Annotated in this window: 53 protein-coding genes and 1 pseudogene (2 of these 54 running past the window's edge); 37 read left to right on the forward strand and 17 right to left on the reverse strand. The window is 70.1% G+C overall.

The genetic code is table 11. The annotated features are described in order from the left end of the window. The 6 genes from pcaH to N538_RS0118645 all read left to right on the forward strand — a co-directional run. Positions 1–630, forward strand: the 3' portion of a protein-coding gene (pcaH, locus tag N538_RS0118620) for a protocatechuate 3,4-dioxygenase subunit beta (protein WP_028638554.1). 141 nt of this gene lie to the left of the window's left edge; 630 of the gene's 771 nt are visible here — the last part of the coding sequence; its start codon lies off the left edge, out of view; its stop codon occupies positions 628–630. Next, positions 627–1,127: a protocatechuate 3,4-dioxygenase subunit alpha gene (gene pcaG / locus N538_RS0118625; protein WP_028638555.1), complete on the forward strand. Its 501-nt coding sequence runs from the start codon at positions 627–629 to the stop codon at positions 1,125–1,127. The genes pcaH and pcaG overlap by 4 nt, the downstream gene beginning before the upstream one ends. 4 nt (positions 1,128–1,131) lie before the next feature. Continuing rightward, positions 1,132–2,205 (forward strand): lyase family protein, encoded by a 1,074-nt coding sequence (locus N538_RS0118630; RefSeq protein WP_028638556.1) that lies wholly within the window; start codon positions 1,132–1,134, stop codon positions 2,203–2,205. Continuing rightward, positions 2,202–2,930: an alpha/beta fold hydrolase gene (locus N538_RS26170; protein WP_051549436.1), complete on the forward strand. Its 729-nt coding sequence runs from the start codon at positions 2,202–2,204 to the stop codon at positions 2,928–2,930. The genes N538_RS0118630 and N538_RS26170 overlap by 4 nt, the downstream gene beginning before the upstream one ends. After that, complete coding sequence (gene pcaC, locus N538_RS29395) at positions 2,927–3,298, forward strand: 4-carboxymuconolactone decarboxylase (RefSeq protein ID WP_028638557.1); 372 nt, start codon at positions 2,927–2,929, stop codon at positions 3,296–3,298. Before N538_RS26170 ends, pcaC begins: the two co-directional genes overlap by 4 nt. A 70-nt stretch (positions 3,299–3,368) precedes the next feature. Continuing rightward, on the forward strand, positions 3,369–3,566 hold the full coding sequence (locus N538_RS0118645) for a hypothetical protein (protein ID WP_028638558.1): 198 nt from the start codon (positions 3,369–3,371) through the stop codon (positions 3,564–3,566). Here N538_RS0118645 and N538_RS0118650 read toward each other — a convergent pair. After that, entirely contained in the window at positions 3,563–4,432 is an 870-nt protein-coding gene (locus tag N538_RS0118650; protein ID WP_028638559.1) for a LysR family transcriptional regulator, read from the reverse strand. The genes N538_RS0118645 and N538_RS0118650 overlap by 4 nt on opposite strands. Positions 4,433–4,502: 70 nt before the next feature. Between N538_RS0118650 and N538_RS0118655 the strand changes: the two genes are divergently transcribed. From N538_RS0118655 to N538_RS26180, 10 genes are all read left to right on the forward strand, one after another. Beyond that, positions 4,503–5,672, forward strand: a complete 1,170-nt coding sequence (locus N538_RS0118655) for a thiolase family protein (RefSeq protein WP_028638560.1) — start codon at positions 4,503–4,505, stop codon at positions 5,670–5,672. Then, positions 5,669–6,337: a 3-oxoacid CoA-transferase subunit A gene (locus N538_RS0118660; RefSeq protein ID WP_028638561.1), complete on the forward strand. Its 669-nt coding sequence runs from the start codon at positions 5,669–5,671 to the stop codon at positions 6,335–6,337. The genes N538_RS0118655 and N538_RS0118660 overlap by 4 nt, the downstream gene beginning before the upstream one ends. Next, positions 6,334–6,972: a 3-oxoacid CoA-transferase subunit B gene (locus N538_RS0118665; protein ID WP_028638562.1), complete on the forward strand. Its 639-nt coding sequence runs from the start codon at positions 6,334–6,336 to the stop codon at positions 6,970–6,972. The genes N538_RS0118660 and N538_RS0118665 overlap by 4 nt, the downstream gene beginning before the upstream one ends. 60 nt (positions 6,973–7,032) lie before the next feature. Continuing rightward, the gene (locus N538_RS0118670; protein ID WP_028638563.1) at positions 7,033–7,791 is read left to right on the forward strand and encodes an SDR family NAD(P)-dependent oxidoreductase; all 759 of its coding nucleotides are present in this window, start codon (positions 7,033–7,035) and stop codon (positions 7,789–7,791) included. A gap of 79 nt (positions 7,792–7,870) precedes the next feature. Next, positions 7,871–8,734 carry an LLM class F420-dependent oxidoreductase gene (locus tag N538_RS0118675; protein ID WP_028638564.1) on the forward strand — a complete coding sequence of 288 codons (864 nt, stop codon included), beginning with the start codon at positions 7,871–7,873 and terminating at the stop codon, positions 8,732–8,734. Between the two features lie 121 nt (positions 8,735–8,855). Beyond that, positions 8,856–9,929: an ABC transporter permease gene (locus tag N538_RS0118680; protein WP_036571290.1), complete on the forward strand. Its 1,074-nt coding sequence runs from the start codon at positions 8,856–8,858 to the stop codon at positions 9,927–9,929. A gap of 4 nt (positions 9,930–9,933) precedes the next feature. After that, positions 9,934–11,217, forward strand: a complete 1,284-nt coding sequence (locus N538_RS0118685) for a substrate-binding domain-containing protein (RefSeq protein WP_028638566.1) — start codon at positions 9,934–9,936, stop codon at positions 11,215–11,217. A 90-nt stretch (positions 11,218–11,307) separates the two neighbouring features. Beyond that, a complete protein-coding gene (locus N538_RS26175; RefSeq protein WP_036571293.1) occupies positions 11,308–13,890 on the forward strand; it encodes an ATP-binding cassette domain-containing protein in 2,583 nt (860 codons plus the stop codon). Positions 13,891–13,974: 84 nt separating this feature from the next. Then, entirely contained in the window at positions 13,975–14,691 is a 717-nt protein-coding gene (locus tag N538_RS0118695) for a hypothetical protein (protein ID WP_028638567.1), read from the forward strand. Between the two features lie 80 nt (positions 14,692–14,771). Further along, the gene (locus N538_RS26180; protein WP_197025394.1) at positions 14,772–15,338 is read left to right on the forward strand and encodes an RES domain-containing protein; all 567 of its coding nucleotides are present in this window, start codon (positions 14,772–14,774) and stop codon (positions 15,336–15,338) included. 10 nt (positions 15,339–15,348) lie between these two features. Here N538_RS26180 and N538_RS0118705 read toward each other — a convergent pair whose 3' ends face one another. Together N538_RS0118705 and N538_RS0118710 are read right to left on the reverse strand one after the other, a co-directional pair. Then, positions 15,349–15,723, reverse strand: a complete 375-nt coding sequence (locus tag N538_RS0118705; RefSeq protein WP_155992234.1) for a hypothetical protein — start codon at positions 15,721–15,723, stop codon at positions 15,349–15,351. Between the two features lie 5 nt (positions 15,724–15,728). Next, complete coding sequence (locus tag N538_RS0118710; protein ID WP_028638569.1) at positions 15,729–16,517, reverse strand: N-acyl homoserine lactonase family protein; 789 nt, start codon at positions 16,515–16,517, stop codon at positions 15,729–15,731. 156 nt (positions 16,518–16,673) lie between these two features. On the opposite strand from N538_RS0118710, the gene N538_RS0118715 reads away from it, so the two are divergent. Genes N538_RS0118715 through N538_RS0118740 form a run of 6 tightly spaced genes read left to right on the forward strand, consistent with a single transcriptional unit; the run spans position 16,674 to position 24,352 of the window. Continuing rightward, positions 16,674–17,759: a zinc-binding dehydrogenase gene (locus N538_RS0118715; RefSeq protein ID WP_028638570.1), complete on the forward strand. Its 1,086-nt coding sequence runs from the start codon at positions 16,674–16,676 to the stop codon at positions 17,757–17,759. A 29-nt stretch (positions 17,760–17,788) separates the two neighbouring features. Continuing rightward, complete coding sequence (locus N538_RS0118720) at positions 17,789–19,234, forward strand: NAD-dependent succinate-semialdehyde dehydrogenase (RefSeq protein ID WP_028638571.1); 1,446 nt, start codon at positions 17,789–17,791, stop codon at positions 19,232–19,234. A gap of 18 nt (positions 19,235–19,252) precedes the next feature. After that, positions 19,253–20,788: an acyl--CoA ligase family protein gene (locus tag N538_RS0118725; RefSeq protein WP_028638572.1), complete on the forward strand. Its 1,536-nt coding sequence runs from the start codon at positions 19,253–19,255 to the stop codon at positions 20,786–20,788. Continuing rightward, positions 20,785–21,924, forward strand: a complete 1,140-nt coding sequence (locus tag N538_RS0118730) for a thiolase family protein (protein WP_028638573.1) — start codon at positions 20,785–20,787, stop codon at positions 21,922–21,924. The genes N538_RS0118725 and N538_RS0118730 overlap by 4 nt, the downstream gene beginning before the upstream one ends. Further along, a complete protein-coding gene (locus tag N538_RS0118735; RefSeq protein WP_028638574.1) occupies positions 21,921–22,286 on the forward strand; it encodes a Zn-ribbon domain-containing OB-fold protein in 366 nt (121 codons plus the stop codon). Before N538_RS0118730 ends, N538_RS0118735 begins: the two co-directional genes overlap by 4 nt. Further along, on the forward strand, positions 22,283–24,352 hold the full coding sequence (locus N538_RS0118740) for an acetate--CoA ligase family protein (protein ID WP_028638575.1): 2,070 nt from the start codon (positions 22,283–22,285) through the stop codon (positions 24,350–24,352). The genes N538_RS0118735 and N538_RS0118740 overlap by 4 nt, the downstream gene beginning before the upstream one ends. Before the next feature lie 37 nt (positions 24,353–24,389). Here the strand turns inward: N538_RS0118740 and N538_RS0118745 are convergent, their stop codons facing one another. Then, entirely contained in the window at positions 24,390–25,268 is an 879-nt protein-coding gene (locus tag N538_RS0118745; RefSeq protein ID WP_155992236.1) for a hypothetical protein, read from the reverse strand. A 59-nt stretch (positions 25,269–25,327) separates the two neighbouring features. On the opposite strand from N538_RS0118745, the gene N538_RS0118750 reads away from it, so the two are divergent. Next, positions 25,328–25,861 carry a hypothetical protein gene (locus N538_RS0118750; RefSeq protein ID WP_028638577.1) on the forward strand — a complete coding sequence of 178 codons (534 nt, stop codon included), beginning with the start codon at positions 25,328–25,330 and terminating at the stop codon, positions 25,859–25,861. A 32-nt stretch (positions 25,862–25,893) separates the two neighbouring features. After that, entirely contained in the window at positions 25,894–26,220 is a 327-nt protein-coding gene (locus N538_RS0118755; protein WP_155992238.1) for a hypothetical protein, read from the forward strand. A gap of 43 nt (positions 26,221–26,263) precedes the next feature. On the opposite strand, the gene N538_RS0118760 is transcribed toward N538_RS0118755, so the two are convergent. Further along, complete coding sequence (locus tag N538_RS0118760) at positions 26,264–27,271, reverse strand: GlxA family transcriptional regulator (RefSeq protein WP_051549438.1); 1,008 nt, start codon at positions 27,269–27,271, stop codon at positions 26,264–26,266. A gap of 108 nt (positions 27,272–27,379) precedes the next feature. On the opposite strand from N538_RS0118760, the gene N538_RS0118765 reads away from it, so the two are divergent. From N538_RS0118765 to N538_RS27600, 3 genes are all read left to right on the forward strand, one after another. Then, positions 27,380–28,009, forward strand: coding sequence for an HD domain-containing protein (locus tag N538_RS0118765; protein WP_197025395.1), 630 nt, complete (start codon positions 27,380–27,382; stop codon positions 28,007–28,009). Positions 28,010–28,014: 5 nt separating this feature from the next. Further along, positions 28,015–28,443 carry a carboxymuconolactone decarboxylase family protein gene (locus N538_RS0118770; protein WP_231496270.1) on the forward strand — a complete coding sequence of 143 codons (429 nt, stop codon included), beginning with the start codon at positions 28,015–28,017 and terminating at the stop codon, positions 28,441–28,443. A gap of 376 nt (positions 28,444–28,819) precedes the next feature. Next, entirely contained in the window at positions 28,820–30,064 is a 1,245-nt protein-coding gene (locus N538_RS27600) for an HNH endonuclease signature motif containing protein (protein ID WP_028638582.1), read from the forward strand. Positions 30,065–30,173: 109 nt separating this feature from the next. Here N538_RS27600 and N538_RS0118780 read toward each other — a convergent pair whose 3' ends face one another. From N538_RS0118780 to N538_RS0118795, 3 genes are all read right to left on the reverse strand, one after another. Further along, positions 30,174–30,557 carry a VOC family protein gene (locus tag N538_RS0118780; RefSeq protein ID WP_028638583.1) on the reverse strand — a complete coding sequence of 128 codons (384 nt, stop codon included), beginning with the start codon at positions 30,555–30,557 and terminating at the stop codon, positions 30,174–30,176. 286 nt (positions 30,558–30,843) lie between these two features. Next, positions 30,844–31,728, reverse strand: a complete 885-nt coding sequence (locus N538_RS0118785; RefSeq protein WP_028638584.1) for a hypothetical protein — start codon at positions 31,726–31,728, stop codon at positions 30,844–30,846. Positions 31,729–32,161: 433 nt separating this feature from the next. Then, positions 32,162–32,458 (reverse strand): antibiotic biosynthesis monooxygenase family protein, encoded by a 297-nt coding sequence (locus tag N538_RS0118795; protein ID WP_028638585.1) that lies wholly within the window; start codon positions 32,456–32,458, stop codon positions 32,162–32,164. A gap of 250 nt (positions 32,459–32,708) precedes the next feature. On the opposite strand from N538_RS0118795, the gene N538_RS28095 reads away from it, so the two are divergent. The 3 genes from N538_RS28095 (at position 32,709) to N538_RS0118810 (ending at position 34,807) form a co-directional block, all read left to right on the forward strand. After that, a complete protein-coding gene (locus N538_RS28095) occupies positions 32,709–32,921 on the forward strand; it encodes a matrixin family metalloprotease (RefSeq protein WP_269320367.1) in 213 nt (70 codons plus the stop codon). Between the two features lie 301 nt (positions 32,922–33,222). Beyond that, on the forward strand, positions 33,223–34,143 hold the full coding sequence (locus N538_RS26190; protein ID WP_081790581.1) for a slipin family protein: 921 nt from the start codon (positions 33,223–33,225) through the stop codon (positions 34,141–34,143). 439 nt (positions 34,144–34,582) lie between these two features. Further along, positions 34,583–34,807 carry a hypothetical protein gene (locus tag N538_RS0118810; protein ID WP_028638586.1) on the forward strand — a complete coding sequence of 75 codons (225 nt, stop codon included), beginning with the start codon at positions 34,583–34,585 and terminating at the stop codon, positions 34,805–34,807. A 543-nt stretch (positions 34,808–35,350) separates the two neighbouring features. Here N538_RS0118810 and N538_RS0118815 read toward each other — a convergent pair. Together N538_RS0118815 and N538_RS0118820 are read right to left on the reverse strand one after the other, a co-directional pair. Continuing rightward, complete coding sequence (locus N538_RS0118815; RefSeq protein ID WP_231496271.1) at positions 35,351–36,169, reverse strand: GNAT family N-acetyltransferase; 819 nt, start codon at positions 36,167–36,169, stop codon at positions 35,351–35,353. A 94-nt stretch (positions 36,170–36,263) separates the two neighbouring features. After that, positions 36,264–37,040, reverse strand: coding sequence for a hypothetical protein (locus N538_RS0118820; protein ID WP_155992240.1), 777 nt, complete (start codon positions 37,038–37,040; stop codon positions 36,264–36,266). Between the two features lie 621 nt (positions 37,041–37,661). Between N538_RS0118820 and N538_RS26195 the strand changes: the two genes are divergently transcribed. The 5 genes and pseudogenes from N538_RS26195 (at position 37,662) to N538_RS0118850 (ending at position 43,686) form a co-directional block, all read left to right on the forward strand. Continuing rightward, positions 37,662–39,584, forward strand: a complete 1,923-nt coding sequence (locus N538_RS26195; RefSeq protein ID WP_197025396.1) for an AAA family ATPase — start codon at positions 37,662–37,664, stop codon at positions 39,582–39,584. A gap of 270 nt (positions 39,585–39,854) precedes the next feature. Further along, positions 39,855–40,055: pseudogene (locus N538_RS28645) on the forward strand (PH domain-containing protein); the annotation flags it as partial. 134 nt (positions 40,056–40,189) lie between these two features. Further along, positions 40,190–40,528 (forward strand): hypothetical protein, encoded by a 339-nt coding sequence (locus N538_RS26205; RefSeq protein ID WP_051549439.1) that lies wholly within the window; start codon positions 40,190–40,192, stop codon positions 40,526–40,528. A 552-nt stretch (positions 40,529–41,080) separates the two neighbouring features. After that, the gene (locus N538_RS0118845; RefSeq protein ID WP_028638589.1) at positions 41,081–41,545 is read left to right on the forward strand and encodes a pyridoxamine 5'-phosphate oxidase family protein; all 465 of its coding nucleotides are present in this window, start codon (positions 41,081–41,083) and stop codon (positions 41,543–41,545) included. A 575-nt stretch (positions 41,546–42,120) separates the two neighbouring features. Beyond that, a complete protein-coding gene (locus N538_RS0118850) occupies positions 42,121–43,686 on the forward strand; it encodes a peptide chain release factor 3 (RefSeq protein WP_028638590.1) in 1,566 nt (521 codons plus the stop codon). Positions 43,687–43,864: 178 nt separating this feature from the next. On the opposite strand, the gene N538_RS26210 is transcribed toward N538_RS0118850, so the two are convergent. After that, the gene (locus N538_RS26210; RefSeq protein WP_155992242.1) at positions 43,865–44,275 is read right to left on the reverse strand and encodes a pyridoxamine 5'-phosphate oxidase family protein; all 411 of its coding nucleotides are present in this window, start codon (positions 44,273–44,275) and stop codon (positions 43,865–43,867) included. Between the two features lie 792 nt (positions 44,276–45,067). Here N538_RS26210 and N538_RS0118860 point away from each other — a divergent pair. Both N538_RS0118860 and N538_RS0118865 read left to right on the forward strand, forming a co-directional pair. Further along, the gene (locus N538_RS0118860) at positions 45,068–45,325 is read left to right on the forward strand and encodes a hypothetical protein (protein WP_028638591.1); all 258 of its coding nucleotides are present in this window, start codon (positions 45,068–45,070) and stop codon (positions 45,323–45,325) included. Between the two features lie 401 nt (positions 45,326–45,726). Further along, positions 45,727–46,386 (forward strand): hypothetical protein, encoded by a 660-nt coding sequence (locus N538_RS0118865; protein ID WP_028638592.1) that lies wholly within the window; start codon positions 45,727–45,729, stop codon positions 46,384–46,386. An 807-nt stretch (positions 46,387–47,193) separates the two neighbouring features. Here N538_RS0118865 and N538_RS0118870 read toward each other — a convergent pair. The 6 genes from N538_RS0118870 to N538_RS0118895 all read right to left on the reverse strand — a co-directional run. After that, complete coding sequence (locus tag N538_RS0118870; RefSeq protein ID WP_155992244.1) at positions 47,194–50,394, reverse strand: ATP-binding protein; 3,201 nt, start codon at positions 50,392–50,394, stop codon at positions 47,194–47,196. 206 nt (positions 50,395–50,600) lie between these two features. Continuing rightward, positions 50,601–51,683: an iron-containing alcohol dehydrogenase gene (locus tag N538_RS0118875; RefSeq protein WP_028638594.1), complete on the reverse strand. Its 1,083-nt coding sequence runs from the start codon at positions 51,681–51,683 to the stop codon at positions 50,601–50,603. Further along, entirely contained in the window at positions 51,680–52,663 is a 984-nt protein-coding gene (locus tag N538_RS0118880; protein ID WP_197025397.1) for a transketolase family protein, read from the reverse strand. Before N538_RS0118880 ends, N538_RS0118875 begins: the two co-directional genes overlap by 4 nt. Then, positions 52,656–53,495 (reverse strand): transketolase, encoded by an 840-nt coding sequence (locus N538_RS0118885; protein ID WP_051549500.1) that lies wholly within the window; start codon positions 53,493–53,495, stop codon positions 52,656–52,658. The genes N538_RS0118880 and N538_RS0118885 overlap by 8 nt, the downstream gene beginning before the upstream one ends. Before the next feature lie 55 nt (positions 53,496–53,550). Next, a complete protein-coding gene (locus N538_RS0118890; RefSeq protein WP_028638597.1) occupies positions 53,551–55,338 on the reverse strand; it encodes a sigma-54-dependent Fis family transcriptional regulator in 1,788 nt (595 codons plus the stop codon). A gap of 7 nt (positions 55,339–55,345) precedes the next feature. Next, positions 55,346–56,588, reverse strand: the 3' portion of a protein-coding gene (locus tag N538_RS0118895) for a sigma-54-dependent Fis family transcriptional regulator (RefSeq protein ID WP_028638598.1). Its footprint extends 557 nt past the window's final position; 1,243 of the gene's 1,800 nt are visible here — the last part of the coding sequence; its start codon lies off the right edge, out of view — the gene reads right to left on this strand; its stop codon occupies positions 55,346–55,348.

Genomic DNA, 56,588 nt, shown 5'->3' on the forward strand with positions numbered 1-56,588 from the left:
CGGCACCCGACCAAGGCGGCGTTCCAGCTCGACCCCGAGGAGCTCGAGCTGTGCTCCCCGGTCTTCGGGCAGCGCGACATCGACCCGCTCGAGGCCGACCTCACGATCCAGCACCGCGGAGAGCCGATCGGCGAGCGGATGACCGTCAGCGGCCGCGTCACCGACGGCGACGGCCGGCCTGTCCGCCACCAGCTCGTCGAGATCTGGCAGGCGAACGCCGGCGGCCGCTACGTCCACCAGCGCGACCAGCACCCCGCGCCGCTGGATCCGAACTTCACCGGGATGGGCCGCTGCCTCACCGACGGCGACGGGACCTACCGGTTCACCACGATCAAGCCGGGCGCGTACCCCTGGCGCAACCACCACAACGCCTGGCGGCCGGCGCACCTCCACTTCTCGCTGTTCGGCACGGAGTTCACGCAGCGGCTGGTCACCCAGATGTACTTCCCGGGCGATCCTCTCTTCGCGCTCGACCCGATCTTCCAGGCGATCACCGACCGGGACGCGCGGGACCGGCTCGTGGCGACCTACGACCACGACGAGACCCGGCCCGAGTGGAGCCTCGGCTACCGCTGGGACATCGTGCTCTCCGGATCCCGCCGGACCCCCCTCGAAGGAGACGTCGAGTGACCGCACCGACCCCCGGTCAGACCGTCGGCCCGTTCTTCGGGTTCGCGCTGCCGTACGACGGCGACCACCAGCTCGTCCCGCCCACCCGGCCGGACGCGATCCGGCTGCACGGCCGGGTGCTGGACGGGGCGGGCGACCCGGTGCCGGACGCGATCCTCGATCTCTGGCAGGCGGCGCCCGACGGGACGGTCCCGCAGGTCGAGGGCTCGCTGCACCGCGACGGCTACACGTTCACGGGCTGGGGCCGGGCAGCGACCGACCGCACCGGCCGCTACCAGTTCACGACGCTGCGGCCCGGTGGCGCGGCGCCGTACTTCGCGATCGCGGTGTTCGCGCGGGGCCTGCTCGACCGGCTGTTCACGCGGGCCTACCTCCCGGGTGCGGCACCGGCGGCGCTGCGCAGCCTGGAGGCGGTCGCCGACGACCGCGGCTTCGGCTTCGACATCCGGCTGCAGGGCGAGGACGAGACCGTCTTCCTCTCCTTCGCGCGAGACTGAGCGCATGACGGACCTGTTCTGGCCCGGGGACGAGCGCGCGGGCGGCCACTTCACCGCGACGGAGTTCGTCCGGGCGATGGTCGAGGTGGAGTCGCAGTGGCTCGGCGACGTGCTCGAGGTGCCCGACGACGTGGACGACATCGCGCGCGAGGCCGCCGACGGCGGCAACCCCGTCGTCGCGCTGGTGCGGCGGCTCCGCGAGCAGGACCGCGACGTCCATCGCGGCCTGACCAGCCAGGACGTCGTCGACTCGGCACTGATGCTGATGGCCGAGGCCGCCTGCGCCGACCTGCGCCGCGACCTGGCCGCGCTCGGCAGCAGCCTGGCGCGGCTCGCCGGCGACCACCGCGACACCCCGATGGTCGCGCGGACCCTGACCCAGCACGCCGTCCCGACGACGTTCGGCTTCCGGGTGGCCGCCTGGCTGACCGCCGTCCTGGACGCGTACGACGACGTCGCGCGCCTGGAGTTCCCGCGGCAGGTGGGCGGCGCTGCCGGCACCCGGGCCGCGATCGTCGAGCTCGGGCGCGAGCTGCCGGCCGGCGTACCGCGCTGGCACACGACCCGCGCGCCCGTCACCCGGCTGGGCGACGCGCTCGTGGGGTGCACGGACGCGTGCGCGCGGATCGCGAACGACGTCGTGGTGATGTCGCGACCCGAGATCGGCGAGCTCGCGGAGGGCGCGGGCGGCGGCTCGTCGACGATGCCGGGCAAGGCCAACCCTGTGCTGTCCGTGCTGGTCCGGCGCGCCGCGCTCACGACACCGCAGCTCGCCGCGACGCTCCACCTCGCGGCCGCCCAGCAGGTCGACGACCGCGCCGACGGCGGGTGGCACGCGGAGTGGGCGACGTTGCGGGACCTGGTCCGGCGCACGCTCGTCGCCGCGTCCCAGACAGCCGAGCTGGTGGCCGGCCTCCGGGTCGACACCGGACGGATGGCCGCGACGCTCGCGGCCGCCGGTGACGCCGTACTCGCCGAGCAGCGCACCATGACCGACCACCCCGCGCCGACGTACCTCGGCGACGCCGCGGCGTACGTCGACGGGGTCGTCGCCCGCGCGCGGGAGACCTTGCGATGACCCGGCCGCTGCTGGTGCTCGGGCCGTCCCTCGGCACGTCCGCGACCGCGCTCTGGGGGGCCTGCGCCGAGCTGCTCGCGCGGGACTTCGAGGTGCTGGCCTGGGACCTGCCCGGCCACGGCTCCGCGCGCGAGGTGCCCGGGCCGGTGACGATAGCCGGCCTCGCGACCGCGGTGCTCGACCGCGTCGACGGGCCGTTCTTCCACGCCGGTGACTCGGCCGGCGGGGCCGTCGGGCTGCAGCTCGCGCTCGACGCGCCCGACCGGGTCCGCGGGGTGGTGGCGCTCTGCACGGGCGCGCGGATCGGCACCGAGGAGTCGTGGGCCGAGCGGATCGCGCAGGTCCGCGCCTCCGGGACCCCCGGCCTGGTGAGCGCGTCCGCCGGCCGCTGGTTCGGCACCGGGTTCCTGGAGCGCGAGCCCGCGCGGGCCTCCGCGCTGCTGCACGCGCTGAGCGACGCCGACGACGAGGGGTACGTCGCGGTCTGCCGCGCGCTCGCCACCTTCGACGTTCGCGACCGGCTCGGCGAGATCGGCGTACCCGTGCTGGCCGTCGCCGGTGAGCAGGACACCGTCTGCCCGCCGGACCTGCTGCGCGAGGTCGCCGACGGCGTACTCCGCGGGCAGTACGCCGAGCTGCCGGGCGTCGCCCACCTCGCGCCGGCCGAGGCGCCCGAAGCGGTCGCCGACCTGATCCGCGAGCACTGCCTGGAAGGAGCACGATGACCTACGACGAGGGCATGCGGGTCCGGCGGGAGGTGCTCGGCGACGAGCACGTCGACCGGGCGACCGCGAACGCCACCGATCTCACCCGCGACTTCCAGGAGCTGATCACCGCCTACGCCTGGGGCGAGGTCTGGACGCGACCCGGCCTCGACCGGCGCAGCCGCTCGATGATCACCCTCACCGCCCTGGTCGCCCGCGGCCACCACGAGGAGCTCGCGCTGCACCTGCGGGCCGCGGGGCGCAACGGCCTCACGGTCGACGAGATCAGGGAGGTGCTCCTGCAGAGCGCGATCTACTGCGGCGTGCCCGACGCGAACACCGCCTTCCGGATCGCCCAGCAGGTGCTGTCCGAGGAGGGCGCGCTGTAGGGCCTCGTCCATCGTGAAAACGGGCCGGGGGACGTACGCTCAGGTCCTCGGACCGGACGGGGGAACGCTCATGTTCACGTACTTCTTGATCGCCGCGGCGGTCGTGCTGGTCCTCGCGGGGGTGTGGCAGCAGGTCCGCACGTGGGACAAGCCGGGTCGTCACATCACGCAGAACGCGCCGATGGACGACGCGATGAACAGCCGCGCGAGGTTCCAGCACGACCTCAACTCCAGCAGCCAGTCGTACGGCGGCGGGGCAGGCAGCTAGACGCACCGCTCGACGATCGCGGCGACCTGCCGGGCGGCCGGCGAGGCGTCGGCGCGTGCGGCGAGCGCCAGGTCGATCGTCGGGGCGTCGGTGAGCGCGACGTACGCGACGCCCTCGAGCCCCAGGCTGCGCACCGGCTCGGGCACCAGCGCGACGCCGAGGCCCGCGGCGACGAACACCACCAGCGTGGCGGTCTCGGACACCTCGAGCAGCGAGGAGGGCTCGAAGCCCGCGGCCGCACAGGCCGCCAGCACCTGCGCGTGCATCGAGGACCGGCGTCCGGACGGGTGGATCACGAATGGCTCGTCCTTCAGTCGGGCCAGCCCGATCCGACGGCGTCCGGCGAGCGGGTGGTGGGCCGGGAGCACGGCGACCAGCCGCTCGGAGCGCAGCGTGCGCGCGTCGAGCCCGGGCTCACCGGGGCGCAGCAGCACCAGGTCGTAGGTGCGGTCCGCCAGGCCCGCGACCAGCTGGGGTGACAGCAGCTCGCCGTGCAGCTCGAGCGCGACGTCGGGCAGCTCCCGGCGTACTTCCCGGGCCACGCGGGGCAGGACGTCGTACGTCGCCGTGCCGACGAACCCGATCGACACTCGGCCCGCGTGCCCGCTCGCGAGCGACGTCATGTCGTCGCGCGCGCGGTCGACGTCGGCGAGCACGTCGCGGGCGTGGCCGACGAACCGTCCCCCGGCCTCGGTGAGCTCGACCCGGCGCGTGGTGCGGCTGAAGAGGGTGACGCCGAGCTCGCGCTCGAGCTGCTTGATCTGCTGGGAGAGCGCGGGCTGGGCCAGGTGCAGCCGCTCCGCCGCGCGCCCGAAGTGCCGCTCCTCGGCGAGGACGGCGAACGACCGGAGGTGCCGCAGTTCCATGCCTGCAACTTATCAATCCAGCAGGATTCAGTATTGGAATCGATCACGGGTCCGGGCCTAGGCTCGATTCATGAGTTCCGCCTTCCTGTACGCCGCCGCCCGCACGCCCTTCGGCCGCTTCGGCGGCGCCCTCGCGGAGGAGCGCCCCGACGACCTGGCCGCGGTCGCGATCCGGGGCGCGCTCGCCAAGGCACCCGACCTCGACCCGGCCGCGATCGGCGACGTTGCCTGGGGCTGCGCCAACCAGGCCGGGGAGGACAACCGGAACGTCGGCCGGATGGCCGTGCTGCTCGCCGGCCTGCCCGTCTCCGTCCCGGCCACGACCGTGAACCGGCTCTGCGGCTCCTCCCTCGATGCCGCGATCATCGGGTCGCGGGCGATCGAGTCCGGCGACGCCCAGGTCGTGCTCACCGGCGGCGTCGAGTCGATGACCCGGGCGCCGTGGGTGCTGCCGAAGCCGTCGCGCGCGTTCCCGGCCGGCAACGTCACCGCGGTCTCGACGACGCTCGGCTGGCGGCTGGTCAACGCGAACATGCCGGAGGAGTGGACGGTCTCGCTCGGCGAGGCCAACGAGCTGCTCGGTGAGAAGTTCGCGGTCTCGCGCGAGCGGCAGGACGAGTTCGCCGCCCGCTCGCACCAGCTGGCCGACGCCGCCTGGAACGCCGGGTTCTACGACGACCTCGTCGTCCCGGTCGGCGAGCTGACCCGCGACGAGGGCATCCGGCCGGGCTCGACCGCCGAGAAGCTGGCCGGTCTCAAGCCGTCGTTCCGCCCGGACGGCACCATCACCGCCGGCAACGCGTCCCCACTCAACGACGGGGCTTCCGCCGTACTGCTCGGGTCGGAGGGCGCGCCGATCGGCGTCGACCCGATCGCCCGGATCGCCGGCCGCGGGGTGTCTGCCGTCGAGCCGCCGATGTTCGGCTACGCGCCCGTCGAGGCCGCCGACCGCGCGCTCGCCCGCGCCGGGATCACCTGGCGGGACGTGAGCGCGGTGGAGCTGAACGAGGCGTTCGCGGTGCAGTCGCTCGCCTGCGTCGATGCCTGGAAGATCGACCCGGAGATCGTGAACGCCAAGGGCGGCGCGATCGCCATCGGCCACCCGCTCGGCGCGTCCGGCGGCCGGATCCTCGGCACCCTCGCCGCGCGGCTGCAGGAGTCCGGCGGCCGGTACGGCGTCGCCGCGATCTGCATCGGCGTCGGCCAGGCCCTGGCCGTGGTCCTCGAGAACGTCTCGTGAAGGTCTGCGCCACCGCAGGGGAGGCCGTCGCCGGGATCGCGGACGGATCGACCGTGCTGGTCGGCGGGTTCGGCATGGCCGGCATGCCGGTGCACCTGATCGACGCGCTCATCGAGCAGGGCGCCGCCGACCTGACGATCGTGTCCAACAACGCGGGCAACGGCGACACGGGTCTGGCCGCACTGCTGGCGCGGGGCCGGGTGCGCAAGGTGATCTGCTCGTTCCCGCGCCAGCACGACTCGTGGGTGTTCGACGGGCTCTACCGGAGCGGGAGGATCGAGCTGGAGCTGGTGCCGCAGGGCAACCTGGCCGAGCGGATGCGCGCGGCGGGCGCCGGGATCGGCGCCTTCTTCAGCCCGACCGGCGCGGGCACTCCGCTCGCCGAGGGCAAGGAGACTCGCGAGATCGACGGCCGGATCTACGTGCTCGAGTACCCGATCAAGGGCGACGTCGCGCTCGTCGGCGCGCACCGCGCGGACCGGATGGGCAACCTGGTCTACCGGAAGACCGCCCGGAACTTCGGCCCCGTGATGGCGACCGCGGCCGCGACGGTGATCGTGCAGGTCTCGGAGGTCGTGGAGACTGGCGACCTCGACCCCGAGGCGATCGTGACGCCCTCCATCTACGTGGACCGCGTCGTGAGCGTGGGGACTGTCGCCGGATGAGTCTCTCCAAGCAGGAGATGGCGGCGACCGTCGCGCGGGACATCCCGCCGGGCGCCTTCGTCAACCTCGGCATCGGCCAGCCCACGCTGGTCGCCGACCACCTCTTCCCGGACGCGGGCGTGGTGCTGCACACCGAGAACGGCATGCTCAACATGGGCCGCGCCGCGACCGGCGGACCCGAGGACCCGGTCGACGGCGACCTGACGAATGCCGGCAAGCAGCCGGTGACCGAGCTGCCCGGCTCGTCGTACTTCGACTCGGCGGCGTCGTTCGCGATGATGCGCGGCGGCCACCTCGACGTCTGCGTGCTGGGCGCGTTCCAGGTCTCCGCGGCCGGCGACCTCGCCAACTGGCACACGGGTGAGCCGGACGCGATCCCTGCCGTCGGCGGTGCGATGGACCTCGCGATCGGCGCGAAGAGCGTGTTCGTGATGATGACGCTCTTCGCCAGGGACGGCGCCCCGAAGCTGGTGCCGCACTGCACCTACCCGCTCACCGGCGTCGGCTGCGTCGACCGGATCTACACCGACCTCGCGACGTTCGAGCTCACGGCGGCCGGCGTCGTCGTCCGCGAGACCTTCGGGATCACGTACGACGAGCTCGCCGGTCGCCTCGAGGTCCCGCTCCGCCGTTGAGCTCCCGCCGTCCCAGATCGGGACAGCCGCACGAGCCGGCGCCCACCTAGGTTCCTGCGGGTGGACAGCGACCGTACCGCCCTCGTCACCGGCGCCGGACAGGGCCTCGGCCTCGCCATCGCCCGCCGGCTCGCCGGAGACGGGCTCCGGGTCGTCCTCACCGACGTGGACGAGGGACGGGTGCGCGCGGCTGCGGCGGACCTCGCGGGCGCGACCGCGGCCGGCATGGACGTCACCGACCCGACCTCGGTCGCGCGGGTCGTCGGCGACCTCGACCGGCTCGACGTGCTGGTCAACAACGCCGGCGTGATCTCCCGTCAGCCCGCATCGGAGTTCGACGACGCGGCCTGGGAGCGCGAGCTCGCGGTCAACCTGGGCGGCACGATGCGGTGCAGCCGCGCGGCGTACCCGCTCCTGTCCCGGGCGCCTACCCCGTCGGTGGTCAACCTCGCCTCGGTCGGCTCGACGTTCGGGCTCCCGCAGCGACTCGGCTACGCGACGACGAAGACCGGCGTCGTCGGGCTGACGCGGACCCTGGCCGTCGAGTGGGGACCGGCCGGGATCCGGGTGAACGCGGTCGCCCCGGGCTACATCGAGACCGCGATGATGCTCTCCGGCTTCGACAACGGTGCCCTGGACCGGGACCGGCTGCTCAGCCGCACCCCGATGCGCCGGTTCGGCACGTCGGAGGAGGTCGCGGCGGCGGTGTCGTTCCTGGCGTCTCCGGAGGCGTCGTTCGTCACCGGCACAGTCCTGCGGGTCGACGGCGGCATCACGGTCGACGGGACCTTCCACGTGGACCGGCCTGTCCCGAACTGACACAGGGCTGCGACTCCCCCCGCACCTAGCGTCCGCGACAGGGCCCGGGACGGCCGGCGCCGGCAGTGAGGAGTCAGCCATGAAGGTGGGCGTCTACGTCTTCGCCACCGACCTCGACCTCGACCCCGGGCCACTGGCCCGGGAGATCGAGGACCGGGGCTTCGACAGCATGTTCTTCCCGGAGCACTCCCACATCCCGGTGTCCCGCGAGACCGACTACCCGGCGTCGTACGGCGGCGGCGTGCTGCCGGACTTCTACAAGCGGACCTACGACCCGTTCATCAGCTGCGCCTTCGCCGCGGCCGCGACGACGACCCTCCAGGTCGGCACCGGCATCTGCCTGCTCGCGCTGCGCGACGCCGTGCACACGGCGAAGCTGGTCGCCTCGGTCGACCGGCTCTCCGGCGGCCGGTTCGCGTTCGGCGTCGGCTTCGGCTGGAACCGCGACGAGTTCGCCACCCACGGCGCGGACTTCGGCACCCGGCACGCCAAGGTGCGCGAGCAGGTGGAGCTGATGCGCCGCATGTGGACCGACGATGTCGCGGCGTACGACGGGGCGCATGTCTCCCTCCAGCCCAGCTGGTGCTGGCCCAAGCCCGTGCAGCAGCCGGGTCCCCCGGTCTACCTCGGGGGCAGCGGACCGGTGACGATGCGTCACGCCGCCGCCTGGGCGGACGTCTGGTACCCGACGCCGCCGCTGGCCGACCCGTTGCTCACCGAGTCCGTCCCACGGTTCCGCGAGCTCGTCGCCGAGCAGGGCCGCGACCCGGAGTCGGTGCCGGTCGGCGTCGCGCCGGGCACGCTCGACGAGGCATCGCTGGAGGTGTACGAGCGCAACGGCGTCGCGCACGTGAACGTCGCGCTCGTCGCGGACACACCGGCGCTGATGCTGGCCGAGCTCGACCGGCTGGCGAAGCTCCGCGTCGCCGTCCTGGGCTCCTGACCCATTGACGCATGTCTCAATCTGACACGACGCCGGTGAGGCTCACCTTCCTAACTTTCACGGTGTTCCGACCGGTGCGTGATGACCGTCACGCACCGCAGAGGTGGAGGGAGGCGGCCCGATGACGCTGACGACCGAGCCGGCCCAGCCCGTGGCCGACGCGAGCCCGGCGTACCGGCGCCCGATCCGGGTCCCGGGGCAGGGCATCCTGCTCGCCAACGTGGCCCTGGTGCTCGTCGCCGTGCTGCTGCTCGACGTCAACCTGTTCAACCGGGCCAGCCTGTCCACGCTCACTCCCGTCGTGGGCGTGATGATCCTTGTGGCGCTCGGTCAGGCCTTCATCATCGGCACCGGCGGCATCGACCTCAGCATCCCTTCGACGGTCACGTTGGTCGGGATCATCGTCTTGAAGTCGGCGTCCGGCGACAACGGTGGGCTGGTGAAGGCGATCGCGATCGCCCTGGCCGCCTGCCTGCTGATCGGCCTGGCCAACGGCCTGCTGGTCGAGGTCACCCGCCTCGACCCCCTGGTCGTCACGCTCGCCACCGGCCAGCTGATCGCCGGCGCGACCCGCATGTACCGCGGACCGGTGCTCGCCGTCTCCAACGTCCCCTCGGACCTCTCCGACTTCGCCCGCGCGTCGTACGCCGACGTCAGCGTGATCCTGCTCGTCGCCGTGGTCGTGCTCGTGGTCGTCGCGCTCTGGCTGAAGTTCCACACGTCGGGGCGTCGCCTGGCGGCGAGCAGCGTCGCCCGGGTCGCGGCCGAGAACAGCGGACTCGCCGCCACCCGGCAGCGCCTGCAGGCCTGGATGATCGGCACCTTCGTCGTCGGCATCGGCGCCGTGCTCCTCGCCGGCCAGATCGCCACCCCGGACCTCTCGCTCGGCACGCCGTACCTGCTCACGCCGATCGTCGCCGTGGTCCTCGGCGGCGCCGCGATCACCGGGGGTCGGGTGCGCCCCGCGGCGACCGCGCTCGGCGCTCTCTTCCTGATGCTGCTCGAGCACATCCTCCGCGTGCGCGGCTACTCCTCGGGCCTCGCGCTCGCGTTCCAGGGGCTCGTTCTCGGGGTCGGCCTCACCCTCGTCGCCACCTCGAAGAAGTTCAGGTGGTCCTCGATCTCCGCCAAACGCGGTGGCACCACCAGTGGCCGGCACCAGGAGCCGGCCGTGACCCAAGAGAACCAGGAGTAACGCAATGCGCAACCTCATGAGCCGCCACGGCGGCAATCGTGGAAGGGCGTCGGTGCTGGCGGTGACCGTGACGGCCTTCGTGCTGACCGTCGCCGCCTGTGGGTCCAGCGACTCGGGCGGCTCGGGGTCCGGCACCGGGTCCGGCGCGACCGCGTCGTCGGCCGCCGACAAGGTCGACGACGCCACCGTGCAGGCGACCATCGACAAGGCGATGCTCACCGACACGGTGAAGCTCGCCGACCTCGACCCGACCGTCCAGGACGCCTTCCGGCACGCGTCGGTCGAGCTCACCGACGACCAGCTGGCCAAGGCCTACGAGTGCTGGACCGGCACCAGCTGCGACATCGGCGACGGCGACGTGACGCTCGGCATCGCGGAGGCCTACGGCCAGAACCAGTGGCGCAAGATCAGCAAGATGGAGGTCATCCTCCAGGCGCTGACCTACCCGGAGATCGGCAAGATCATCTACACCGACGCCCAGGGCGACCTCGCGAAGTTCCAGTCCAACGTGCGCAGCCTCGCGGCCCAGGGCGCGAAGGCGATCGTCAGCTACAACGACTTCGGCTCCGCGGCGCTCCCGGCCTTCCAGGCCGCCCAGGCGCAGGGCGCGAAGATCTCGACGTACGTCGGCCCGGTCCCGGACGCCCCGGCCACGTCACTGGCCAACCAGGTGCACGGCGACGTGTGCGCGGTCGGCGAGGAGATGGCGAAGGTCTCCGACGAGGACCTCGGCCTCACCGGCGAGGTCGCGATCCTCAACGGCACGCCGGGCAACCCGCAGGGTGCGACGTGGAACAAGTGCTTCGAGGACAAGCTGCAGAACGCCACGGTCGGTGCCAAGCAGGACACCGACTGGACACTGGCCGGTGCCTACAAGGCGGCCTCCGCGCTGGTCTCCTCCGGCACGGACTACAGCGGCATCTTCTACGACTACGCGGACCCGATCCCGCAGGTCGTGGAGGCCTACGACAAGGCCGGCGTGAAGATGCCCGCCGTCGTCACCTGGACCTCGAACAACGGGATGGCCAAGGTCTGGGAGAAGCGCCTGGGCACCCCTGACGAGTTCCCGCTCTACTTCACGAACGCGCTGAACTGGGAGGGCCGCGCCTCCGTCACGGCGGTCATGGACCTCCTCGCGGGCAAGGACGTCAGCTCCGACATCTCCGTGCCCCAGCCGTTCGTGAAGGCGGAGAAGGGTCTCTACGACTCCAGCAGGCCCGACGACTACCCGGGTCCCAGCGTGCTCGTTCCCGACTCGCTGATGACCCAGATGCTGTCCGCAGGCTGACCGAGCCGACCGGGGGCGGGGCCTCGACACCCCGCCCCCGGTCGTCCCACCTGCACCATCCGTCCACCCGTCGCCCGAGAGGTGCCGACCATGTCCGACACGACCTCGCCCACCGCGGTGCAGGAGCGCACCCCGTCGCCGGGCCCGGCCGCCCGGCCCCTGCTCGTCGCCGCCGGGCTCTCCAAGCGGTACGGGCCCGTGCAGGCCCTGGCCGACGTGAGCATCACGATCGCGCCCGGCGAGATCCACGCCCTGGTCGGCGAGAACGGGTCCGGCAAGTCGACCCTGGTCGGGATCGTCAGCGGCACCGTCGCCCGCGACACCGGCACGGTGGAGATCGCGGGCTCGTCGCTCACGGCGGCGCGGCCGAGCGCGTCGCAGGACCGCGGCGCCATCACCGTCTTCCAGGACGGCTCGCTGATCGGTGAGCTGTCCGTGGCCAAGAACCTCTACCTCGGCATCCGCGGGGAGCAACGCCCGTCCTACGGCCGCACCACCGCCTGGGCCCAGGAGCTGCTCAACTCCCACGGCTTCGACATCGACACGGAGCAGTCGGCGGCCTCGCTGCCGCCCGGTGACCGTCAGCTCGTGGAGATCATCCGCGCCGTCGCGTGCCGGCCGCGCGTGCTGATCCTCGACGAGGCGACGTCGGCGCTCGACTCCCGCGGTGTGGACATCGTCCTGGACCTGATGCGCGGGGTGGCCGCCGACGGCGGCGCCGTGCTCTTCGTGACGCACCGGCTGTCGGAGGTCATGCGGGTCGCCGACACCGTGACCGTGCTGCGCGACGGCCGGTTCCAGGGCACCCACGACGCAGCCGACGTCACCCCCCAGCGGCTCGTCGAGCTGATGGCTGGCACCCGCGTGGACCTGGAGTTCCCCGACCGCGTCGCCGACGGTGCCGGGGACGTCCGGCTGATCGCGGCCGGGCTCGCCGGCCCGTCGTACGGCCCGGTCGAGCTCGAGCTGCGGGCCGGCCAGATCGTCGGCATCGCGGGCGCCGACGGCAACGGGCAGCTGCCACTCGTCAAGGGACTGGCCCGGATCGACGACAGCCAGGGCACCGTCGAGGTCGACGGCCACCGGCCGCGCAGCTACGGTGCCGCGGTCGACACGGGACTCGTGTACCTGAGCTCCGACCGCCGCAACGAGTCACTCTTCCAGGGACTCACGATCGGTGACAACCTCGGCATCGGGGTGCTCGGCGACCTCTCGAGCGGCGGGGTGATGAACCTGGGCCGCGAGCGGTCCTTCGTCCGCGAGGCCATCGACCGGTACCGCATCCGCGTCGGCCACCCGGGCCAGCTGCCCTCGGAGCTGTCGGGCGGCAACCAGCAGAAGGTGGCGCTGAGCCGGGTGCTGGCGATGAAGCCCGCCGTCGTCCTCATCGACGAGCCGACGCAGGGCGTCGACGTCCGGTCGCGCCTCGACATCTACCGGTTCCTGCGCCAGATCGCGGACGCCGGCAGCGCGGTCGTGGTGGTCAGCAGCGACGCCTCCGAGCTCGCCGGCCTGTGCGACCGGATCCTCGTGATGTCGCGCGGCAAGGTGACCAGCGAGCTGCCCGGCATCGGCGCGACCGAGGAGTCGATCGTCGGCGCCTTCGCCGTCGAGCACGAGATCTCGGCGGACGTCGAGCCGGGCTCCGGGGAGGTCGCGGCCACCCCTGCCTCGTCGCCGCGCACCTGGCTGCGCCGGCGGATCAGCGCCGACGGCATCCGCCTGGTCGCGCTGGTGGCGCTGATGGTCGGGCTCGCGCTGTTCGCGCAGTCGAAGAACGACACGTTCCTCACCGAGATCAGCATCTACAACGTGCTGCTCGTCGCCCTGCCCCTCGTGGCGGTCGCGGCCGCGCAGTACTTCGTGCTCATGGTCGGCGGCATCGACGTCTCCGTCGGCGCGACCATGACCCTCGCGGTCGTCCTGATGTCGGAGTGGGCCACCGAGGGCGGCACCGGCAAGGTCCTGGGCATGGGCCTGGCGATCGCCCTGCTGCTCGGCATCGCCGTCGGCGCCGTCAACGCCTTCCTCGTCGAGCGGATCAAGCTGTCTCCGGTGATCGCGACGATCGCGACCCTCGGGGTCGTCTCCGGCATCGCGCTGATGATGCGGCCGACGGCCGAGGGCCTGATCGCCCCGCAGCTCGGGGTGCTGCTGATGATGAAGAAGGTCGGGCCGGTCCCGGTGGCGCTCGTGGTGCTGCTGGTCGTGCTGGTCGTGGTCGACTTCGTCGTCCGGCGTACCGGCACCGGCCTCCGCCTGCGCGCGGTCGGCCTGAACGCTGTCTACGCCACGCGCCTCGGCATCCCGACCCCCTGGGTGCGCGCGCTCTGCTACGTGCTCTGCGCCTTCCTCGCCGGCATCGCGGGCATCCTGCTTGCGGCCCAGGTCGGCATCGGCGACCCGAATGCCGGCACGTCGTTCACGCTGCTCGCGATCGCCGCGCCGGTCCTCGGCGGCGCCGCCCTCTCCGGCGGCCATGGGTCGCTCGTCGGCGCCGCGATCGGTGCGGGCATCCTGGTCCTGACCCAGAGCCTGGTCACCGTCCTCGGCCTCTCCGACGGCACCAGCTACGTGTTCGCGGGCACCCTCACCCTGCTGGCCCTGCTCAGCTCGGCGGACAGCATCCGCCGGCTGCGGCGGCTGCTGCGGTTCCGGCTGCAGGGCGGCTGAGGCCGCGGCGCCGACGGTCGAACTCCTTGGATACGATGGAAACGTTCGCTATCGAACGTGCTACCGTTTCCGTGGAGGTGCGACATGGCGACCATCGAGATCGAGGTTCCCGTCGAGTTCGCGGACGAGGTCGACGAGCTGCGCGGAGCCATTGTCGAGTTGCTCGCCACTGCTGCCCACGAGGCCGACGTCAGCATGTCGCTCCCCGATGGCCGCGTCCTGCTCGTCGAGGTCAAGGACGGCGGCAGGTCCGCGGTACTCCGCCAGCTCCTCGAGCAGGTGGCCCGCAACCCGGGTGGCCTTCTCGCCGTCTCGGGGCTGTTGGAGACCCTGACCCTTCGGGAGGGCGTCCTCCGGCACGTCACGGACACCGTGGCGAACCAGCCGGTGTCCCTTGGTCCGGCCACGGCCGGACAGATCGCCCTGGTCGACCAGGGCTGGCGCGGTATCGAGTCCCGTTACGGTGCGCTCGATGCGGGGGGATACGCCGAGCTGGTGGGCTCGTCCCCGACGTCGAGGTCGGTCGCCACCAAGGCCAAGGCGAAGGGACTGGTCGGCTACCGCCGAGGCCGCCGAATCCTGTACCCGTGCTTCCAGTTCGATGACCGGGGACTGCGACCGGGATGGAGTGATGTGGTCGCGCCGTTGCGGGACGCCGGCTGGGATGACGAGGACATCGTGCTGTGGCTGGCCGCTCCCCACGGATCCCTCGGCCGACGCAGTCCGGTCGAAGCACTCGACGACGGAGATGACGATCTCGTTCTCGGGATCATCAGGGACGAGACCGCGGGCGTCTGGTGACGGTGCGCTCGGTCCCGGCGCCACCCGACCCGTTCGAGCCGTTGTTCGAGTCACTGCCCACGGGCGGTCGCATCTTCAGGGTGCACGAGCCTCGGTTCCCTGACGGGACCGCGAACGACGGCACGATCTTCAATCCCGGGTACGGCTCGCGTCTTCGGTGGTCCTTCTTCGGCGACCCGGTCGTGCCGGTGCACTACTCCGCTGCCTCACCCGTGGCCGCCGTCCACGAGTCGATCCTGCACGACGCGGTTCCAGGTGCGCACCTCCCGAGAGCTCGATGGGTCCGCACGGTGCTCACGCCACTTCGCACGCGCCGGGAGCTGAGGCTGGCCCAACGGCACTCCGACGGTTTGCGCAGACCGGACCTCCACGCGCGCGACCTGACCGACACCGACTCTGATCAGTACCCGTTCACCGTGGAGTGGGCGCAGGCTGCTCATGCGGCCGGTGCGGACGGCGTGGTGTGGATGTCGCGGCAGCTGAACAGCGTCCGCGCGTACTGCCTGTTCGGAGATCGGGTGGCAGCGGGAGACCTCGAGCCGCTCTCGGGAGACCCGGAGACCCGGGTGTTCGCGACCCCCGCCGACAGCGAGTGGCTCTACGACATCGCGTTGCGGATGAGGGTCACCGTGCGACCGGTCTCCTAGCCTCGATGGCTCAGGCGTGGTGGTGGCTGATCGCGTCCGCGAGCACCGGCGCCTTCACCGCGGCCGCCTTCTCCTGGCGCTCCTGCTCGCGGTCGATGCGGCGACCGTCGCCGAGGTACTTGGCCACCGCCATCCGGCCGGCGCTCTCGGACATGTGGCAGAGGCCGGGCACCTGGGGGAACGACGAGCAGAGGCTGCGACGTACCGGGGAAGGTGCGGGTCCGGTGGCCGGGGCCGGGGATCCGGACAGGCCGACGGGCGCCCAGGCCCGCCGGCTCTCGGCACCGCAGTCGACGCAGGTCGCGGTGGCGGATGGCGGGCTGGGCGCCCAGATCTCGCGGCGGGTCCCGCAGGACCCGCACATGTAGTCGACGAGGATCGGCATCGCGGTCACTCGTAGCAGTACGGCGCGTGCTTGAGCTCGGCCCAGTCGTCCGGGTCGTGGGTGATCCAGAGCGTGGCCTCCTCGGTCTCGCGCAGCGTCTTGAGGCGCTTGAGCGTGCGCAGCGCGCTGATCGTGTCGTAGTCGATCGGGAAGTGGTACTCCTGCTCGAGCTGCGCCCGCAGGTGCACGGCGTCGCCGGTGAGGATGAACGTGCGCGACGCCAGCCGCACCTTGAGGCTGACCTCGCCGGGCGTGTGGCCGGGCATCGAGTAGATGACCAGGCTGCCGTCGCCGAACAGGTCGACGTCGCAGCCCGGGATCTCGTGCCAGTCGAAGCCGCGGATCCGCGCGAGCTGGTCGTCGCGGTAGCAGAACGCCGCGATCGGCGTCGGCCAGTGGGCGAACGCGAGCTCGCCCTCGCCGGCGTAGTGCTTGGCGTTCGGGAAGAGGTGAGTGCCGCCCGCGTGGTCGAAGTGCAGGTGCGACGCGATCACGTGGGTGACGTCCGTGGTCTTGTAGCCCAGCGCCTCGATCTGCTTGTCGACGGCGTGCGACGGGTCGCCGCTGATGCCGAGCCCGTCGGCGAGCGCCTGTCCGTAGACCGACACCGGGTCGGTGATCGCCTCGGGCGCGATGCCCGTGTCGAACAGCACCAGCCCCTTCGGGTGCTCGATGAGGAACGACGGCATCGGGATGGTGATCATCCCGCTCAGGCCGTAGAGCAGCGTGGTGGCGTCGACGGTCAGCGTCGGGCAGTCCAACGCCCACATCTTGCGGGCAAATCCCAGTGACATCGCGGTTCCTTCCGGCCAGGGCGACTGGTGGTCGTGCCCACCCTGGGACCCGCGCGCGCGTGCGTGTCGTCCCACATTGGGACAAGCAGCGACGGGACGGGACACTGTGCCAAAGCGGTACACGCCCGTCCCCTCGCCCGGCCCTTGGATTGGCCCATGACGACAGGGCAGATCGCGGCACTCGTCGGCCCGGCGACGGCGGAGGTCCAGACGTACCCGCTGCCCGAGGTCGCGCCGGGCGCCGTACTCCTCCGGGTACGCCGCGCCAACGTGTGCGGCACCGACGTCCACCAGTGGCACTACGAGAGCATGGCGCTGCGCGAGTCGGGCCTCGGCCACGAGTTCGTCGGCGAGGTCGTCGAGCTCGGCGAGGGCGTCACCACCGACTTCGCCGGCGAGCCGGTGGCCGTCGGCGATCGAGTCGTCGCCGTCTACTACCTGACCTGCCACCGCTGCCCACCGTGCCAGCGCGCCGAGTTCAACCTGTGCCAGAACGGCCTGGCCGAGTGGATCATCCGGCCGGACGTCCCGCCGTACTTCCGGTCCGCCTTCGCGACCCACTACTACGTGCACCCGGGGCAGTACTTCTACAAGGTCCCCGACGAGGTCGACGACGCCTCGGTGGCCGGCGCCAACTGCGGCCTCGCCCAGATGTTGTTCGTGATGGACGAGGTCGGCATCGGCGCCGGCGAGACCCTCGTCGTCCAGGGCGCCGGCGGCCTGGGCCTGTACGCCGCCGCGATCGCCCACGAGCGCGGCGCCCGGGTGATCGCGATCGACGGGGTGCCGGAGCGGCTCGAGCTCGCTCGCCGGTTCGGCGCGACCGAGACGATCAGCCTGGCCGAATACCCCGAGGCGACCGACCGGGCCGAGCGGGTCCGCGAGCTGACCGGCGGCATCGGTGCGGACCTGGTGCTCGAGGTGACCGGCGTACCGGCGTCGTTCGTCGAGGCCATCGACGCCGTCCGGGTCGGCGGCCGGATCGCGTCGGTCGGCAACCTCAACGCCGCGGCCGAGGTGACCATGACGCCCGGGATGGTGACGCGCAAGAGCGTGCACATCCACGGCGTGCTGCGGTACCACCCGTGGTACCTGCACCGCGCCGTGCAGTTCCTCGCGCGCCGGCGACACCTGCACCCGTTCGAGGCGTTCTCCGACCGCTCGTTCCCGCTGGCCGAGGTGACCGACGCCCTCAAGGCCGGCGAGAGCCGCTCCGTCGCCCGCGTGGCGATCGTCCCCTGACCCACGCGACCACCGAAAGCGAGACCACCGTGGACTTCCCGACCCAGCTCTTCCTCGGCGGCGAGTGGAGGGACGCCTCCGACGGCGCCACCTTCGACGTCGTCGACCCGGCCACCGGCGACCTCGTCGCGCAGGTCGCCGACGCCACCGCGGACGACGTCCGCGCGATGATCGACGCCGCCGTCGCCGCCCAGGAGCCGTGGGCCGCGATGCCCGCGATCGAGCGCGCCGCGATCATGCGCCGCGCGGCCCGGATCTTCGACGAGCGCATCGACGACCTGGCCAGGCTGCTCAGCCGCGAGCAGGGCAAGCCGCTCGCGCAGGCGGTCGGGGAGTGGCAGTACGGCATCGGCTTCATCGACTGGTTCGCCGAGGAGGCACGGCGCATCCACGGCAGCACGATCCCGGCGACCACCACCGCGAAGCGGATCATCACGATCCGGCAGCCGATCGGCGTCACCGCGTGCATCACCCCGTGGAACTTCCCGTCGCTCCAGATCCTCCGCAAGCTCGGGGCCGCGCTCGCCGCCGGCTGCACGATGATCGTGAAGCCCGCCGAGCTGACCCCGCTCTCCGCGCTCGAGATCGCCCGGGTGTTCCACGAGGCCGGGCTGCCGCCCGGCGTACTCCAGGTGGCGACGTCGAACGACGCCCCCAAGGTCAGCGCGGTCTTCATGGCCGACGCCCGGGTGCGTGGCATCTCCTTCACCGGCTCCACCGAGGTCGGCAAGATCCTGATGCGCGGGGCCGCGGACACGATGAAGCGGGTCTCGCTCGAGCTCGGCGGGCACGCCCCGTTCATCGTGTTCGAGGACGCGGACCTGGACCTCGTCATCCGCGAGGCGATGGCCGTGAAGCTGCGGAACATGGGCCAGACCTGCGTCTCCGCCAACCGCTTCTTCGTGCACGAGGACGTCGCCGAGGAGTTCGGCGACCGGTTGGCCGCAGAGTTCCGCAAGCTCGTCGTGGGCAACCCCCTCGACGACGGTGTCGACGTCGGCCCGCTCGTCGAGGAGGCCGCGCTGGTCAAGGTCGAGGCGCACCTCGCCGACGCGATCGAGCACGGCGCCGAGGTGGTGCTGGGCGGCAAGCGTGCCGAGACCGCGTCCGGCAGCCGGCTGTTCTACGAGCCGACCGTGATCCGCGGCGCCGAGGACTCGATGCTGCTCGCCCGCGAGGAGACGTTCGGCCCGGTGGCGCCGATCTTCACGTTCCGCGACGAGGACGACGTCGTACGGCGCGCGAACGACTCGGACTACGGGCTGGCCGGCTACTTCTTCACCCGCGACCTCAACCGCGCGATCCGGGTGGGCGAGCGGCTGGAGTACGGCACGGTCGGCGTCAACGACGCGCAGATCTCCGCCGTGCAGGCGCCGTTCGGCGGCGTGAAGCAGTCGGGCATCGGCCGCGAGGGCGGCCCGCTCGGCGTGGACGAGTACCTCGACACCAAGTACCTCTCGCTCGGCGGGCTCTGAGAGGCGAGGCTCGACCGCATGGCCGACTTCACCTTCACCGAGCTCAGTCCTGTCCGCTTCCTCGCGCGCTCCGCCGAGGTGCACGCGGACCGGGTCGCCGTCGTCGACGGCGACCTGCGGCTGACGTACCGCGAGCTGTACCAGCGCTGCCTCGCGCTCACGGGCGTCCTCGCGGGCTCGGGCGTCGAGTCGGGTGACCGGGTCGCGGTGCTGGCGACCAACAGCCATGTCCAGCTGGAGATGCACCATGCCGTGCCGATGCGCGGCGCGGTCCTCGTGCCGCTGAACACCAGGCTGTCGTCGAGCGAGGTGCAGTACATCCTCGAGCACTCCGGCGCGTCGCTGCTGGTGGTGACGGAGGAGTTCGCGTCCCTCGGACGGTCGCTGGGCATCCCCGTCCTCGTGGCCGGTCCGGACGGCGACTACGAGTCGCGGCTGGCGGAGGCGTCGCCCGCCGTGGTGCCGGTCGACGACGAGCGGTCGCTGCTCGGCATCAACTACACGAGCGGGACGACGGGCCGGCCCAAGGGCGTGATGACCCACCACCGCGGCGCCTACCTGCAGAGCCTGTCCCTGCTGGTGCACGGGTCGATGAGCGCGAGCACGACGTACCTCTGGACGCTGCCGATGTTCCACTGCAACGGCTGGTGCCTGACCTGGGGCGTGACCGCCGTGGGCGGCACGCACGTGTGCCTGCGTGCGATCGACCCCGAGCGGATCTGGACGCTGCTGCGCGATGAGGGCGTCACCCACTTCTCCGGCGCGCCGACCGTGCTGTCGATGATCGCCGCGGCCGACAGCGCCGCCCCGCTCCCGGAACGCGTGGCCGTCTCGACCGGTGGCTCGCCGCCGTCGCCCGCCCTACTCTCGCGCCTGGACCGGCTCGGCTTCGACGTCACCCACCTCTACGGGCTGACCGAGACCTTCGGCCCGATCGCGATCAACGAGTGGCAGCCGCAGTGGGACGAGCTGGCCGCCGACGAGCAGTCCGCGCTGCGCGCCCGCCAGGGCGTCGGCAACGTCATCGCCGAGCCGCTGCGCGTCACCGACCCCGAGGGCCGTGACGTGCCGCGCGACGGGCGGACGATGGGCGAGATCCTCGCGCGCGGCAACGACGTGATGCTCGGCTACTACCGCGACGACGAGGCGACCGCCGCGGTCACCCTGGACGGCTGGTTCCGCACGGGCGACCTCGCCGTGCACCACCCCGACGGGTACGTCGAGATCCGGGACCGCGCCAAGGACATCATCATCTCGGGCGGGGAGAACATCGCGTCGGTCGAGGTCGAGCGCGTCATCGACGCCCACCCCGGCGTCCTCGAGTCCGCCGTCGTCGGCGCCCCCCACGACAAATGGGGCGAGGTCCCGGTCGCGTTCGTGACCCTGCGCCGGGGCGCGTCGGTGTCCGCCGACGACCTGGCCGCGCACGTGCGGTCCGAGCTGGCCGGCTTCAAGGTGCCGCGCGAGTTCCGCTTCGCCGAGCTGCCGAAGACCTCGACCGGGAAGATCCAGAAGCAGGTGCTCCGCCGTACGGCACAGGGCGATCCTCCGTGAGCGCCCTGCTGTCCGGGGTCGGACTGACGGCCTTCGGCAAGCAGCCGGGCCCCGACTCGGTGGAGTGGCAGTGCGCGGCCGCCGACCTCGCGCTGGCCGACGCGGGGCTCGACCCGCTCGAGATCGACACGGTGATCACCGGGTACTCCACGGTGTCGCCGCACCTGATGCCGGCGAACGTGTTCGCGGAGCGCTTCGGCCTCCGGCCCGCGACCGCCTTCGGCATGAACGTCGGCGGCGCGACCGGGCTCGCGATGCTGGCCAACGCTGCCCGCCTGGTCGAGGCGAAGTCGGCCACGCACGTGCTGGTGGTCGCGGGGGAGAACCGCGCCACCGGCCAGTCCCGCGAGGCGTCGACGCGGACGCTCGCGCAGGTCGGCCACCCGACGTACGAGGTCCCGCTGGGCGCCAACATCCCGGCGTACTATGCGCTGCTGGCCTCGCAGTACCTCTGGTCGCACGGCCTCGGCCCCGAGGCGCTCGCCGAGCTGCCGGTGCAGATGCGCGCGCACGCGTCGCGGCGGCTGGGAGCCCAGTTCCAGAAGCCGATCACGGTCGCCGACGTGCTCGCGTCGAAGCCGATCGCCGAGCCGCTGCGGCTGCTCGACTGCTGCCCGGTGTCCGACGGCGGTGCCGCGTTCGTCATCTCGCGCGCGGCGACGTCGGACCGGTCGCTGACCATCGCCGGGACCGGACAGGCGCACCGCCACCAGCACCTCTCCGCGCTCGAGCCCGGCAGCACCGGAGCCGGTACGGCGGCGCAGCGCGCGCTGGCCGAGGCCGACGTGACGTGGGAGGACGTCGACGTCTTCGGGATCTACGACAGCTTCTCGATCACGCTCGCGCTGCTGGTCGAGGAGCTCGGCCTGGTGCCGCCGGGCAGGGCCGGCGCGTACGTCCGCGCCGGCGCCTTCGAGGTCGACGGCCGGTTCCCGACCAACACCCACGGCGGCCTGATGTCCTACGGGCACTGCGGTGTCGGTGGCGGCATGGCGCACCTGGTCGAGGTCGCGACGCAGCTGCGGCACGAGCGCGGCGCGAGCCAGGTCGCCGGCTGCGACGTGGGCTACGTGCACGCGGACGGCGGGGTGCTGTCCGCGCACGTCGGCGTCGTGCTCCGCCGGAGGGGGCGATGAGGGCCCCGGCTGCGGCGCTGCGCGACTGGACGGGTGGCGAACCGCGGCTCGTGCTCACCGTCTGCGCGCGCTGCGGCAACCACTGGTACCTGCCCCGCGAGCACTGCCCCGTCTGCGGCAGCGACGACACCGACGAGCTGGTCGCCGCGGGCGCCGGGCTCTGCGTCGCGGTCACCCACGTGCATGTCACGACCGAAGCCGGCGCCGCGCCGGTGTGGCTCACCCTCGTCGAGCTCGACGAGGGGCCGGTCGTGATGGGTCGCGCCTCCGAGGGCCTGGCGCCGGGCGACCGCGCCCGCGTCTCGTTCCTGCCCGACGGCGACGGCCTGGTCCCCAGCTTCACCCGAGAGGACGACCGATGAGCGACCTGGACTTCTTCCACCGACCGGCCTCGGTCGCGGTGGTCGGCGCGTCCGACGACCCGGAGAAGATCGGCGGCCGGCCGCTGCGCTACATGCGGGAGTTCGGGTACGCCGGGACCGTCGTACCCGTGAACCCGAAGCGGCCCGTGGTGCAGGGGATGGCCACGGTGCCGACGCTCGCGGAGTCCCCGGTCGTGCCGGACGTCGCGCTGATCGGCGTACCGGGCGTGGCCGCCGTCGAGGCGGTCGAGACCGCCGCCGCCATGGGCGTGATGGGCTGCGTGGTGATGTCGTCGGGCTTCGGCGAGACCGCGACGGCCGAGGGCGACGCGCTGCAGGCGCGGATGCTCGGTGCGGCGCGGGACGCCGGCATGCGCGTGGTCGGCCCGAACTCGCAGGGCCTTGCGAGCTTCCACTCGGGCGCCGTGCTGGGCTTCTCGACGCTGTTCACCGAGGAGCCGCCCGCCGACGGGCCTGTGGGGATCGTCAGCCAGAGCGGCGCTCTCGCCTCGGTCCCGTACGGCATCCTGCGCCGGCGCGGCATCGGCGTCCGCTACGCGCACGGCACTGGCAACGACGCCGACGTGACCGCGGCGGAGCTCGCCGTCACGGCCGTGCAGGACCCGGACCTGCGGCTGCTGCTGCTCTACCTCGAGAACGTCGGCGACCCGATCTGGCTGGCCGAGCTCGGCGAGCGGTCGCGGCGCACCGGCGTACCCGTGGTAGCGCTGGTGGGCGGCCGGAGCCAGCGCGGCAGCCGCGCCGCGGCGTCGCACACCGGGGCGCTCGCCACCGAGCGGCGGGTGCTCGACGCGTTCCTCGAGCGGGTCGGGATCTGGCAGGTGCACAACGTCAAGGAGCTGGTCGCCGCCAGCGAGCTCTACCTCCAGGACTGGCAGCCCTCCGGCTCCGGCCTGGCCGTGGTCAGCAACTCCGGCGCGGTCTGCGTGCTCGCCGCCGACGCGGCCGAGGACGCCCACCTCCCGTTGGCCGAGCTGGCGCCGGCCACCGTCGCGCGGCTCCAGGAGGAGCTGCCCGCCTTCGCCGCGACCGGCAACCCGGTCGACGTCACCGCCGCGCTGCTCACCGACAGCAGCATCTTCGGCCGGGTGCTGCCGGTGCTGGGCGGGGACCCGGCCGTCGACGCCTGCCTGCTCGGGATCCCGGTCGCGGGACGCGGGTACGACGTCGACCAGTTCGCCCGTGATGCGGCCACCTTCGCCGCATCGGGAACGCCGCTGGTCCTCGCCGTACCCCAGCCCAACGTCGCGGCGCCGTTCGTCGCGGCCGGCCTGCCGGTGTTCGAGGAGGAGTCGGCCGCGGTCGCGGCTCTCTCGCAGTACCTCCGCCACCGCCGGCTGATGGAGCGTGCCGACGGCCTCCCGCGGCCGGCGCTGTCGCGGCCGGTCGCCGGAGGCGAGGCGCTCAACGAGGCCGAGAGCCTCGCCGTGCTCTCCGACCTCGGCGTCCCCGTCGTCGCGCACGAGCTGGTCTCCACGCCCGCGGAGGTGGCTGACGCGTTCTCGCGGCTCGGTGCCGACGCCGTCGTGGTGAAGGGCTGCACCGCCGCCACCACCCACAAGTCCGAGCTGGGCCTGGTGCGGCTGCGCCTGCGCTCGGCCGACGAGGCCCAGGCGGCCGCCGAGGACGTGGTGACCTCGGCCGCGCGGCACGGCGTACCGCTCGACGGGCTCCTCGTCGCGCCGATGGTCGCCGGCCTCCACGAGGGCCTGCTCGGCGCCAGCCTCGACCCCGCCTTCGGGCCGGTCGTCCTGGTCGGCGCCGGCGGCGTGTACGTCGAGGCCGTCCCCGACACCCGCGTGCTGCTCGCCCCCTGCACCCTCGACGAGGCCACCGACGCCATCCGCTCCCTGCGGATGGCGCCGCTGCTGGACGGCGTCCGCGGCGAGCCGGCCGTCGACGTCGACGCCTGGGCCAAGGCCGTCGTCCGCGTCTCCGAGGCTCTCGCCGACCCCGCCTGCCCCGTCACCGGCTTCGACGCGAACCCGATGATGCTGCAGGAGAGCGGGCTGGTCGCCGTCGATGCGGTGGTGCTGCGCGGCTGACTGCGGAGCTGCCGGACGAGCAGCTGATCGAGGACGTCTACCGGGCCGATCCGCCCGGATCGGCGTTCCCGGTCGTGGCGGATCGCGGATCGGACAGCGCGGCGTTCAGGGGAAGCCGTCGGCTCAGGAACACGAGGAAGGCCGTGATCGCCACCGCCAGGGAGGCGGTCACGAGGAACCGCCAGTCGTCGGGGACCGGAACCAGCCCGTGGAACCCCACCACCCCGAAGTAGGCCCACGCGGATGAAGGCAGGAGCATGACGACCTCCCACAGGATCAGCGTTCCTCTCGCGCGCGAGAGCACGTTCTCCTGGAGCTCCTGGTCGACCTCCGGGATGAGATACGACAGTCGCGCGGCCGTCTGCACGTTCCATGGTCGGTAGCAGCCGAACCACCAGGCACGGGTGCCGAAGAGGACCGCGACCGTGGCCACGAGCGCTCGAGTCGTCTCGTAGGTCCCGTCCGCGTACCGGAGCCACAGGTAGAGCGTGCTCCCGTAGAAGTAGACCGCGATGACGGCGTACCAGCGCTGCTCCATGCCGAAGCCGGGGAACCGGGTGTACGCGGTGAGCTGGATGACGCGCTGCTCGATGTCCCGAGCGTGCCGGCCGCGTGCCGGCTCGCGTACGTGCTCGACGAACGCGACATCAGCGGAGAGTCCCCGCCGCAGCTGCTGCGCAGGTGAGCTGATCTGGCCGATCAGGCCGAGCGCGCCCGCGATGACGAGCGGGAGCGCCGCCGTCGCGATCGTGGCCCACGGCTCAGCCATCCCTGAGTGTCGCGCCGAGCCGTTCGTGATGTCGAGGCCGGTGATCCGCGTCTCCGTGCGGCCGCCGAGGCGGCGGTACCGCAATTGGGTGATGTCCGTCGGCGGCGGCCCCAGACCGCCGTCATCGCTGGATACCTTGGCGCGCATCGGGACGGTCCACCGATGACGAGGTGACCGCACGAGGCAGCGCGGGGCGGAGCCGAACGATGAATCCGTGGGATCGCTTCGAGGTCGGCTGGGTCCGGTTCCAGAAGGCGAGCGAGGCGTACAAGGCGCCGATCTTCTCCGGGGGCTCGTACGTCACGCCGGAGCGGTACGTGCCCCGCGAGGACACCTGGCTGCGGCTCACCGACCCGAGCCGCCAGGTCTCGTCCCTGCCCTGGAACCTCAACGTGTTCGGAGTGAGCTGGCCCGAACCCGCGGCCGATGTCTGGATCAAGGTCGCCAAGGGGTACGACGAGCTCAAGAGCCGATACCCGGGCGCGATCTGGGACCCCAACAACGCATCGTGGGAGCAGCTTCTCTACGTGCCGGTGCCTTCCCAGCACGAGGAGCGGAAGGGCCCCGTCGACACGGAGTTCCACGGCTCGCCTCTGGACGAGGCGCGCGCCCGCGCGCAAGCAGATCGACAGCGCGAGCTCGACTGGGCGAACACCGCCTACGCCCACCACCAGATGGACACCGAGACCTGGATCCGCACCATCAACGAGATCGAGGCGAAGTACCGCGCCCACGTGTGAGCCCCGATCACCGAGCACCCCTGGGAGGCCCCATGCCTGAGCCGGACGTGTCAGTCACGTACCGCGATCTCCACGCGATCCACGACCACATGAGCAAGACGCTCCGGGTCGACGGCACCGCGGTGATCAGAGGAGGGGGCATCGCCGTGTCGGTCCTCCCGTCCGAGGTGGGGTTCAACCCGCAGATGCTGATGTTGACGCTGCGGTTCACCGTGACCGGCGAGTCACCCAGCGAGCAGCGGCTGCACCACCTCCAGCCCTGGCTCGACGACGGCATCCAGTACACCGAGGTGGGCTTCGTCGGCGAGGGCGTCCCGGCGGAGCTGCCGGACCAGCTGCGGATCGAGGACGTGCATTGACCGGTCGAGGGCGGGGCGGTCGGGGGCCCGTCCCGCCGTGACGTCAGGCGCGGGGCCGGGTGGTCGCGAAGCGGCGTTGGTACGCCGTCGGCGAGAGGGACAGCTCGCGCACGAACACCCGGCGCATGCTCTCGTAGCTGGGGAACCCGGCGAGCTCGGCCGTGTGCGTGGCGTTGTGGCCCTGGTCGAGCAAGGACTTCGCCAGGTCGAACCGGACCATCTCGACGTACCGCGCGGGCGTCGTCGACATCTCCGTGCGGAAGAGCCGCGTCAGGTGGCGCGGACTGACGTTGAGGTGCCCCGCGAGAGCAGGCAGGGCGTGGTCACCGGCCGGGTCGGCGGTCACCCGGTCCACGATGCTGCGCAGGGCCGGGGTGCGCGGCGCCGGCGCCTCCATGGGGACCGAGAACTGGGACTGCCCGCCGGGCCGCTGCAGGTACACGACGAGCCGCCGGGCGACCTCCCGGGTCAGGTCGGGCCCGTGGTCCTCCTCGACCAGGGCCAGCGCGAGGTCGATGCCGGCGCTGACGCCGGCGGACGTGTAGACGTTGCCGTCCCGCACGAAGATCGAGTCCGGCTCGACCCGCGTCGTGGGATGTTGCCGGGCCAGCTTGTGCGCGACCTTCCAGTGGGTCGTCGCGCGGCGACCGTCGAGAAGTCCCGAGGCGCCCAGGATGAACGCGCCGGTGCAGATCGACCCGATCCGTCCCGCGCCCGCCGCCAGCTCCCGGGTCGCGGCGACGAGCTCCGGCTCGATCGCGGCCGTGGGGTAGGCATCGCCGCCGGACACGAGGAACGTGTCCGACGGGGACCCGTCCCGGGCCGCACCGCCGACGGAGAGCCGGATGCCGAGCGACGAGACCACGTCCGCCCCGTCGGGGGAGACGAGCACGACGTCGTACGACGCTCCCAGCCGGTTGGCCTCGCCGAAGACCTCCGCGGGGCCGGCGACGTCGAGCAGCTCGACCTGGTCGTAGACCAGGATCGCGACCCGGTGGGAGCCCGGCGACCCGGCCGTCGCCTCATGCGTGTCCGGATTCGAGTGGCTCATGGCCGGACGTGCGCAGCGCCGGAGGCGGTCGCTCCGGCACTGTGGTGACCACGGGCCGTGACGGCCCCGCACCCACATCGAAGGGAAAGCACACCCACCATGTCCACCATGATCGCAGGCGTCGAGATACCGGACAGCGCAGCGGCAGCCGCCGCGAGCGCGTTCGCCCGCCGGCACACCGGCCCGCTGTTGTTCCACCACTCGAGCCGCGTCTACCTGTTCGGCCGGCTGCGCGCGACCGAGCTGGGCCTGGAGCCGGACCCGGAGCTGCTCTACATCGCGTCGATGATGCACGACTCCGGGCTGTTCACGCCGTTCTCCGATGCGGAGCAGCGGTTCGAGCTGGACGGGGCCGACCACGCCCGGCAGCTGCTCCAGGACCACGGCTTCGGAGCCGCCGAGGCGGAGCTCGTGTGGGAGGCGGTCGCGCTGCACACCACGCCGGGCGTCCCGGCCCGGATGGCTCCCGAGATCGCCGTCACCCACCTCGGCGTCCTCGTCGACGCCATCGGCCTCGGACTGGACTCGATGGACGCCGATGCCGTGGCCGAGGTGGTCGCTGCCCACCCCCGGGGGGACTTCAAGAACGGGTTCCTCCAGGCCTTCGTCGAGGGGCTGGCGCACCGGCCCGACACGACGTACGGCACGGTCAATTCCGACGTCCTGGCCCACTTCGTGCCGGGATTCCAGCGTGGAAGCATGGTCGACCGAGTCCTCGGTTCGCCGTGGAAGGAGTGATGGTGATGGACATCGGCAAGCTGCACCCGGCCGTGTACCGGCAGATGATGACCCTCGACGAGGGAGTGACGGCGGCGCTCGAGGCGGCCTCGGTCCCCGCTCTCACCGCGGAGCTCGTGAGGATCCGCATCTCCCAGATCAACGGCTGCGCGTTCTGCCTCCGCATGCACACCCGCTCGGCGACGGACAAGGGGGAGAGCGCCGACCGGATCGCCGTGCTCGCCGCCTGGTGGGAGTCGCAGTACTTCTCCGCACAGGAGCGCGCCGCCCTGGCGCTCGCCGAGCAGGTGACGCGCCTCGCCGTCCCGGAGGTCCGGACCTGGGATGACGGATCGCTGACCGACGAGCAGGCGTCGGCCGTGGCCTGGCTGGCGACCGCGATGAACGCCTGGAACCGGATCGCCATCACCAGCCACTACCCGGTCGGGCCCTGAGTCTTCCCAGGGTGGCGGCCGCCGCTTTCGTCAGCCGTGGCCGCCATCTGGGCGTCGGTGTGCGTCGGCCGTAGGTCGCTTCGGGTTGCGACCGACAGGCGGCGAAGCGGGTACGGCGGGCTCGGGTCGGGGTGGCTTCCCGGCCTGCGGTCCGCTTCCGTGAGACCGGGCTGCGGGTCCGTGGGTGGTGCCGACCGACAGGCACCGACGCGGACGAGGCGGGCGCGTGGTTCCGGCTGCTTTCCGGCTTGCGGTCGCGAGGGGTCGCGAGGGGCCGCGAAATTTCTGCTGAAGAATCTTCCGGGATTGTCCGAATGCTGGTCAAAACAAGGGTTCTGAGCCTCTGAGTGTCGGTGGCCGGTGCTGTGATGGATCCATGACAGCGATCGCGACTCCCCGGCACCGGGTCAGTGTCGCGACCGCGCACGTGCACGCCGAGCTCGACGCGGTCGCCGATGCGTCGGTGTGGTCCATGGACCCGGTCGAGACCGGGCACACCCTGGTCGCGCTGCAGCGCGCCGAAGCGAGACTGACCGAGCTCAAGGCCCGCGTCGCCGCGCACGCCGAGGAGCTGCACGTCGGCCAGGAGGTCGGGGCCTCGTCCGCGGCGAACTGGCTGGCCCACGAGACGAAGGCGACCCGGGCGGCCGCGTATGCCGCGGTGCGGCTCGGCCGTGACCTCGAGGGTCACTCGCTGACCCGGGAGGCGCTGGCCGCCGGGCGGGTGTTGGCGGATCAGGCGCGGGTGGTGATCCGGTGGGTCGAGGACCTGCCCGCCACGGTCCCGGTCGGGAAGGTCGCCGCGGCCGAGGCGCACCTGCTGGGCCTGGCCCGGCACCACGACGCCCAGGCGCTGAACCGGCTCGGGAAGCACCTGTTCGAGGTGGTCGCCCCCGCGGAGGCCGACGCCCGCGAAGCCGCGCTGCTGGCCAAGGAGGAGGCCGCTGCCGCCAAGGACTGCCGGCTCTCGATGTACGACGACGGGCAGGGCAAGACCCACGGCACCTTCACGGTGCCCACCTTCCACGGCGCCACGCTCCGGAAGATGCTTTCGGCGTTGGCTGCCCCGAGGCATGTGGCCGCCACCCAGGGTCCCGGCGTGGAGCGCCCGGCCACCCCGGAGGCGCTGGGGCGGGCGTTGTGCGAGCTGATCGAGCGCTACCCCGCCGACCGGCTCCCCACCACCGGCGGCGTCTCGGCCACTGCCGTGGTGCTGATCGACCTCGACGTGCTGCTCGGCCGCCTCGAGAAGGCGGGGGTGCTGGACACCGGGGAGAAGATCTCCCCCGCCCTGGCCCGCCGGCTGGCCTGCCAGGCCGGGATCATCCCCGTCGTCCTCGACGGCGACTCCCAGCCGTTGGACGTGGGCCGCAAACGCCGGCTGTTCACCGAGGCCCAACGGACCGCGATGCTGGTCCGCGACCGCGGCTGCCGCGCCGAGGGCTGCGACCGCGCCACCGGCCTGCACGCCCACCACAAGACCCGCTGGGTCGACGGCGGCCACACCAACCTCGCCGACGGCATCTCCCTCTGTCCCTGGCACCACGCCCGCGCCCACGACACCAACTACCGGACCACCCACCACCCCAACGGCGACGTCACCTTCCACCGACGGACGTGACGAGCAGCCAAATGTGGCCCTCCGGTCGGCTGTGCGTCGTCGCGGCGGTAAGACGCAGGTCTTCCAGATCCCGGAACTGCATCCGGTGCCGCCGCGAGTGATCGGGGGGTCAGGCACCGCTCCCATATGGACGGGTGATGATCTCCAACCAGTGCCCGTCCGGGCCTTCCCAGTAAAGGCCGCGGCCACCGTCCTCGTGGTTGATCTCGTGCGGTTGGCGCTGGAAGGGGTCAGCCCACCACTGGCGGCCGTTGTCCCGCAGGCGATCCAGGATGAGGTCAAACTCCCCCTCGCTGACCAGGAACGCGTAGTGCTGACCGTGAATCTCACCCTTGGTGTCCATGAAGTCCAGGCTCGCGGCGTTGTCCAACTTCAGTTCGGCGAACGGACCGTATGCCGTCGCCTCAGGCAGACCCAGCACCTCGCCGACATCGCGAGCAGCAGCCCAACGATCCCTCACGTGCACGATCGTGTGATTCAGCTCGATACTCATGGGCTCTCCTAGGGATGTCGATTCTCGGTGGCGCGTGCCCAACATTCTGCGTATCCGAGGTTTCGACCCGTGAAGACCTCCATGTCGTCCGCGCCGCAGCAGTGCGGTGGAACGTTCGTGCGCCAGGTCACGCCGATGCGCTGATGCGGCGAATTGACGCAGGTCGCAGCGCAACTGAACTCAGTTCGCAGCCGGCTCCGTCGTTCTGGGTCTCCATTGCGTCGATGTGTCTGATGGCAGTCGTGTGGGGCGCGTCGGTGGTCGTGTGCCCCAGCCCTCTGGCCGTTCACACGTCTTCGTCGAGCTCGGGAGCGATCGAAGGGCGCTGGTCGGCGACGAGTTTGCTCTGGGCCTTGTCGACGAGCTTCCCGGCAGTGCTCGAGACGTCGCTGGCGTCCGCTCCGGTCGCCCCGAGCCGGGCCGCGACGGCGACAAGCACGGGGTCGGAGAGGACCGTGATCCCGAGGATGCTAAGAACCCATCCGGCGTATGCGCAGACCAGGACGAGCCGGCGGGCCTGAGCGCGGGTGATCGAGGGATGGTCGGCGCCGATCTGGTCGGCCGCGTCGTCGAGCAACACATCGAGGGCTGCGATGTCGGAGATCTCGGCCTCGAACTGCTGAATCGCCTCCTCGGGGACGTCGGCCGCATCCGCGATCTGTTGGAGGTCCTCGAGAGTCTCGATCGGCACGAAGGCGGGCTGCGCGTCGGTGGTATCCCAGGTCTGAGCCGGGGCGCTGTGCTTCAGTTTCGGGCGCACGCCCCGTTCCCAGGGAGAGAACCGGGCGTCGAGCGGTGGCTGTAGCGCGGCTACGACCTTCTGGATGCGGCGGCTCCACGCACTTTGCCCTGCGTCGGCGGCCGCCTGATCCGCGACGCGAGCGACTTCGACGGCCAGATCAATCGTGCTCTGGTCAATCGAACGGAGGAAAACTCCAGTCTGCTCCTCTGTTCGCCGTACCTCGACGAGCTGCTGCTGGAGACGCGTGTAGTTCTCCATGAAGCGCCGCAGCGCAGGTGAGCTCGCCGCTTCCGCCACCTGGGCCTGCACCTGCTCGAGCTCCGCGGGCCGCGCCGCGACCCCGGCTTCGCTGCCTAGGGCCTCACGCACCTGCGACGAGTTGAGGATGCGGCGGAGCGTCTGTGCAGCATGCACGTAGTCCTCGGTCACGGCAGCCTCCTCCCCACCCGAAGGCTATCTCGCCGGAGAGTTCCCTTGCCCGCAGTCTTCGACAAAGCCAGGCGGCCGTAGAGAGTGCGCGCTTGTCTCAGAGCCTTGCGGAGTTGGCACCACATCGGGCAGCGCAGCCATAAGTTCAGAGGAACGTCGAGCGCTGCCTTGCAATAGTCGAGAAGGACTGGACGCCGACCTGACGTTGTCGATCATTCATGCAAGCGTCGACCGCCTTGGACGTCCATGGCCGCCGCGGAACGGCGCGGGACGCCGCGGAGCGGCGCGGGACGTTGATCGCGGCGGCGCGTCGCGCCTTGGACGTCCATGGCGTGTGACGACGACGCAGGAATCTAGCGGCGCTGCCAGTCGCCGAGCTCAGGCGGTCTCGTCGGTGGGCACACGGGTAAGGGTGGCATCACCGGATCAATCCTCAGGCCTGTTCTTCTACCACGTCGTACCAGACGGTAGTGGACGGTCCATCCTCCAGGCCGGCCAGTTCAGCTCGGGTGGCCTTGAATGCTTCGTCGTCGTGCCAGCGGGCCCAGTGCTCCCGTGACTGCCACGTGCCGATGATCGCACGCCGCTGCGGGTCGTCGGCCTCTCGGAGCAGCTGAACGGCGACCCATCCGTCCATGTCCGAAGCGGCCCGGACGCGCTCGTGCATCGCCCGGTCCCACTGATTTCTTGCCTCTTCCCTCAGGGTCACGCTCGTAACGACGGTCATCATGGCTTGGCTCCTCGCTGTCGGACAATCTTTGCCGTAGGTGTGCCCCACGTACGACATAAGCATCCGCCCGATGCTCGGGGAAGCCCGACGCTGACCGGCATGGACTTCCTGTGACGCAGGCATGCCTCTGCCCGAGTCCCCGAGGATGGTCCATCATGTTGCCGGTTCTCCGGGACTGCGGAGCGCGCGTTGATCCAAGGCGCAAGACCTGCGCGCGCATGCGGCGAAGTGACTCACTCTGCCCCGGAAGCTGGAGGCTCCTTCGGTCGCGCGGCAGAGCGCCGAGCACAACACGGCCGTCGAACAGGCCGTCGTCATGCACGAGCTCGGCCACGTCCTGGGCCTCGGGCATGTCGAGGACCCGGCCCAGTTGATGTATTCCTCTAACGCCGGCCAGCTGACCTACGGCGCTGGCGACCTCAATGAGCTTGCCAAGCTCGGCTCAGGGAGCTGCGGCGCCTGAGGCTGGCCCGTTCAGTGATCACGCCTACTACCGACCCGCATGCATCGGCTCATCGGGCACGAGGGAGCACCTTGGGCACGCTCCGGTACGAGCCGCCCACACATCGACAGACACCAGATAAGTCGCGGGGATAGGCGGCGAAGTGACGTATTTCGGGCCGTACGGATTGTCCTGACTTCTCATTCGGGTCTTGGCCCGTCCCTGGGTCGCTGGCAGCCCGGGCCTGCGAGCGACGCGGATCATGCCGGTCTTGGCCGACGTAGGCTGGAGGACGAGGCGGTACTCATCCCCGGAGGTCGTCATGGACGTCCTGCTCTTCGTACTCGCGACACTGCTCGTGCTCATCGTCGTGGGCCTGTCGGCCAGTGTTCGGGTGGTCAAGCAGATCGAGCGTGGTGTGGTGTTCCGGCTGGGGCGCGCCCAGCGAGAGGTACGGCGGCCCGGCCCCACCATGCTGATCCCGTTCGTGGACCGGATGAGGCGGGTCAACATGCAGGTCGTGACCATGCCGGTCCCCGCCCAGGACGGCATCACCCGCGACAACGTGACCGTGCGGGTCGACGCGGTCGTCTACTTCCGAGTGATGGACCCCATGCGTGCGGTCGTCGAGGTGCAGGACTACCAGTACGCGATCTCGCAGGTGGCGCAGACCTCGCTGCGGTCCATCATCGGCAAGAGCGAGCTCGACGACCTGCTGTCCGACCGCGAGCGTCTCAATCAGGGCCTCGAGGTGATGCTGGACAGTCCGGCCGTCCCGTGGGGTATCGAGATCGATCGCGTGGAGATCAAGGACGTAGCGCTACCCGAGGCGATGAAGCGGTCGATGTCGCGGCAGGCGGAGGCCGAGCGGGAGCGCCGCTCCCGGGTCATCACCGCGGACGGTGAGTACCAGGCGTCCAAGAAGCTCTCGCAAGCCGCGGCGGCGATGACGGCGACGCCGGGTGCCCTGCAGTTGCGGTTGATGCAGACGATGGTCGAGGTGGCGGCTGAGAGAAACTCGACGCTCGTGCTGCCGTTCCCGGTGGAGCTGCTGCGCTACTTCGAGGCGGCCGCCCACGCCGCCGACCCCGCCGTGCCTCGGGCAGGCATCCCGGATCGGGAACCCGCCTCAGACGAGTCCGTCCCAGATCCGGCGTCCGCCGCAGACGGGCCGATCCTCGACATGGCGCCGGATGCGGTGCGCCCTTCGCGTGACCAACTCGGCATGTTCCCCGTGGAGTGAGCACTCTTCACGGCTCGACGCACCGCTCCTGTCCCGGTGGAGCGAGCGCGCGTCTGTCGCCCGGGCGTGTCATGGCCGATCTCGCGAGGTCGGGCTAGGACGCCCGCTGTCGGGGCGACGTGACGCAGCTTGAGAGCGCAGGATTCGGGCCGGATGCGATCTGCATGGTCGCGGTCGCCAGAGCATCGAACTTGGCGACTTTCCGCAGATTCCTCCCGCTGACGTTGATGCTGTGGCGCTGCTGGTCTCGCTGACTGGGTCACCAAGCATGAGCTGCTCCTCACCGCTCACTGAGGCCAGCGGGGGCAGCAAGAGGTCGGCCACGCTGATCGGCTCCGGGTGTGACCAGAGGCGGACCCCGAGTCAGCGAGTGTGGCGGCGCAGCGATCGTGATGCTGCTTGCGTGGCACGTGAGCACCGGCGCGGCTAGCGTGCCTTCATGGCAGACGTCGTGCTTCGCGTCCGGTTCACCAGCGGCGATCACACCGACGTCAAGTATGAGGATCCAGATGGAACCGATGAGGGCCAGGTCCTCGAACAAGCTGTTGCAGCGCTGAGATCCGATGACGGTGTCCTTCGTTGCCAGCACGGTGATCGGCTGCTCGTGCTGTTCGCGCGCGGCGTTGCCTCTATCGAGCTGGCGCCCCGCGGCGCGATCCTGTGACCGGGGCCCGATTTCATGAGCGACTCGGTCAGTGGCGGCTATTAGACGATCCCCGGTATGACGCGCCGGCCTGATCGAGGAGGATCACGTGCATGACCCGGTCGCGGTTCGGGTCGGAGGGAACCGTTGTCGGCGCCGCGCCTCAAGAGAATTGTCGGCATGCACCTCTAGAGTTCGTCTGGTGAATCGACGATGAGCAAGGAAGCAGCAGTGCGGGCGATGCGAGAGGCTCGATACAGCGCGGCATCAACCAGGCCGATGGCCGCCTCGACTCCGACCAGACGAGCGGTTCGACCCGCGACGGTTCAGGAAGCCAGCCCGGCTTCTTCAGCTTCTCCCACCGACGCACTGTGCGGGCACCGTTCGATGAACGGAGGCACGTGCACACGCGAGCAGGGTCACGCGGCAAAGAGCCACCGCTACTCCTGACGGTCCGCTGTCTTGCTGCGTAGCGTTCGATGGGCCCGACCGATCGGAAGGCGGGCTGCGCGCCTTCGCGGCGGAATGATGCACCTGTCGGCGCGCTTGCGGTGTTCGGTGGGGTCAGCGCCGCCAGAGGTAGGGCGTCGTGGTGGAGACCTTGAGGAAGCCGTACCGTTCCAGGATGGGACGGGAGTACTCGGTGGAGTCGCTGTTGATGAGGGTCTTGCCCCTCCGCAGTGCCGACCTCGCCCGCGCTGCGGTCAGGGCGCGATAGATCCCGCGACCACGCCATTCCTCCAGTGTCGAGCCGCCCCAGATCCCGGCGAAGTCCGTCCCGGGAACGGGTTCGAGCCGACCGGCGGAAACGATCTGCCCGTTGTGCTCCGCGACCCACAGCTCCATTCCGTCATCGAGGGAGAGCCGGCGCAGCAACGCGTCAGCCATCGCCTCTCCCTCGGCGGGTTGGTCGCCGAAGGCCCGCGCACCCATCGCGCTCATCGCGCGGACATCGCTCTCCTCGCTGACCTGCCGCAGCATCACGCCTTCGGGCAACGGCACTTCGACCGCGAGCCGCTGCGCCTGGCCGATCATGATCGACTCCGCTTCCTCTGCGACGAACCCGTGGGCCAGGAGGCTCTGATGCAGTCCTGGCGCGTAGTCGTGCCCCCGTGTCTTCCACTCCACCCGAGTGATCTCGGGATCTGCCCCGTAGTGCGCGAGCGCCGCCTCGACCAGTCGAGAGATCGCGTCCGCGTCGGCTCCACCCAGGTCTTGGTAGGTGACGAAACCGCGACCACCCGAGAACGTCACCAGCCGCAACGGACCAAGGGCAGCCACCGAGACTGCACTCGGTGTCTCTGCGTCGGTCCGCAACTGCTCGTCGTAGGCGGCGAGAAACCGAGATCGATCATCCATGCTGATCATGATCGGGGAATCCATGAGCGCACTACCAGCGGATTCCGCAGGCCTGCCCCGCGACGCAGAGCCTCGCTCCACCCCTGGTGCTTGCGCCGTGGACGCGGCACCGAACGGATCAGCCGAGGATGGTCGCGACGTCGTCGACAAGCGCCCAGGTGCCGAGTGCAGCGATCGTGACCAGCACACCCTGCCCGAGTCGTTTGGCCTTGGCTGGCAGCGCCGGCTCGGACGGGTCCCGGGCGCTGGCGCCCGCGGACACCCACGCCGCGACGAAGATCGGCACGAGGAGGACCAAGCCGATGCCGGCGGCGATCCAGGTGGCCAGCAGTGGGCTGACACGGGAGCGGGACGCGCTCATGAACCACGACTCGTCACGCAGCCAGTGCTCGGCGAGGGCAGCGAAGATGGCAACCACGCCGACCGGGAGCGCAACGAACAAGGCGATCGCGAGCCACCGGGGCTCGAGCCGGGTGAAGTCGACGCCGCCGGGGTGGATGATCGCGACCGCTGCCACCGGCACGCCGAAGCCGACCGCGGAGGTGACGACGCGTACTGCGCCGGTACCGACGAGGAACGGCCGCAGGAGCAGGTAGAACGCGGCGCCGATCGACGTCAGTTGCAGGCACGCGCCGGTCAGCTGTGCAGTCCCGCCGAAGGTGACCTGGCCGATCACGAACCCGTCGTCGGAGATGGCGCCGGCAACGTCGGCGTTGAGCGAGGCGAGCAGGCTCATTGCCAGCCGGGCTGCGACGGCCGCGACGAGACCCGCGATCAGCGCGGCCCAGCCGCCCGCCGCCGCCTTGCGGACAACGAGGTCTTGAGTCAGCGGGCCTCCCAGACCCTTGCTGCCGCGCGCGCTCTTACTACTGCCCACCGAGGAGGTTTCGGCCATGGGTCAACGGTCCGCGAGAAGCGCGCCGGCGGTCAATGGTCCACACGGGCCATGCCCATCGACGCGCTGCTTGTGGCAGCCCCCGTCATAGACCAGTTGCGGCCCGGCTCAGCTCAGCGTGCCGTCGCGGGCGACCGCGTGGACGAGTCCTCCCTCGAAGGACGACGGACCGACGCCGCCATCCGGCTCGTAGCCCATTGGGGCGCCGTGTCGCGGCGGATAGACGCACCTCGGCGGGGACCCGGATCGCGGAACGCTTCATCCGCCCTCGCGTTCCGCGACCTGCGGCACCTCTGCTGTGCCCTAATCCGCCCATCATCCTTCACTTCTCGGCAAGGAGGACCGTCAGCCGAGATCACGTTCCGTCAGGATCGATGGAATTTGCCGACTGTGACCAGATGACGATTTTCCCGCGGGAGACGTCCCTGCCTTACGGGCCAGCTCGTCAGCGCTGCCATGCGGTCCACGCGAACGCCTGGACTGAAAGTGACCGCCCTGGGGTCCGAGTGGTCCCCAGAGTTGGGGACTGAACGCGCGATTGCCGGCCGACGCTTCCTCCCTCATCGACGATGTCGACGGCGGAACCTGAGGGCCAAAGGCATGTCTGGCGGAGGTGGACGGGTGACGAAGAGGCTCGAGCATGGACCATCACTGCTGACGGATGCAGGGGTAGGGCGCCTGGTCGCCTCCGCCGCCGACGTCGGCGCTGCCCGCGAGCGACGTAGGCAACTCGCCCTCCGCCGACTCGCGCTCGTTCTGGCCCTGCTGTTGGTGTGGCTGTGGTGGCGCCTGGTCCGCGGCGACCCGATGGACATCCGCTCGTGGCGGCTCCCGACGTTCGACCCGTTCCTGGTCATGGCCTCGTTGCTCCTGCTCACGATGGTGGGCACGCTGCTCGGCGCGACGATCGGGGCGGGCCGCTCGCCCCACATCATGTTCAAGCCGGAACAGATCGAGGTCACCCTGGACGACGTCAAGGGGGTCGACGCCGTCAAGGAGGACGTAGTCCGCTCCCTCAACCTGTTCCTCGCCCATCGCGCCTTCACTGAGGAGATGGGGGGAACGCCGCGGCGAGGACTGCTCTTCGAAGGGCTACCAGGAACCGGGAAGACACACATGGCCAAGGCGATGGCCCGCGAGGCCGGCGTGCCGTTCCTGTTCGTGTCCGCGACCTCGTTCCAGTCGATGTACTACGGCGCTACAGCACGCAAGATCCGCTCCTACTTCCGCGCGCTGCGCAAGGCCGCCCGACGCGACGGCGGCGCGATCGGCTTCATCGAGGAGATCGACGCCATCGCGATGACCAGGGGAGGCATGGCCGCCGGGTCCGCTCCGAGTCACGCCGAGCCTGTGCTGCCGTTCGACTCGTCCCTCCTCGGATCCACCTCATGCGGCTGGAACGCGCCAGCCACAGCGCTCACCGTCAACCTGACCGCAGCGACCAACCGCTCGACCATCAGTGAGGGCACCGGCGGCGTGGTCAACGAACTCCTCGTCCAGATGCAGTCGTTCGACGAGCCGAGCGGTCCCCAGCGCATCCACGCCTGGCTGGCCGAGCAGCTCAACGCGCTGCTGCCGGCCCACCGACAGCTGCCCCGGCCCCTGCCCGCGCCGACGAACGTGCTGGTCATCGCGGCGACGAACCGAGCCGACAACCTCGACCCCGCACTGCTCCGCCCAGGCCGCTTCGACCGCCGGCTGACGTTTGACTCGCCCGGGCGGGTGGCCCGCCGCGAGCTCGTCGACCACTTTCTGACCCGCAAGGCACACGTATCCGAGCTGGACGACGACGACGTCCGGGAGCATGTGGCCGCCCTGACCCAGGCCTACACGCCCGTCATGATCGAGCACCTGCTCGACGAGGCCTTGGTCAATGCGCTGCGGCGCGGGGACCGCGCGATGACCATCCGAGACATCGAACGAGCCCGGCTGACCGAGGAGATCGGCCTAGGCCAGCCTGTGCAGTACACCGACCAGGAGCAAACCCTGATCGCCACCCACGAGGCTGGGCACGCCACCACGGCCTGGCTGGTCGCACCCGAGCGACGCCTGGAGGTCCTCACCATCATCAAGCGCCGCGACGCACTGGGGCTGCTGGCACACGGCGACCGGGACGAGGTCTTCACCCGATCGCGGACCGAGATGCTCAACCTGATCCGGATCGCACTTGGCGGCATGGTTGCCGAAGAGCTGTTCGTATCTGACGTATCGACAGGTCCCAGCGGGGACCTGATCACAGCCACCACGGTGGCGGCGCAGATGGTCGGGGTGTGCGGCATGGACGACAGCCTGGTCTCGTTCCAGGCCGTCCAGGGTGCGGCACTGTCGGACACCAACATCGTCGGGCGGGTCATCGGTGATCCCCAAGGTCGGGCGGCGGTGGAACGTCTGCTGCACCAGCAGAAGCAGCATGTCCATGACCTGCTCGCTGAGAACAGGCACCTGGTCGCGGCCCTGCGGGATGCGCTGGTGAGCCGCCACGAGTTGATCGGCGCCGAGATCACCGCCGTGCTCGAGGCCGCAGTCACCCGACATGAGAACTGAGTGATCCTCGTTGAGTGTTCGGGTCCCGAAGCACCGGTCCCAGTGACCACGCTCAGGGTCTAGCCCCAAGGTCCTATCGCTCCGACGGCTCCCTCCTCGTGAGGCTGGTGGCACCTGTTCGTCGACATGGAGGAGGAAGTGACAACCATGTCGCAGCACGCCCCGATCCGAGCTCTGATCGGGTCCGGAGCGCTCGCGCTCGTCTTCACGTCCCTGGTCTGCGCGGTCGGCCGTCGTCGGCGGCGAGCCTGACGCCGTGATGCGCAGGGCGTCACGGGCAAGAAGGTAGAGATCTACTCCTTGCCCTACAGCGCTATCAACATGTGGTCGTCAGAGAACGCTGGCGGGATGCTGGATACGAATGCGGAGCTCGAGATGTGGACGCGGGCCGGACACATCAAGATCAAGGTCGGAAAGGGCGCAGACATCCGGCGTTTGGACTCGTTGATTGCGTGGGCTGTCCTCAAGTAGGGATGTGCCGAGGTGGATCGTCGGCAGTCGGTCCCCGCGCCTTCGATGGCGGCGAAGTGACGCGGTGGCCCGTCTCGCCAACAGTTGCAGCCAGCCACGGGACTGACATCGACGGACAGTGTCAAGATGGTCGGGTGGCATCGGACTCCCGCATGGTGGCTTTGGGCTTCGGCAAGTTCGCGCGTGCGGACCGCATCTTCGCGCTCGAGCGAATCATCGGCGAGGAACGGGGCGACGGCCGGCGCACCCGAGTCTGGATCGACGGAGTCGCCGATCCGTTGATCGCCTCGCGAACCGAGGTCACAATTCTTCGCCACATGGGCCAGGATTCCGCGATCGCAGGACCCGATCTGGACGAGGCACTGGACCTGGCCGCGCGCCTGGCTGCTGCGGCCGAGGCGGGGCGGGTGGACCTGAGCGACCTTGGCCGGCGGGCGCGGCACCTCCTGGCCTCGACGACTGAATCCGCATAGGGCTCGCGGTTACTCCCCGGCAGTCGCGGTGGAATGGGCTACGCCAGGCTGACACCGATTCACGCAGCAGACCCGGACCTGGCGCAGGGGGTCTTCTGCCTCACGGTGGGTGCAGCGGTCGTTCCGCTGCTGCTTCTACTGTCGCAACAAGGAATGGTCATTTCACTCGACGTCCGTTTCCTGTCGGCAGCGGCGCTAGCCAGCGGCGCGGGCGATTGCGGCCTGCTGGCGGTCCCGTCGTCGGTAAACTCGGTCGCCCCGGCACGTGGACCCAAACGACGCCCGTCGGCGATCGACGAGGGACGCTGGCGCCGAAGATGGAGCTCCGATCGAGTCGCTGTAGTGCGACTCACCCACAACCTTCGCGACGTTGTGACGCACCGCGCGCAGCGCGCAGTCACACTCGCGCCGTTACTCGATGAGAAACGCCAGCGGTGCCGCAGGAGTCCATGACGTTCAGTGCTTGCCGTCGCACGAGGCATAGGCGTTCACTTGTAGGGCCCAGCACCGCGCAGAACCGCCGGCGCGCCATGTAGTGAGAGGGGGCTCGCGATGACCGGATCGCAAGGGGACCTGCATCTGCTCGAGGACCCGGTAGCGCAGGAACTGCTCGGCTCGAAAGAGTTGGCCCGTCTCGCCTACTCCTGGCTTGATGGCACCCCGCGGGTGGTCCCGATCTGGTTTCACTGGACCGGGGAGGCGCTGACGTTCGGAAGCCCACCGAAGGCGCCGAAGCTCCGTGCACTACAGCGAGAGCCGCGGGTGGCCGTCACGATCGACGCGGGAGGCGGATGGCCGTACCACGCGCTGATGGTTCGTGGTGACGCTGCGGTGGAGATGCTGGAAGACGTCTCCGATGAGTATGCCGCCGCCGCGCGCCGCTACTTCGGCGATGACCAGGGCAATGCCTGGGTCCAGCAGCTGAGCGGTCAGCCGATGGCCAGAATCACGGTGACGCCGTCGTGGGTGGGCGTGCTCGACTTCGAGACCAGGTTTCCGAGTGCGCTGTCCATGTGAACCATCCTGACTCTCGCTGGATGTGAGGATGTCTGAGCCCACGAGCGTGGCGAACGTCCCGTGTCTACCTTGCGCCAAAGCGGCGGTAAGACGCGGCTACGAGCTTGGTTACGAATGAGAGTCGAGCCTTGCTGGTCTGACCAGGGACCCTCCCGACGTGTCATGGCGCTTGGCGGCTCGCGGGTGCACCATCGGTGGATGGTGCGGTGGCGATGGTGGCCTGCGGTTCCTGAGTCGAGGACGTGCAATTGCGGTGAGCCGCTGGAGGTCCGCGTCGTAGGTGCCGCGCAGCGCTGGGGCGGGGAGCCGGTTAGCAGCATGTGGTGCTGGCACTGCCGGCGGTGTGGCGACGTTCGGGTCAGCCGACAGCGGTAAGTGCTCGAGTCGTGTCCGGGCGGGCCTCTCCAGTCATACGATCGGACATACGCCCTTCGGCGGCGAAATGACACGGACGTGTGCTGCGGGGCCCTGCCGGTGATTGTCGTCGCGTTGACCACCAGCGTTCTCGCCCGCGGTGGAGCGAAAGGGCCACGCAGGAGTCGAGGTAGTGACCGGTCGGCGGTTAGGTTCTTCCGGTGCCCCACTCTCGCCCCCGCCGTACGTTCGCCGTGATCAGCCACCCTGACGCGGGCAAGTCGACCCTGACGGAGGCGCTCGCTCTGCATGCCCGGGCTATCAACGAGGCCGGAGCCGTCCACGGCAAGGGCGACCGTCGCGGCACGGTGTCCGACTGGATGGCGATGGAGAAGGCCCGTGGGATCTCGATCACCTCGGCCGCGCTCCAGTTCACCTACCGCGACCACGTGGTCAACCTGGTCGATACCCCCGGCCACAGCGACTTCTCCGAGGACACCTACCGGGTGCTCTCCGCCGTTGACTCGGCGGTGATGCTGGTCGACGCGGGCAAGGGCCTCGAACCTCAGACGCTCAAGCTGTTCCGGGTCTGCGCGCTGCGCGGCATCCCGGTGATCACCGTGATCAACAAGTGGGACCGTCCGGGCCTCTCGGCGCTGGAGCTGATGGACTTGATTCAGGAGAAGATCGGGCTCCGCCCGACACCGCTGACCTGGCCGGTCGGGGAGGCGGGAGACTTCCGCGGGGTGCTGGACCGTCGCACGGGCGAGTTCGTGAAGTACACCCGCACTGCCGGCGGCGCCACGCGCGCCCCCGAGCGAAGGATGGGGCCCGACGAGGTGGAGGAGCCCGACGCCCGGGCCTGGGCGGCCGCGGTCGAGGAGCACGAGCTGCTCGAGCTCGACGAGGCCGACCACGACCAGGAACGCTTCCTGGCCGGGGCGACCACGCCGGTCATGTTCGCCTCGGCGCTGCAGAACTTCGGCGTGGCCCAGCTCCTCGACCTGCTGCTCGAACTCGCCCCAGCGCCCAGCGAGACCAGCGGCGTCGACGGCGCGATCCGCCAGGTCACTGACGACTTCAGCGCCTTTGTCTTCAAGGTGCAGTCCGGGATGAACGCTGCCCACCGCGACCGCCTCGCCTACGCGCGGGTGGTGTCCGGCTCCTTCGAGCGCGGGATGGTCGTCACTCACGCTGTCACCGGCCGGCCCTTCGCCACGAAGTTCGCCCAAGCAGTCTTCGGTCGCGAGACGACGTCGGTCGAGACCGCCGAGGCCGGCGACATCATCGGCTTGGTGAACGCGAATGCGCTGCGGGTAGGCGACACCGTGTACGTCGGTCCGTCGATCCAGTACCCGCCCGTGCCGACCTTCGCCCCCGAGCACTTCATGACCGCCAGCGCCGGCGACATCGGCCGCTACAAGCAGTTCCGTCGCGGTATCGAACAGCTCGACCAGGAGGGCGTCGTCCAGGTGCTGCGCTCGGACCTTCGCGGCGACCAGAACCCGGTCCTCGCGGCGGTCGGGCCGATGCAGTTCGAGGTGGTCGAGGACCGGATGACCAACGAGTTCAACGCCCCCATCCGCTTCTCGCGGCTCGACTACCAGGTAGCCCGGCGTACCGATGCCGACGGCGCCGCCGCGCTGGCCGGGATCCGGGGTGTCGAGGTCCTGCAGCGCAGCGACGGCACCCACCTGGCGCTCTTCGTCGACCAGTGGCGGGCCAAAACGACCGCGCGCGACCACCCCGACGTCATGCTCGAGGCACTGCCGGCCGGAGGGGGCTAACCAGTACCGGGCGACCAGCAGGCCAGCCTCACCAGTCGAAGACGGCGCCCAGTGCCAGAACCGGCAAGTCAGCCGCGGCCGCCTGGCGGCGAAATGTCGCACACCATCCGTTTACCGCAAGGCGGGAACCCGGGCCATAGCTTCCAGGCGGTGCTCAAGACCCGCGCGGTCTTGACCGTTAGTGCGCGTCCGTTGCCAGCCTCCGACCGCTAATCGTCCGGGCCTCGATCCGCAGGACGAGCCATCGCGATCCACCGACCCATACATCGGGACGGGGAGTCGTCCCGTACGCCTCAGGGTCGAGCCGGCGCCGGCCACGGACCAGCACGCTCCAGCCCGATCGGGCGATCGGGTCGAGTTCATCCACCTCGAACGCCACCTCCTGGATGGACCCCTCCCGGCCTAGTTCGGTGTACGGCGCCGTGCGGATCACTACCGCCGTCTCGTCGACGACGTAGTTCACCGGGACGATTGTCAGACCGTCACTGCCCTTCCACCCGACCCGGCCCACGGTCTGCGTGCGCAGCAGGTCCCAGCACTCGTCCTCGCGTAGTTCGGTCAGTGCACCGCTACCGAACCCCTCATCCATCACCGCACCGCCTCGTCAGTCGATCTCCACCTAGTATCCATCGGCGCCAGGGGCATCCATCCGGAGCGGCACGGGACATCGGCCTGGCAGCAAGGAACCGACCGAGGGCAGCGAGGTCCGGATCCAGCTCGGATGGCGCGTTAGCGTCGAAGTTCGTGGCGGACCCGCGGCAGAGGCCCTCAGCCGCACCCGACTCTCGACACACGGTCCACGGGGCTTCGTCGACAAGCCAGGCAGGTCTGGATGTATCCCAATTATTCGAAAGGTCGTTCGGCTTCGCTCGGACAAATGGCCTCGCCCTTGAAACGCGATCGATGGGAGCCGGACAACGGCGGGTCGTCCCGATTCGCCGGCGCCGAGACCCGTTCATGAGCCTGGTCATCCGTAGCCCGTCGGCGGCGTCGCGAACACGTACCTCGTGACGTACGTGGACGAAGGCGCCTCTCGCGCGACTGCCCGCGGCAGCCCAGAATGAGTACCGGGCCTGGGATGCGGATGAACTGCGGCGCCGACAGGCGGCGGAGTGACGCGGCTTCCACCGCGCGTCACACATTGGGATCACAATGAGTACCGGGCCTGGGATGCGGATGAACTGCGGCGCCGACAGGCGGCGGAGTGACGCGGCTTCCACCGCGCGTCACACATTGGGATCACAAGTTCACAGATGTCGCAGCACGTGACACACGTAGTCGCCTAGGTAAAAGATTGGAAAGGTGACACGAGCAGTCTCGGGCTCGGTCAGGTTCATGGCGGGTGCATCGAGACCTGATCTGCAGAAGGGGTGAACCGGTCGTGATCGACCTCTCTCGCGTTCGCAACGTTGTGGGTGAAGCCACAAAGCTGATCGACGATCTCCATGGGATTGAGTTGGACGAGACCGACGCCTTGGTGAGCCAGAGCAAGGGCAAGATGCGAATGGAGAGGGCTCAGCGCTCCCAAGACCTGAACTTGTTGGCGACCAGGCTGGAACTCGCTGCGGCCCTAGTGCGGGTCGAGTATTGGTGCGCGCGGGGTGAGCGCGATCCGATCGATCCCGACCGCAGGCAGTGAGGTGACCTTCGGTCGTCGACTCCTAGCAGATGGGCGGCGAGCGTCCTCGAAGTTCGACCCCGTTGCTTGAGTGAGCTGCCTCAACGCGAAGTGCCCGAATCCGGCGTCATGCTGCGCCATGTCTCGGCGGTATGTCGCACCCACGAGGCGGTCAGATCTGCCTATTGGCAACGGCTTAGATCTGGGTGATGGGCCGGAGCGACCATCAGCCCATGCACTGACATTCAGCCGTTGGCGTCGATCCTGCGGTGCGCGCCCATTGCGTGACCAACTCTCGGCTGGTCGAACACACCTTCACGAAATCTCCTGCTGTCCAAGTCGTGGCGCCTTCGTCGAGCTCCGTGATCATTCGGCAGAAGGCGCGATGAAGCACGAGGTAATCGGCGGTGGCCCTTCTGTAGGTGTTGAGCACGAAGCCTCGCGCGCTGGAAGCCGTGTGGCACATGGTCTGGGAGACCACCGGGGTCGTCTGGTGTCTGCTGAATGAGGATCGCAATGTCGAGCACGTCTACCGCATTCCCTATCGGCAGTCGATGCCGGCGAGCACCTTCTACGACGCGGTCGCCGCATGCAGCAAGGCTGGACTCGAGAGCGGAGCGCTGCCGGTCTTCGTCGCCTACGCGGAGTCCGCCGGGCACTGCATCTACATCCGTGAGGTGACGGACGAGCACGTCCACTACATGGATCCGTGGCCCGGGCGATCACTCCTGGCGAGGCACAACAACACCTTCGACGTGGCTGCCAAGCGTATGGACGACTCATGGAAGAGCTGGAGGGTCAGCCGTGCAGAGTTCGAGCGGGTGGCCTACGCCATTCTCGTCAGCGCTGTCGTCTGGTGTGCCGTCTGCGACGTCGAGTCCACGAGCCGATTCGCCGACATCCAGGCCTCTGAGCTGTTCACATTCTTCCATCTCACCGAGGTGGGCCGGGTCCCGACCGAAGGCGGCATCCGAGTCGAGGTGGAGCCCGGGAACTGGCAGGAGTCGATCCAGATCAGCTTCGACCTGAGCCCTGGCGCGCCGCGCGTGGAGTCCGCACGCCCGATGAACAAGGAGGAGTAGATGTCGGCGGGTAGTTCGTCCTCCGCAGTGCGAGCTGGCAGCGTAAGGGTGAAACCGGTGTCGAGCGCGTCGCTGGGCGCGGGTGGTCGTTTCAAGTACCGCACCCGCCTCGCGGGTTGGCTGGGACGTTTGTTGATCGGCCCTCTGGCCAGTGCGCCGGGCGCTCCTCGTCTTGGACTCGCTTTCGAGTCCAATGAGGGGTTCCGAGCCGCATAACCTGGAACCCGTGTTCGCGCCCCTCCGACCAGAACCTGAGGGGCTGATGAACACCACAGCAGGCGTCTACCTGGCGCTCGGATCCGCACCTTCCGTCGTCGCTCTCATCGCCGCTCACAGCCTGTGGGCGGCACTTGCATTGATGCTTGTCGGACTCGCGGCGGTCCTCGCGCGCGAGATCCGGCTCGGATTGCGTGAACGTCGCGATGACGACACGGCTCGGTACATATTCGACAGGTGCGAAGGACTCGGCGGCCGCATTCGAGCACTACGCACGCGCCCTTAGGACTCGTGAGGGCCCACCGTGACCCGAGTTCTGCGGGCAAGACGAGAACCAGTGTCTGCGAAGTCGGTCGGGTCGGAGCGAGTCTCACGTCGTCGAGGACTCGGTGTGAGCATGCCCTGAGGACGTGTGCTGCAGAAGGCCGTCAGCTCGCACTGCCGCGGCGGAACGTCGCTCTCTACTTGCGATGCTCGGTCGACGTGCCCGGGTGTCGCTAGCTGACGAGTCCTCCGCGACCACTTCGAGAACCAATCCAAGATTCAGGCTTAATCCGTCGACTCTGCCACGGCGCACTGCGGCGTGGGAGGTTAGCGGGTTCGTCCGTGCATCGTCGCTCGCACCCGCTCCTGGATCTCGCGAAGGCGCTGATTCCCACGGTCCTTCCGCAGTCCTTGCTCTGCCCAGAACAGGGTCTCGCCGAGGTCGCCAGCCCGCTCGGCGAGACGCGTCAGGTTGTAGCAGTCGCTGAGAGTCGCTTGATTCTCGCGCGGGTGCCAGCCCTGACAGAGCGTGAGGAGGTACGCCCGCTTCTGCTTCGACTCCGCCTTGATCAGACCGGCGTCGCATCTCTCTCGGGTGGTCGCGAGAGATTCTGAGAGTGCTGCATATCTGCGTCCGGCATTCTGCGACGCGTTTGCCGCCGCCCTAAGTTCGCCGAGGTCATCGCGCGTGGACCTACAGATATCAGCCAACTCGAGCCACGCCTCTGCATCGTCCGACGTTCGAGAGAGGTAGGACTGGTAACTGCCCTTCGCGGCGATTCTGCCGCTAGGTGACGAGTCTCTCTGGAGTCTGGCCAAAAGGAGCCAGGACTCGGGATAGCGCCGTGCAACGTACTCACCGATCGCAACCGCCTCGCTCAGGGCTTCGCCAGACAGGCTCCGTGCATTGTCGTAGAAGCGGTGCAGGTGCGGCGAGAACCCGGTCTTAGTGACGTTGTCGGAGACGGCACCAAACTGGTGAAGATACTGCGCGTCCTCCTCAATGAGTTCAGTGATGTCGCTGAACTTCAGTTGCGCACTACCGAAACGGTAGGCCGCAGCTGGGACGTTGAGAAAGCTCTCCGCATCAACCTCGGAGTACGCACGTTGGACCAACGAACTGTCGATTAGGTGCTGAAGGGCGGCCTCCACGTCGATCCGGTCGCTGGACGGACGCGTTAGTACAGCCTCGAGCGCGATCGAGGGTATGAGTGAACGCCACCGGCAGAGCGTGAAAAAGACTCTTTGTGCGTCTGGGTTCAGACGGTTAAACGACCGTTCGAATAGCGCATCGAGGATGTCGTCCTTGGAGGCCATGATGCGCTCAAACTTCTGGCCAACCTTGCGCGTGCGGGCGACGTCGCCCAAGGCGACGTTGACGACATACGGATGCCCCCCCGACTCGCGGTACAGCGAGTCAATCCAAGCCCCGTTCCCTTGAAGCAACCCGGTGACGTTGAGCCGGCTAGCGCTGGTCGACACGAGTGTGTCGAACTCGGGCCTACTCATGCCGTCAACATCCAAAGGCCAATCGCCCTTGAAGTCCCGGTATCGGGTGGTAATCAGAATCTTATTTGGCAATCGTACGAACTCGTTGAGTTCGCGGAAGAGTTGGGCAGGGTTGTGAACCGTTTCGAAGTTATCGAAGACGTACAACATTGGGCCTGCGTCCTCCTCCCCGAGAGAGCGGAGGAATTGGTCGATGATCTCTTCCGTGCTTGACGTGAGTCGTGACGGTTCAACGAAGCTGGTGTACTGGCGCGCGATCTGGTTGAGGCTCTGCGCTGCTGGTCGGACAGCCAACGGTCCACGGATTGAGTCCAGGTCAATGTCCCGGGCGCTAAACCAAAACACGCAAGTGAAAGCTTCTCGCTCGGCGAGATCGTGGAGGACCTGAAGCGCCAGGGAAGTCTTCCCAATCCCGCCTGGGCCATTGATCGCCACCACTGGGTGTCGCGTGTCAGCGAGAACTGTCCGTAGCTGTTCCTCAAGCTCACCTCGACGAACGTAGTCAGACCTCGGCTCCGGAAGGTTCGTCAGCACGTTGCCAACGGCTCGGAGTTCAACCGATCCATGAGTTTCGCTCGCAGGCAGCTCGCGTGGGGGTCGGAGGAAGTTCCTGAGTGGAGCCCACCTCTTCTGCCCGCTCACATACGAAAGTTCTTCGTAGCGTTCCTGCTTCTCCTGCGCGTCACCGTTGGGAAGAAAGAAGTCGTCGAGGTCTGTACTGGTGCGCAGGAGATGGACCGGGCGAAGGCTTCCGCCGGCGCTGAGGTACACACCGGTTGGCACGTCGTCTGCGGGTACTGGGACGGGCTCCGATGAGGTGCCGCTCAGTCGTCGTAGCGTGGGGTTTCCCGCTGCAGTTCGGTGCAGGTGCCACCAAGGCCACTTAAGGACCTCCAGCTCCTCGACCAAGTACCCCACTGAGTCCGCTAGGGCCGGCGCCGCTGCCGCCTGCCAGCTCACTAGATCGGCACCATGGCCCCGAGTCTTGTTGCGCAGTGCGGCAAATCCCTGGAACCACTGCGCGATCGACACCTTGCCCACCGCACGCTCCGTCGCGAGATTCGGAAAGCAGCTGGTCGCACTGTTCAGCGAGTCAACTGCGCGTCGCTGCCACGCTTCGCTGTCCGCTCCGAAGCGCTGCGTCAGTGACGTGTGAAAGCCCTTGGCGTGATCATCGAGCAATCGGTAGACGGGTGCGGTCGTAAGTTGCTGGATTGTGGCAGCCCAAGCCCCGATCCCGTCGGCACGGAGCAAGCCGTACTGGGTCGAGTACGCGAGGTTGTTGTCGTCCCTCTCGGGGTCGATGCAGGATGCCATCGACAGGGCAACGACCTTGGTGACCATCTCGCCGAACAAGAGAAGGTTGAGGTAGTACGTGGCATCCGAGTCCTGCATCGAGGCGTCTACGCGCTCCTGCATCCGTCTAAGCGGAACTAGGAGTGCCTGTTCTTGGATCTCAGGGCTACCGGTTGTGGGCGTTGCGCTCGTTGGCGTCGTAGCTTCGGCTACCCCAGCGCCCCTGTCGCTAGTCGCGCGGCCTTCTGCCTCGTTCATTGGTCCGTCAGTCCACGGCGGGTTGGCGAGGAGGGTGCGGATATGGGCCGATGCCTTCGCGTCACGTTGCAACGCAACGGTCAAGGTGAGTGCCACCAGGTTGCTTCCAGCACTTAACGCCACCTGCGGAACTGCGTTCGAGAGCTCCGCCAGTGTCGGTTCGCCGAACGAAGGGCCGAGAACTCGAGCGAACTCTTCCAGGCAGCGCTCCTGCAGAAGGCCTGCGGCCGTCCATCGCTCGCGCGCCGGAACCTGGGTGAGGCGAGCCTGAATCAGCGGTCCGATCGATGCCCTGAGGAACTTCGGATCAAGTTTGAGCCCCACGAGACGGAGTAGATGTTGCTTCTTCTCCCGTGCCAGTCGCTGAACCGCCCACGAAACGTCTTGGATTGTCAGCTCAGCCAGCTCGCGATCGCGAAGGCCATCTAGGTCCAAAGGGACATCGTTTGGCGTTTCGTCGCTCATCGTCCACCTGTTCTGTGCCGGAATGTGAAGCGGCCCCAATCTCTCAGGTCAAGCCGTCCTCCGTTCGGGATTCGCCCGAATGGCGAACGCACGCTTGGGCAGGGGGCGCGAGGCTTCGGTTGCGATCCAGCGCTGAGTGCTTTTGCTCTGCGCCGCCCGCTCGGGGCGACGTCATTCTGGGCGGAGTGTGGTGCGCCGGCCCGACTCTAGTCAGTCGGGCACAGCCCGGCCGTCCGGCTCAGTTCCAACCGTCGGATCGCGTCGCCGAGGTCGTCCGCCGTGACGGGGGCAGCGAGGTTGGCGAGGTGCGGCGCCTGCATCGTGGCCTCGGCGATCCCGTCGACGTCGTACGGCACGGTGGAGCCGAGACCGGCGAGCGTCGTCGGGAGGCCGATGGCGGTGAGGAAGCTGCGCAGGTCGGCGAGATCCTGGTCCGACGCACCTTCAACGGCCAGCTGCACGAGCGTGCCCCAGGCGACGTGCTCGCCGTGGGTGGCTGACGGGGCGGCGACCATGAGGCCGCGGGTGAGGGAGTGGGCGAGGGAGAGGCCACCGTTCTCGAAGCCGAGGCCGCTCATCAGGACGCTGGCCTCGACGGTGGCCTCGAAGGCGGGCGTGATGGTGCCGGACTGGGCGTCGGCGACGGCGTCGGCGGCGTGCTCGCGCAGCACCGAGTAGCACGCGTCGGCGATCGCCGAGCCGATCAGCAGAGGCCGGGTGCCGAGGGAGGTGACGCCGGTGCCGGCGAGGCAGGCGCGGGCCTCGAAGCGCTTGGCGATCGCGTCGCCGATGCCGGAGCGGAGGAGGCGGATGGGGGCGGCGACGATGACGGTGGTGTCGACGACGACGACGTGCGGGTTCGCGGGGAGCTTGTCGACGGAGGCGAGGCGGTGGTCGTCGTCGTACATCGCGGCGACGCCGCTGCACGGGCTGTCGTTGGAAGCAGCGGTCGGGACGGTGACGACCGGGAGGCCGAGGCGGAGCGAGACGGCCTTGCCCGCGTCGATCGCCTTGCCGCCACCGATGCCGACGACCACGGAGACCTCCGGGGGAGCGTCGGCGGTGAGGGCGTCGGCGGCGGCCGCGGTGATCTCGCCGTCGAGGACGAGGTACGCCGGGGCCAGGTCGGCCAACAGCGTGGCGAGGCGGGAGCCCAGCAGGGACTGGACGACCGGGTCGGTGACGACAAGGGGCCGGCCGTACGGCGCGAGCAGGGCGGGCAGCTCGTCGAGCGCGCCGGGTCCCTGAACGTAGCGCAGCGGCGCGGCGAAGCGGCGGAGCCCGCTCACGTCCCGTCGACCAGGGCGCGGACGACGCGGGGCAGGTCGACGCCGTACTTGGCCTCGAGGTACTCCTGCGACCCGCACTCGAAGAAGCCGTCGTCGAGGCCGATCCGGATCATCGGCCGCAGCACGCCGGCGTCGTACAGCGCCTCCGTGACGAGCGACGCGAGGCCGCCGGTCTTCTTGTGGTTCTCGGCGACGACGATCCGGTCGAAGCGGCTGGCGAACTCGACCACAGCGGCCGTGTCGAACGGCTTGATCGTCGGCACGTGCAGCACGCCGGCATCGACGCCGGACGACAGCGAGGCCCGCGCGGCGTCGAGGGCACGCGCGGTCATGTAGCCGGTCGAGATGACGCCGACGCCGGTGCCGTCGCGCAGCAGCGCGGCCCTGCCGGGGACGAACCGGTAGTCCGGGGGCAGCTCGATCGGGACCTTGCCGCGCAGCAGCCGCACATAGACGGTGCCGGGGATGTCGGCCACCGCGCGCACGACCTGCCGTAGCTCGGTCGCGTCGCAGGGATCGATGATCGTGAGGTCGGCGATGCCGCGCATCATGTTCAGGTCCTCGGTCGCCTGGTGCGTGGCGCCGTACCCGTTGGTGAGGCCGGGCATCCCGGCGAAGATCTTCACGTCCGCCTTCGAGTGCGCGCCGGCGATCGCCACGAAGTCGTAGGCCCGCCGGGTCACGAAGACCGAGTACGTCGTGCAGTACGCGATCTTGCCGGTCTTCGCGAGCCCGGCCGCGGCCATCACGAGGTTCTGCTCGGCCATGCCGACGTTGAAGAAGCGGTCGGGGTGCGCGTCGCGGAACGGCAGGATGTCGCTGTACCGGCCCATGTCGGCGGTCAGCCCGACGATCTCCGGCCGCTCGCGCCCGAGCTCGGCGAGCTCGTTGCCGAACGGCGCCAGGTCGGTCTCCTTGCCGTCGAGGTCGATCAGCTCGCCCATGCCACGGGTCTGTCCGAACACCGATGTCTCAGCCACGGTCGGCCTCCAGCTCCGCCATGAAGTCCGCCCACTCGTCGTCGCCCACGCGCACGAAGTGCGCCCGCGGCCGGCCCATCAGCGTCGGTACGCCGAAGCCGGGGGTCGTGCGCAGCACGATCGCCTTCGGCTTGCCGTCCCGCGACCGCGCCGCCTCCAGGGCAGCGACGAGGGCGGCCATGTCGTTGCCGTCGATCTCCTGGGTGTCCCAGCCGAACGCGGTGAACTTGTCGGCGACCGGCTCGATCGCCACCGTCACCGGGCCATCGGCCTGGATGCCGTTGCAGTCGATGAGCGCGACCAGGTTGTCGCAGCCGAACGTCGCGCCGCCCATCGCGGCCTCCCACGTCGAGCCCTCGTCGAGTTCGCCGTCGGACAGCTCGCAGAAGACCCGCGAGTCCCGGCCGTCGATCCGGAGCCCGAGCGCCATCCCGACCGCCTGGCCGAGGCCGTGGCCGAGCGAGCCGCCGACGATCTCGACGCCGGGGGTCACGTCGAAGGTGCTCATCGGCAGACGTGAGCCGTTCAGCCCGTACGTCGGCAGCTCGTCCGGGTCCAGGTAGCCGGCCTCCGCGAGGACGGCGTACATCGCGATGGAGTAGTGCCCGGTCGACAGCAAGAACCGGTCGCGGTCCGGCCAGTCCGGCCGGGCCGGGTCGTACCGGAGCTCGTGGAAGTACAGCGCCGCCAGGCAGTCCGCGATGCCCAGCCCCTGGGCGATGTAGCCCTCGCCCTTCCCGCGGGTCATCTCCATCATCGAGCGCCGCAACGCGTGCGCCCGGTCCTCGAGCGCGGCGACGTCGGGCGCCGGCAGGGTGGTCGTGGCTGGCATGCCGTCAGCGTGGCCGTACGGCGGACCGCGCGCCTGTCCCACATTGCGACAAGGCTCAGTGGTACTGCGTGTCCGGGTCCAGCCGGTAGGCCTGGAGCTTCCGGTAGAGCGTCGACCGCGAGATCCCGATCGACTGGGCGGCGGCCACCTTGTTGCCCTGGTGCTGCTGGAGCGCGGAGAGGATCGCTGAGAGCTCCAGCTCCTCGATCGCGGAGAGCTCGCGCTTGCGCGAACTGCCCTGGAGCTCGAGCGGCAGCGCGTCGACGCCGATCTCGCCGCCGGTCGAGGTGCTCACCAAGCCGCGGATCGTCGCGTCGAGCTGGCGCAGGTTGCCCGGCCACGGCGCGCGCATCAGGCACCGCAGTGCGGCCGAGGAGAAGTGCAGCGGCTTGCCGCCGCGGTGCCGCTCCAGCAGCGAGACCGCGGCCGGGCCGATGTCGTCGTGCCGGTCGCGCAGCGGCGGGACGGTGATCCGGCCGACCCCGATGGTGTCGATGAGCCGGCGCAGCCCCGGGCCGGGCGTGCCGGCCGCCGTGAGCGTCGCGATCACCCGCGGCGCGTCGGGCTTGTCCTCGACGGCCTCCAGCAGCGCCGCGGTCGCGTTCGCGGCGTCCGGAGTCAGCGCCTCGACGTGGCGCAGGACGACCGCCGCGGGCTCGAGCTCCAGCTCGTGGGCGAGCAGCGTGACGAACGACGAGGTGTCCGCCCACCCGGACGACGCGTCGATGATGCTGATCCGCTCGGCCGGGACCTGCACGGCCTCCAGCACGGCCCGGGCCAGGGCGAGCTTGCCGACGCCGGACTCGCCCTCGACGAGGAGCGGGACGCCCTTGGTCGCGAGCCGGGTCGCGTGCGAGATCGCCTGGACCAGCGCCGGGCTCTGCCCGGGGAGCGACACCGCCGGCCGCGGCGGCGCCTCGCGGTGGTCCGGCAGCCGGCCCGCGTCGATCTCCACGATCGCACCGACCATCGCGCCGTCGCGGCGTACCGGCGTGCACCGCACGATCCGGAACCGCTGCGTCGCCGGCTGCAGCTCGTCGCCGTCCACCCGGCCACCCATCGCGATCGCCCGCACGTGCTCCCAGAGCAACGCCCGGTCGACGCCCTCGAGCAGGTCGGTGACCTTCGGGCCCGCGATGAGGATGTCCTGGCCGACGGCGGCGATCAGCGCGCGGCGCGAGCCGATCGCGACGAGGTACGCGTCGAGCAGCTGCCGCTCGCTCGTGGTCGCCTGGGCGAGCAGCCGGCCCTCGACCTCCTGCGCGGTGCTGGTCATCAGCGGCGTGAGCAACGGGTTCCCGGACGTGGCCCGGCAGGTCATCGTGATCACGCCCTCGAGCCGGCGGGTGACCGGGTGATGCACCGGTACGCCGACGCAGGTGAACGGCCGCAGCGCCTCCGCGAGGTGCTCGGGGCCCGAGATCTGGATCGCCGACCCGAGCTCGATCACGCTGCCGGTGCCGTTGGTGCCGATCGACTCCTCGCTGTTGCAGAAGCCGCTGTGCGCGTTGATCCGGTCCAGCATCGGCGTGATGCTGTGGTCCGGCACCCACCGCTGCACCAGCGTCGCCTCGTGGTCGGCCAGCAGCACGCCGGCGTCGAGCCCCGCCAGCTGGTCGGCCAGCCGAGTCAGCACCGGGTCGGCCGCCACCCGCAGCGCGGCCCGGGCGTGGTGCTCGCCCTTGAAGACCAGGGCGGGGTTCGCCAGCTGTGCGCCGCTGAGCAGCGACCGCTTCCACGACTGGAGCACCTGCGGACGCACGGAGCCGGCCAGGTGCTCGGGGATCACCCCGTCGGAGAGCAGGTGCTCCCGCGCCTGGTCGACCCGCCGCTGGCCGGTCATCGACCCATCAGAAGTACTGCTTGTCGGGGTCGAGGCGGTACGCCTGGAGCTTGCGGTAGAGCGTCGACCGCGAGATCCCGATCGACTGCGCGGCCGCCACCTTGTTGCCGTTGTGCTGCTTGAGCGCGGACAGGATCGCGGACAGCTCGAGCTCCTCGATCGCGGACAGGTCCCGCTTGCGCGACGTGCCCTGGAGCTCCAGCGGCAGCGCCTCCGGGGTGATCTCCGGGCCGATGCTGGTGCTGAGCAGGCCGCGGATCGTCGCGTCGAGCTGGCGCAGGTTGCCGGGCCACGGCGCGCGCATCAGGCAGCGCATCGCCGCGGAGGAGAACCGCAGCTCCCGCTGACCGCGGTGCTTCTCCAGCAGTACGGCGGCGGTCGGGCCGATGTCCTCCTGGCGGTCCCGCAGCGGCGGCAGCGTCACACGGCCGACCCCGACGGTGTCCACGAGCCGGCGCATGCCGGGCGTGAGCTCGGCGCCGGTCGTCATCGTCGCGATCACCCGCGGCGGCTTCTCCGACTCCTCCGCCGCGTCCAGCAGCGACGAGGCCGCCGCGGCCGCCTCGGGGGTGAGGGCCTCGAGATGACGCAGGACCACGGCGTCCGGCGCCAGCTCGAGCTCGTGCCGCAGCAGCGTCACGAACTTGGTCGCGCCGTCGGCCCACCCGACGGCGGCGTCGACGACCGCGATCTTCGCGGTGTCCACGTGGGCGGAGGCGAGGACCGCCTTCGCGAGCGCGAACTTCCCGACGCCGGACTCTCCCTCGATGAGGATCGGGACACCCTTGGCGGCAAGCCGGGTCGCGTGCGAGATGGCGTGCACGAGCGCGGGGCTCTTGCCGGGCAGCGAGACCGTCGGCTTCGGCGGCGTCGCGGCCATGAAGTCGTCCTCGCGCGGGACCCGATCGATGTCGAGCTCGACGAGCGCGCCGATGATCTTCCCGTCCCGCTCGACCGGGGCGCACCGGGCGATGCGGAACCGCTCGGTCGAGAGCCCGTACGTCGTGGGGTCGGTCACCGAGCCGAGGGCGACCGAGCGGACGTACTCCCACAGCAGCGCCCGGTCCACCCCCTCGAGCAGGTCGGTGACCTTCGGGCCGGCGATGAAGATGTCCTGGCCGACCGCCGCCACCGGTGCCCGGCGCGAGCCGATCGCGACCAGGTAGGCGTCCAGCAGCTGCCGCTCGCTGGTGCTGGCCTGCGCCAGCAGCCGGCTCTCGACCTCCTGCGCGGTGCTGGTCATCAGCGGT

The organism is Nocardioides sp. URHA0032 (genome assembly GCF_000620645.1).
In the GTDB taxonomy this organism is placed as follows: Bacteria; Actinomycetota; Actinomycetes; order Propionibacteriales; family Nocardioidaceae; genus Nocardioides.

Excerpts from the sequence above, each read along its gene's own strand:
- N538_RS0118815 (WP_231496271.1), bottom strand. The coding sequence starts at position 36,169 with ATGGATTCCCCGATCATGATCAGCATGGATGATCGATCTCGGTTTCTC.
- N538_RS0118740 (WP_028638575.1), top strand. The coding sequence starts at position 22,283 with ATGAGCGACCTGGACTTCTTCCACCGACCGGCCTCGGTCGCGGTGGTC.
- N538_RS0118680 (WP_036571290.1), top strand. The coding sequence starts at position 8,856 with ATGACGCTGACGACCGAGCCGGCCCAGCCCGTGGCCGACGCGAGCCCG.
- N538_RS0118810 (WP_028638586.1), top strand. The coding sequence starts at position 34,583 with ATGGCAGACGTCGTGCTTCGCGTCCGGTTCACCAGCGGCGATCACACC.
- N538_RS0118650 (WP_028638559.1), bottom strand. The coding sequence starts at position 4,432 with ATGGAACTGCGGCACCTCCGGTCGTTCGCCGTCCTCGCCGAGGAGCGG.
- N538_RS0118630 (WP_028638556.1), top strand. The coding sequence starts at position 1,132 with ATGACGGACCTGTTCTGGCCCGGGGACGAGCGCGCGGGCGGCCACTTC.
- N538_RS0118705 (WP_155992234.1), bottom strand. The coding sequence starts at position 15,723 with ATGCCGATCCTCGTCGACTACATGTGCGGGTCCTGCGGGACCCGCCGC.
- N538_RS0118695 (WP_028638567.1), top strand. The coding sequence starts at position 13,975 with ATGGCGACCATCGAGATCGAGGTTCCCGTCGAGTTCGCGGACGAGGTC.
- N538_RS0118795 (WP_028638585.1), bottom strand. The coding sequence starts at position 32,458 with ATGATGACCGTCGTTACGAGCGTGACCCTGAGGGAAGAGGCAAGAAAT.
- N538_RS0118820 (WP_155992240.1), bottom strand. The coding sequence starts at position 37,040 with ATGGCCGAAACCTCCTCGGTGGGCAGTAGTAAGAGCGCGCGCGGCAGC.
- N538_RS0118750 (WP_028638577.1), top strand. The coding sequence starts at position 25,328 with ATGAATCCGTGGGATCGCTTCGAGGTCGGCTGGGTCCGGTTCCAGAAG.
- N538_RS0118765 (WP_197025395.1), top strand. The coding sequence starts at position 27,380 with ATGATCGCAGGCGTCGAGATACCGGACAGCGCAGCGGCAGCCGCCGCG.
- N538_RS26175 (WP_036571293.1), top strand. The coding sequence starts at position 11,308 with ATGTCCGACACGACCTCGCCCACCGCGGTGCAGGAGCGCACCCCGTCG.
- N538_RS0118735 (WP_028638574.1), top strand. The coding sequence starts at position 21,921 with ATGAGGGCCCCGGCTGCGGCGCTGCGCGACTGGACGGGTGGCGAACCG.
- N538_RS26170 (WP_051549436.1), top strand. The coding sequence starts at position 2,202 with ATGACCCGGCCGCTGCTGGTGCTCGGGCCGTCCCTCGGCACGTCCGCG.
- N538_RS0118845 (WP_028638589.1), top strand. The coding sequence starts at position 41,081 with ATGACCGGATCGCAAGGGGACCTGCATCTGCTCGAGGACCCGGTAGCG.
- N538_RS0118885 (WP_051549500.1), bottom strand. The coding sequence starts at position 53,495 with ATGCCAGCCACGACCACCCTGCCGGCGCCCGACGTCGCCGCGCTCGAG.
- N538_RS0118710 (WP_028638569.1), bottom strand. The coding sequence starts at position 16,517 with ATGTCACTGGGATTTGCCCGCAAGATGTGGGCGTTGGACTGCCCGACG.
- N538_RS0118655 (WP_028638560.1), top strand. The coding sequence starts at position 4,503 with ATGAGTTCCGCCTTCCTGTACGCCGCCGCCCGCACGCCCTTCGGCCGC.
- N538_RS0118715 (WP_028638570.1), top strand. The coding sequence starts at position 16,674 with ATGACGACAGGGCAGATCGCGGCACTCGTCGGCCCGGCGACGGCGGAG.
- N538_RS26210 (WP_155992242.1), bottom strand. The coding sequence starts at position 44,275 with ATGGATGAGGGGTTCGGTAGCGGTGCACTGACCGAACTACGCGAGGAC.
- N538_RS0118685 (WP_028638566.1), top strand. The coding sequence starts at position 9,934 with ATGCGCAACCTCATGAGCCGCCACGGCGGCAATCGTGGAAGGGCGTCG.
- N538_RS27600 (WP_028638582.1), top strand. The coding sequence starts at position 28,820 with ATGACAGCGATCGCGACTCCCCGGCACCGGGTCAGTGTCGCGACCGCG.
- N538_RS0118890 (WP_028638597.1), bottom strand. The coding sequence starts at position 55,338 with ATGACCGGCCAGCGGCGGGTCGACCAGGCGCGGGAGCACCTGCTCTCC.
- N538_RS0118770 (WP_231496270.1), top strand. The coding sequence starts at position 28,015 with ATGGACATCGGCAAGCTGCACCCGGCCGTGTACCGGCAGATGATGACC.
- N538_RS0118870 (WP_155992244.1), bottom strand. The coding sequence starts at position 50,394 with ATGAGCGACGAAACGCCAAACGATGTCCCTTTGGACCTAGATGGCCTT.
- N538_RS0118780 (WP_028638583.1), bottom strand. The coding sequence starts at position 30,557 with ATGAGTATCGAGCTGAATCACACGATCGTGCACGTGAGGGATCGTTGG.
- N538_RS0118725 (WP_028638572.1), top strand. The coding sequence starts at position 19,253 with ATGGCCGACTTCACCTTCACCGAGCTCAGTCCTGTCCGCTTCCTCGCG.
- N538_RS0118755 (WP_155992238.1), top strand. The coding sequence starts at position 25,894 with ATGCCTGAGCCGGACGTGTCAGTCACGTACCGCGATCTCCACGCGATC.
- N538_RS0118745 (WP_155992236.1), bottom strand. The coding sequence starts at position 25,268 with ATGCGCGCCAAGGTATCCAGCGATGACGGCGGTCTGGGGCCGCCGCCG.
- pcaC (WP_028638557.1), top strand. The coding sequence starts at position 2,927 with ATGACCTACGACGAGGGCATGCGGGTCCGGCGGGAGGTGCTCGGCGAC.
- N538_RS0118645 (WP_028638558.1), top strand. The coding sequence starts at position 3,369 with ATGTTCACGTACTTCTTGATCGCCGCGGCGGTCGTGCTGGTCCTCGCG.
- N538_RS0118675 (WP_028638564.1), top strand. The coding sequence starts at position 7,871 with ATGAAGGTGGGCGTCTACGTCTTCGCCACCGACCTCGACCTCGACCCC.
- N538_RS0118665 (WP_028638562.1), top strand. The coding sequence starts at position 6,334 with ATGAGTCTCTCCAAGCAGGAGATGGCGGCGACCGTCGCGCGGGACATC.
- N538_RS0118760 (WP_051549438.1), bottom strand. The coding sequence starts at position 27,271 with ATGAGCCACTCGAATCCGGACACGCATGAGGCGACGGCCGGGTCGCCG.
- N538_RS26190 (WP_081790581.1), top strand. The coding sequence starts at position 33,223 with ATGGACGTCCTGCTCTTCGTACTCGCGACACTGCTCGTGCTCATCGTC.